Source organism: Streptomyces sp. NPDC033178, assembly GCF_055577685.1.
The window spans coordinates 1-56,445 of record NZ_JBVIPT010000018.1 but is presented as its reverse complement, the minus strand read 5'-3'; the positions used below and the strand labels follow the sequence as shown (position 1 = coordinate 56,445).

Genomic DNA, 56,445 nt, shown 5'->3' with positions numbered 1-56,445 from the left:
CTCGATGTCGTCGCCGACCGCCTCGGCGATCGAGGGCAGCAGCCGGATGGTGGCGGGAGTGGTGTCCAGATTGTTGCCGCCGTGGTTGGAGACCGAGATGCCGGACACCCCGGCGTCGACGGCGCGCCTGGCGTCGTCGACTCGCGACACGCCCTTGAGCAGGAACGGACCACCCCACTCCTCACGCATCCACTTGACGTCGTCCCACGTGGGCGGCGCCGTCTGCATCCACTCGTAATAGGCGCCGAAGAACGTGGGCGCCTCGCCGCCGGGCGGCTGGAGGTTGGGGGCGGTCAGGTCGGGGATCCGGCCGGACTTGAGATACGTCCACAGCCAGCGCGGGTGCGGCAGGACGTTCGGCGCGAACTTGGCCATCGTCCTGAGGTCGATCTTCTCCGGGATGGCTGGGCTGCCCCAGTCGCGGCCGTTGGAGAAGGACCAGTCCAGCGTGGCGATCAACGCCTTCGCCCCGGCGGCCCGCGCACGCTCCATGCGCTGCACCATGGCGTCCCGGGTGCCGGTCCAGTACATCTGGTAGAAGGTGTTCGGATTGGCCTCGGCGACCTCTTCGACCGGCTTGCTGGCGAAGGAACTCAGGCCCATGATCACGCCCCGGTTCGCCGCCGCACGGGCCACCGCGACCTCACCGTCGGGATGGACGGCCTGCACGCCGGTCGGTGAGATCACCACCGGTATCGAAGAGGGCACCCCGAGCACGGTGGTGGACAGGTCCCGCTCCGCGTGATGGCCCACGACGCGCGGGGCGAAGCCCAGTTCGGCGAAGGCGCCGGTGTTGTCGCCGATCGTGCGGCCTCGTTCCGAACCGGCCACGAGCGCACCGTAGACAGTGTTCGGCAGATACTTCTTGGCGCGGCGCTGAGCCTCCGCCACGGTCTCGAACCACGGATTTCTGCCCATGCGCGGATCTCTCTATGAGGTATGAGGTCTTATCGGGCGTCGCGTTACGTGAAGCTCATTCCGGCCAGCGGGTCCTCGGCGCAGTCGCCGACCGGCGGCCGGTCCCTGTCCTGCCGGAGTGTGAGGACGACGTCCACGGGGCCCGATCGCCGCAGGGGAGCGGTGCGGTGGGAGTGATCGCCGGACGGCTTCGGGATGCGGCCGCCGCTCTCCGGACGCCGGGCCAGCAACTGCTCGCCGTACCCCTGTACGCATTCGGGGTCGGGGCCGTCCAGCGGCAGCCCGGTGAAGAACTTCGCCGCCATGCAGCCGCCCTTGCAGGTGTCGTAGAACGTGCAGGACGCGCACGCGCCACCGCTCTGCGGCTCGCGCAGGCTCCGGAACAGTTCCGACTCCCGCCACACCTCGGCGAAGCCGCCCGGCCGACGGATGTTCCCGGCGAGGAACTCGTCGTGGATCGCGAACGGGCACGCGTACACGTCACCGACCGGGTCGATCAGGCACACCACGCGACCGGCCCCGCACAGGTTCAGGCCCGGCAGCGCCTGTCCGTATGCGGACAGATGGAAGAAGGAATCACCCGTGAGCACCTGGTCGCCGTGGGACACCAGCCAGTCATACAGCTCGCGCTGCTGATCCGGCAGCGGGTGCAGCTCGCCCCACACGTCCGCGCCACGGCCGGAGGGCCGCAGCCGGGTCAGTCGCAGCTGAGCGCCGTAACCGTCGGCGATGGCCTTGAACTCGTCCATCTGCGGGATGTTGTGACGGGTGCATACGACGGAGAGCTTGAAGTTCTTCATCCCGGCGTCGGCCAGGTTGCGCATCGCGCGCACTGCCGTGTCGTACGAACCGGGCCCGCGCACCGAGTCGTTGACCTCGGCGGTCGCCCCGTCGAGTGAGATCTGGACGTCCACGTAGTCGTTGCGGGCAAGGCGCCGGGCGACCTCGGGGGTGATCCGTACGCCGTTGGTCGAGAACTTGACGCCCACGTGGTGTGCGGTGGCGTAGTCGAGCAGCTCCCAGAAGTCTGGGCGAACGGTGGGCTCGCCGCCGCCGATGTTGACGTAGAAGACCTGCATGGCCTCCAGCTCGTCGATGACGGCCTTGGCCTCCACCGTGGTCAGTTCGCGCGGGTCGCGCCGACCGGAACTGGACAGGCAGTGCGTGCAGGACAGATTGCAGGCGTACGTGAGTTCCCAGGTCAGGCAGATCGGGGCGTCGAGGCCGTACTCGAAGAGGTCCACCAGGCGCGAGGCGCCCGGCGCGGGCCTCGATACGGCAGGGGTCGTGGTCATGAACTCGGAGTCCTTTCGACGACCATCGATGACTGGGCGAGTACGGCCAGGGCCTGCCCGTAGCGGGGCAGATCGCCGTCGTCGACGCCGGCTGCCGAGCAGGCCGCCCGCGCGGTCGACGCCGTCGCGAGCGCCTGGACGACCGCGAGCAGCGTGCGGTCCTTGAGGAAGGAGAGTTTGCGGGTACCGAAGTGGTACAGCAGCGCACCGAAGGGTTCCGGCCGCACCGAGACCTGCGGGTGCAGATCCCAGGCACGGTCCAGGTTCACCGTGGTCATGGACGAGGCCTAGTAGACGCCGCACATGCCGTCGATCGAGATCTCCTCGATCAGGTCTTCGGCATCGATGAGCGCATCAGGTGACGTGATGTCGTCGGCGTGGTTCTGCTCGGCCTCGGTGGAGTTGAGCTCGTTCATGAGAATCTCCCAGCGCGTGGAGGTCACGGCCATCTGACAGTTCTGTGCAACACCGGGAGAGTATTGGCATAGAGTGCCAATAGGAAGGCGTCCGACGGTATCAATTTCACCGAAGCCCCAGGGAACCTTGTCGTGCGAGAGTCCGCCCACGCCAGCTGAGCTGGGAGGACACTCTCATTTGCGGTACGGCGGAAGCCATCTCAAGCGGTCTCGCGCCGAAAGGCAGGTCTTGCCAACCGCAGTGGAAGCTGGCTTGAATCCCTTGGTCATGGAACAGCTCCGCCTCCCTTCCCGCATCCCGGATGTCATCGTGGTCGGCGCCGGAGCCGCCGGTGCGGTGCTCGCGGCGCGGCTGACGGAGGATCCCGGCCGGAGCGTGATGCTCCTCGACGCAGGCCCCATGCCATGCGGCACGGCCGGGTTCGGCCCTGAACTGCTCGACGCACGACTGGTTCCGGGGGCGCAGCCGAACCATCCCGCCACGACCGAATACCCCGTGCACCTCACACCGGGGCGGCCGTGGCTGGTCCCGCGCGGGCGCATCCTCGGCGGTTCGACCACCGTCAACGGCGGCTACTTCGTGCGGGCCCGGCGCGAGGACTTCGACCGCTGGGCCGCTGTGGGCAATCCAGCCTGGGCCTACGACGAAGTCCTGCCGTTCCTGCGGTCCATGGAGTCCGATCTCGACTACGGCGGCGACGAAATACACGGCGACCAGGGTCCGATGCGGATCCGGCGCAGTCGCCTGGAGCACCCGGCCGCCGCGGCCTTCCGCGAGGCGGCCCGCGCCCTGGGCTTTCCGGCCGACCCGGACAAGAACGACCAGGCGCCGCCCGGCTTCGGGCCCGTACCCTCCAACTCCGTTGACGGCGAGCGCCGCAACACCGGACTCAGCTATCTGCCGCCCGACGTTCTGGGCCGGCCCAACCTCACGGCCATCGGTGGCTGCCAGGTCCTGAGGGTCGTCATCGAGCAGAACCGCGCTACTGGTGTCGTCGTCCGGCGGGGCGGCGAACGCGTCATCGTCCACGCCGGAGCCGTCGTGCTCAGCGCCGGCGCCTTCGCCACCCCCCACCTGCTCCAACTCTCCGGAATCGGACCGCGCGCCGATCTGGAAAGGCTCGGCATCCCCGTCGTCCGGGACGTTCCCGCCATCGGCGCCCGCTTCAGCGACCACCCACAGGTGGTGCTGGACTGGACGCCCCGCGAGGACTTGGGCGAGCCGTCCGACTCCTGGATCGGCGGCTGTCTGCACCTTCCCTCCGAGGGGCTCATGCCTGGGAGTCCCCATGGCCCGGGTGATCTGGAAATCCTCCAGTCCTTGGTCCCCATGGCAGGGCTCGCCGGTGGTGCCGTCAGCGTTCCCGGCACCCCTTTGTCGTTCCTGGTATCCGCCCAGGCACCCCGGCCGACAGGCCGCCTGCGCATCGAGTCCGCCGACCCGGCCACACCTCCGCGCATCGACTACGGCTTCTTGAGCGGCCCTGGCGACTACCGTCGCCTGCGTGAGGCCGTGCGTGTCACCGCGGCTCTCCTCTACGCCCCGCCCCTCGCCGACATCTCCCACGGGCTGATCGATCCCGGCCCGGAGGTTCTTGATGACGACCGCGCCCTCGACCGCTGGATCGATGGCCACCTGGGCACCGCCCAGCACACCTGCGGAACCGTCCCGATGGGTCACGACGATGATCCGGAGCGTGCCGCTGTCGACCAGTTCGGGCGCGTCCACGGCGTAGGGGCCCTGCGCGTGGCGGACACCTCGATCCTGCCGGACGCGCCCCAGCGCGGACCTGCGGCGACCGCCGTCCTCATCGGCGAACTCGTCGCCAACGCGATGCGGCTCGACCTGTCCTGACGGGGCGTCAGGCGAGGAGAGCATGGGCCGGAACCGCTCCGTCAGCGCACTCGACCGATGGCCCTGACGGCGTCGACAAGACCCCAGGCGAGTGCGGTCGGAGCGTCCAGCCCGGTGCCGGTGATCGCCAGATAGAGGGTCCGCCAGCGCCCGATGCGGCGCGGGATGCTGACGGTGCCGCCCGCGCCGGGAACCAGGCCCATCCCGACTTCGGGGAGCCGGAAGGTGGTGCCCGGGTCGGCGAGGACGGTCCCGGCGAAGGCGGGCAGCTCAAGGCCGGAGCCCACACAGGTGCCGTGCACCCGCACCTCCATCCGATCGCGCAGTTCGTGGATGAGCCGGGCGGCACCGGCGCGGGTCCGCACGAGGTGGGCTGTGGCCACGTCGGGGGTGGTGCCGAACTCGTCGAGGTCACCGCCCGAGCAGAACGCCGGTCCGGCGCCGGTGAGTACCACGTGGGAGATGGTCTCGTCGAGCGTCGCGAGGTGTAGGGCCTCGACCAGCGCGTCTCTCAGCTGCCGGTCGTAGGCGTTGCGCCGCTCCGGGCGGTTGAGGGTCACCTCCAGCACGGTTCCGTTCCGGGCGATCAGCACGGGGTCCGGCACGGCTGGTGGTTGCGGACGTGGACCGCGTGCCGCGAGCCATCGCCGGAACTCGGCTCCGCCGAGCAGCGTGGAGTACGCCAGCGACTCCGCGTCCAGTGCGTCGCGCACCGGGAGCGACTCGGTCATGCGCAGGAGCCCGGCCAGCACGAGTGCGGCCTGGGGGTTCGCCGACACCGCGGCTGCGACCCCGGCCAGTGCGCCGGCCGGATCGGTCACCAGGACGAACGGGCCGCCGACTGGCTCCGACGCCTGATCGACCAGGGTCATGTCGAGTGCCGCCGCCAGCGTTTCCACCTCGGTCGGCATCATCGCCCCAGTGGCACCTGTGACTCCGACGAGGATTCGGTCGCATGCCCGGGCGCGGCGGACCGCGGCGTCCAGCACCGCGGGAGCGGCGGGCTCGTCGAGGTCGACGGCCAGCACCGGGGATACCGGCCGCGCTGCCACATCGAGCAGCGGGGCGTGCGCCGCGTCGGCCGCTAGTTGCGTCGGGCTGATCACGGGCACGGAAGACACGGAAGACACGGAAGACACGGAAGACTCCGAAGACTCGGAATGCGTGGAAGACACGGAAGAGCCCCCTCCCTGGAATCCGGGCCGCCCGGGTCCCGGCCTGCGAGCGCGAGTGTATCGTCGGCCTCGTGCTCACTGTCGTGTCGGATTCAGGCTGGTCAGCGGCATGACCGTCGCCGCGGACCCGATGGCTGACTGGGCGTCCAGTGGTGTCGTCGTGCTCACCGGACGCCCCGACGGACCTCCGCTCGTACCGCCCGGACTTGCGGCGTCCCGGGCCCGCGAGCTGTCTGCCCGGATCTTCGCGCTGACCGCCGGCACCGCCGCGCCGGTCCGGGTCGATGGTGCCGCACTGCTGGCCGAACGGGCCGCGTTCACGGGCCACTCCCGGCGCGGCCGGACCTCTGCGGGCGGCGCCTGCCGGCTGGTGCCCACCAGTGACGGCTGGGCGGCGGTATCGTGCGCCCGCCCCGACGACCCCCTGCTGCTCGGCGCCCTGATCGGCACCGAGCTGACCGGTGATCCCTGGCCTGCTGTTGAGGCGTGGCTGCGCGACCACAGCGGTGCCGAACTGGCGGAGCGGGCCACGCTTCTCGGCCTCGCCGCCGGTCCGGTCGGCCCGCGTGCGGCTGGTGCAGCCCTGCGTGGCGCCGATGCAGCCCCGCGTGCGGCTGAGGCAGCCTTGCGTGGAGCCGGTGCTGCCCCGCATGGACCCGGTGCAGCCCCGCGTGCCGCCCGTCCCGCCGCCCCGCCGGTGCCGCGGCCCGTCGACGGCATGCTCGTCGTCGACTTCAGCGCGCTGTGGGCCGGGCCGCTCTGCAGCCAACTGCTCGGCCTTGCCGGGGCCCGTGTGGTCAAGGTCGAAACACCGACTCGCCCGGACGGAGCCCGCCGTGGCCACCCCGGCTTCTACCGATTGCTGCACGCCGGGCACAGATCCGTCGTCCTCGACCCCGACACCCCGTCCGGCCGCCACGCGCTGGCCGCGCTGGTCGCCGCCGCCGACATCGTCGTCGAAGCGTCCCGCCCCCGCGCACTGGCCCGCTTCGGCCTCGATGCCCAAGCCGCGGTGGCCGCCGGCACCACCTGGATCTCCATCACGGCCGCCGGGCGCGCGAGCGACCGTATCGGGTTCGGCGACGACGTGGCGGCCACTGCCGGCCTGGTCGCCCGCGAACCTGACGGCACCCCTCTGTTCTGCGGCGACGCGACAGCCGACCCGCTCACGGGCCTCACCGCCGCCACCCTGGCGTTGACCGACCCCACCGACGGCACCGGCATCCTGCACGACGTCGCCATGACCGACGTTGTCGCCGCCACGCTCGACGGCGCACCGCAGGATCCGCACCGGCCCGCGACAGTCGCCCGCCGCACGGGAACGGGGTGGGCGGTCGAGACCAGCGAAGGGTGGGTCCCCGTCGCACGGCCGCGTCGGCGCGAACCCGCCGGGGACGCACCCCTCATGGGTGAGCACACCACCGAGGTGCTGCGCGGTCTCGGGATCCCGACGGCATGACCGACGTCCTCAGCGTCGAGAGCCTGCTGCTGCGCCACGCCGAACTCGACGACGGCCGTCGCGCCGATGTCCGTATCGCCGCCGGGCGCATCGCGGAGATTGCCCCGGCCCTGCCCCGCAGGTCGGGGGAGGAGACGATCGACTGCCGTGGCGGCGCGCTGTTGCCCGGCCTGGCCGACCACCATCTGCACCTGCACGCCCTCGCCGCCCACCAGCACTCGATCCCCTGCGGACCACCCGCCGTGCGCGACCCGACAGGCCTCCGTACGGCGCTCGCCGCGGCGACCCCCGACGAGCACGGCTGGATCCGCGGCACCGGCTACCACGAGACCGTCGCCGGCGCCCTCGATGCCGCCGCCCTGGACCGGATCCACCCTCACTGCCCCGTACGCGTCCAGCACCGCAGCGGGGCCCTCTGGATCCTCAACACCGCAGCCGCGTCCGCCCTGGCCCTGGTCGGCGGCGACCATCCCGGCATCGAACGACACGTGGACGGTACGCCGACCGGCCGGTTGTGGCGCGCCGACGACTGGCTGCGTACCCGGCTCCCGCGCACCCGCCCGCCCGGACTCGGGGACATCGGCCACGAGCTCGCGCGGTTCGGCATCACCGCGGTCACCGACGCCACACCCGATCTGGATCCGGGCTCACTGGCGGCCATCGCCGCCGACATGGAGAGCGGGGCGCTTCCCCAACGTGTCCACCTTCTGGGTGCTCCGCTCGGTGCCTCGCTCGACGGCACTTCGGCGTGCCGGCCGACGGTCGGCCCGTACAAGATCGTCCTGGCCGACTCCGGGCTGCCCGCGCTCGACGACCTGACCGAGCGCATTCGCGCGGCGCACGCCGAGGGCCGAGCCGTGGCCGTGCACGCCGTGACCCGCGAGGCGCTCGTGCTGCTGGTGGTGGCCCTGCGGGAGGCGGGCTCCCGGCCCGGTGACCGCATTGAGCACGCGGCCGTCGTCCCGCGCGAACTGATCGGCGACATCGCCGCACTCGGACTGCGCGTGGTGACCCAGCCCGGCTTCCTCGCCGACCGCGGCGACGACTACGCCCGAGACGTCCCCGTCGGGGATCAACCAGACCTGTACCGCTGCCGATCGCTCACCGACGCCGGCGTCCCGCTGGCTCTGTCGTCCGATGCGCCCTACGGGCCACTGGACCCATGGACCGTCATCGCAGCGGCAGTTCACCGCACGACCCCGCTCGGTGGTGTCCTCACCCCCGATGAGACCCTCACCCCGGCCGCCGCCCTCGACGCCTACCTCGGTCCGCTGGAGGACCCCGGCGGGCCGCCCCGGCGCGTCCGGAGCGGTGAGCCCGCCGAGTTGGTCCTGCTGCACACCGGGCGGGCGACGGCCCTCGCCGATCCCACCTCGGAGCTCGTCCGGGTGACCCTCATGGGAACCTGCCCGGGCAAGAGCCCGCGTGCGCTCCGCTGACCTGTGGAGGTCTGCCGCTCGTCGACCACGGCGACACTCGTCTCGCGGGCGAGCTCCCGCCCCGCTCCGGTCGCAGGCCGCCCGCGCCCGCCCGGCGGACCGGGCGGGCGCGGGCGGCAGAGGCGGGTGTCAGCCCAGATGCCCGGATCAGCCCAGACCGGCCCCGGCCTCGCCGCTGATCACCACCACCGGCCAACGGGGTTCGGCCAGCTCGCGAAGGACGCGCTCCCTGCCCCGCATGGGCGTGTCGACGTGACGGTTCACGGCCTCCGGCAGTCGGCGCCGCTCCGGTGCGACGGGCAGCGCCCGGGCCAACCGATCACGCAGAACGAGCAGTTCGGACTCGTACGGCGCCAGCCAGTCGGCATACCGGTCCTCGGGCAACAGCTCATGTCCCAGACGTCCGACCGCCGTCACCAACGCACTGCGGTTCCCCTCGCGCAGCGCCGACCGCGCCGCCGACCGCACCTCGTCCACATCCACCCGTACATGACGCAGGACCACCATCTCGCCGTCGGCAACGAGATAACTCCGCCCGGCTCCCTTCTCCAGCCCCGACTCCAGGACGTGCCGGGCGGCGTGCAGCGCGGCCCGGAGATTGCGCCCGGCCGCCGCCTCCTCCGCGCCGGGCCAGCACGCGTCGATCACCCGCTCGCGATGCAGCCGGTGACCGGGGGCGAGCGCAAGCACCTTCAGCACCGTCCTGGCACTGGAGCGGCGCCACTTCCCCGTCAGGGGTGTGCCGTCACGGGACAGATCGAACCCGCCCAGCAGCGACACGCTCACAACAGGTGGATCACCGCTCACGGTTCCACCTCCAGCCACCTGGGCAACTCTGCGTCGACCAGCCCCGCAGCATAAGGATCACCGGCATCGCTCACAAGAGCGTTCTCAGCGGAGATTGCGCCGCAGCCGTACCCGGTACGAGTAGTGCTCAGGCAGGAAATGGCTGATGGCCAGCTCGACCGGGTGGCCCGTGGCAGACAGGTACAGCCGGTCGATGCGCAGCAGGGGGTGGCCCGGCGGGCAGCCGAGGCGGGTGGCGGTCTCCGGGGCGGCGAGGCCGACCGTGACGGACTGCTCGGCCTCCGCGATGGGGTCGGGGAGGCGGCTGTCGAGCAGGCCGATGACCGTGACGCGGCTGCGCGCCCCCTCCTCGGTCAGTTCCTGCCGGTCGGCCAGCAACTGCCCGGCGCCCGGCGGCAGGTGGACCGTCGTCAGACAGAACGGGGTGTCCTCGTGCAGCCGCAGGAAGGTCAGGGTGTCCACCCGGTCGGAGTCCAGGCGCAGTCGGCCCGCCGTGTCCAGGTCGACGCGGCGGCGCAGCGGTGACACCAGTTGCATCGTCGTGTCGAGCGAGAGCGCCATGAGGTCCTCGACCGAGCCGAACTGACGCAGGTACTGCTCCTCGCGGGGGGCGGCGAAGGTGCCGCGCCCCGGGACCCGGTGCACCAGGCCCTCGGCGACCAGGTCCTGGAAGGCACGCCGTACGGTCTGACGGCTGAGGCCGCGGGATTCGGCCAGCTCGGCCTCGGTGGGCAGCCGCACACCCTCGGGGTACTCGTGGCGCAGGATCGCCTCGCGCAGCTCACGGGCGAGCCGCACATAGGCGCTGTCCCGGCCGCCGGCCCGCTGCCTTGTGCGGGTCTCCTGTGTCCGCGTCGTGCGCGCCATGTCCGCCGTTTCGCTCAGGTTTGCTTGGTGATGCCACCTCGGTCACCCCGACCGACCTGTTGCTGTGGCTGGGGGCCCGGGGGTCCGGGGGCCCGCGGCGGAGCCGCTGGTGTCACAGCCCCCGGGAAGACGCAGCACCGCCCTGCCGAAGTCCCGTGAGTTTCTCATGGCCGCGACGGTGCGTCCGTTCAGGCCTCCAGACCGCCGCGCGCGACGAGGTGGCGCACGATCACGTTCCGCTGGATCTCGTTGGTGCCCTCCCCGACGATCATCAGCGGGGCGTCGCGGAAGTACCGCTCGACGTCGAACTCGGTGGAGTAGCCGTACCCGCCGTGGATGCGCATCGCGTTCAGCGCGATCTGCATGGCCGCCTCGGAGGCGAAGAGCTTCGCCATGCCCGCCTCCATGTCCACGCGCCGCCCCGCGTCCGCCTCCCGGGCGGCGTACAGGGTGAGCTGGCGGGCGGCGGTGAGTGAGGTCGCCATGTCGGCGAGGTAGTTGCCGATGGACTGGTGCTTCCAGATCGGCTCGCCGAACGTCTCACGCTCCTGTGCGTAGCGCAGCGAGTCCTCCAGCGCGGCCCGGCCGACGCCCAGCGCCCGCGAAGCGACCTGCAGCCGCCCGGTCTCCAGGCCCTTCATCATCTGGCCGAAGCCCTTGCCCTCCACACCGCCGAGCACAGCGTCGGCGGGCACGCGGTAGTCGTCGAAGGTCAGCTCGCAGCTCTCGACGCCCTTGTAGCCGAGCTTGGGCAGATCGCGCGAGACCGTCAGGCCCGGGCCGTGCTCGGCGAGCAGGATGGAGATGCCCCGGTACTTGGGTTCGGCGTCGGGGTCGGTCTTGCACAGCAGCGCGATCAGCTGGGAGTGGCGGGAGTTGGTGATCCAGGTCTTGCCGCCGTTGACGACGTACGTGTCCTCGTCGCGCCGTGCGACCGTCCGCATGGCCTGGAGGTCGGAGCCGCCGCCGGGCTCGGTCAGCGCCATCGTCGCGCGGAACTCGCCGGTGGCCATCTTGGGCAGGTAGCGCCGCTTCTGCTCCTCCGTACCGAAGTGCAGCAGCAGCTTCGACACGACCGTGTGGCCGCCCATCGCGCCCGCCAGGCTCATCCAGCCACGCGCCAGTTCCTCGGTGATCAGGACGTAGCACGGGGTGGAGACGGGCGTGCCGCCGTACTCCTCGGGAATGGCCAGGCCGAAGATGCCGAGCTGCTTCATCTGCTCGATGAGGGCCTCGGGGTAGGTGTTGGCGTGTTCCAGCTCCCGTACGACCGGACGGACGTCCTTGTCGACGAAGTCGCGTACGGTGCCGACGATCAGCTGCTCGTCGGAGGAGAGGATGTCGAGGGTGCTCACAGCGCCGCTGCTCCTTGCTCAGGGTCCGTCTGCTCGGGGCCCGGGGTGTCGATGACGCGTTCCGCGCGCAGTCGGTCGATGTCGGCGCGGCTGCGGCCCAGGGCGGTGAGGATCGCTTCGGTGTGCTGCCCGGCGGCCGGGACCGGATCCATGCGCGGGCTGACGCCGCTGAGGTCCGCCGGTGGCAGCAGTGCCTGGACGGGGGCCGGAGCGCCGGGGATGCGGATGTCGCGCCACCGGTCGCGTTCGGTGAGCACGGGGTGGTCGAGGAATTCCGGGACCGAGTTGACGCCGGCATTGGCGATGCCCGCCTTGTCCAGCAGGGCCATGGCCTCCTCGCTGCCGAGTCCGGCGAAGCGCGCGGAGACGATCGCGTTCAGCTCCGTGCGGTGGGCGACCCGGTCGGCCCCGGTGGCGAAGCGCGGGTCGTCGGCCAGCCCCGGCTCGCCCAGTACCTGTGCGCACAGGGCGATCCACTCCCGCTCGTTCTGGACAGACAGCAGTACGTCCTCCCCGTCGGAGGCGGTGAAGGGCCCGTACGGCGCGATCGTCGCGTGCTGCGCGCCCACGCGTGGCGGCTGCGTGCCGCCGTAGCGCGTGTAGTAGGCGGGCTGGCTCATCCACTCGGCGAGCGCCTCGAAGAGGGACACCTCCACGGCGGGCACGCGGCCCGTGGTGGCGCGCGTGTACAGAGCGGAGAGGATGCCGCTGTACGCGTACATCCCGGCGGCGATGTCGGCGACCGAGATGCCGACACGCGCCGGTTCCTCTGGGGTTCCGGTGATGGACAGCAGCCCGGTCTGACATTGCACCAGCAGGTCGTACGCCTTGCGGTCCTGCCACGAGCCGCTGGTGCCGTAGCCGCTGACCGTGCACGGGACGAGGGACGGGTAGCGGGCCTGGAGCGCTTCCACCCCCAGGCCCATGCGGTGGGCCGCGCCCGGCGCCAGGTTCTGCACGAACACATCGGCACCGGCGAGGAGTTCATGCAGAATCTCCCGCCCCGACTCGGACTTCAGGTCCAGGGAGAGGGATTCCTTGGAGCGGTTGAGCCAGACGAAATAGCTGGCCTGGCCGTGTACGGACGTGTCGTAACGGCGTGCGAAGTCCCCGCCGCCCGTCCGCTCGACCTTGATGACCCGGGCGCCGAGATCGGCGAGTTGGCGGGTGGCGAAGGGTGCGGCGACGGCCTGCTCCAGGCTGACGACGGTGATGCCCGCCAGGGGCAGGGGGTGGGCACATTGGGTCATCGGGTGGCCTCCTGGGGGAGTTCGGCGAGCAGCAGGGCGCGCGCCGAGTCCCACGTCGCGTCCTTCAGCAGGTCCGGCACGTCGCTGCCGCAGGCGGCGAACTTGTCGGCCAACTCCGCGTCGGTGGGCGGACGTTCGGGGGAGCCGGGGGGCTGGGCCAGCGCGGTGTGCAGGATGCCGCCGTCGGAGAGGGTGACGCGGAGGTCGGCCTCTCCGTCCAGCAGCCCCGAGCCGCCGCCGGTGCGTGCGACCTCCACCGCGGCCACCAACCGCTGCGCCTCAGGCCTGCGGACCGCGGCGTCGGTGAAGGCGTCGAAGCCCGGACAGTCGTCGAGCAGTGCGGTGGCGACGGCGTACTGCATGCTGAACTTGCCCTCCAGGCCGGTGGTGGGCCGGTCGTGGATGAGGGGGTGCACGGTGGCGGCAGGAGTGGTCACCCGAACCTGTGTCACGTCGTGCGCCGCGCACTCTGTGCGGATCTCGCGCAGCGCCGCGATCGGCCGCTGCATCGCGTAGCAGCAAGGGAACATCTTGACGGCGAGACCGCCAGGCACGGCCGGACCACTGCCGTCCACGCTTCCACCGGCGTTTTCGGCGCCCACCAGTCCAAGCCAGGTGTCGAGCGACCGTGGATCGGCCGTGGCACCGGCCGCTGCGAGGCGCGCCGCCCGCACGCCTGCCTCGGTCGCGAACCCGACCTGCAACGACTTGCCGTGCGTACCGAACGCCGCCTGCACGCCGCCCGCACCGGGCAGCGCCAGCGCCATCGCGGCCGCCAGCTCCCGCGGTCCCAGGCCGAGGGCGACCCCGGCGGCAACGGCGGCCGCCGGAGCGCCGGCGGTGCAGGTCGCGTGCCAGCCCGCGGCGTAGTGCGACCAGCCCAGCAGCCGCCCGAGCCGTGCCATCACCCCGGCCCCTGCCAGATACGCCCGCGCGTCCCCGCCCGTCGCCAGTACGGCCGGCACCACCGCGACGCTGATGTGCGTTGTCGACTCGATGTGCAGATCGTCGAAATCCAGCACGTGCCCGACCGTCGCCCAGCGCGCCGCGTCCGGCAGCCACGCGGCGAGCGTCCGCACCGGATGGTCGCGCGCGGCCAGCGTCACGGCAACTGTGTCCAGCAGGGAACGCCGGGCCAGCGCCAGATCCGCGTCGTCCGGCTCATATCCGTGCGCCCACTCGGCGAGGGATTCCGCGCTGGCTGCCATGGCTTCCTTCCGCGCGTACGTCGAGGGCGTACGCATCCGAGTAGAATTTGTACGGCCAAATGTGGCATCCGTCAATGGCCGCAACTCATGGCTCTCAAGTGCAGGTTCATGGTGGAGGGGTTGACTCGACGATCGTATGGGCGGACGCTTGCACGGTATTTGTACGGCACAACTCCTGGTTGGGTCGGCCACTGCTTCCCGGAGGTATCAGATGGGCGATACGCATTCCCATGGCTGAAACGACGCACCCGTACTCGTGCGAGGACCGGGTCGGCCTTGTCCGTTACCTCGGCTCCTGGAACCCGGCCCCCGTGACCGCACAGGACGCGATCGCGGCGGCCCCCGTCGCCGCGCTCAGCGCCGTGCTTGACGAGGACGCCTCAGTCGCCGACGAGGGCCAGGAGCTGCCCCCGCTCTGGCACTGGCTGCACTTCCTCGACTGGCCTGCACAGCGCGGACTGGGGGCCGACGGGCATCCGGTGCACGGCCACTTCCTGCCCCCGATCCCCGACCGCCGACGGATGTTCGCGGGCGGCAGGGCCGAGTTCACGGCACCGCTGCGGGTCGGCGCGACGGCCACGCGCACCAGCAGCCTTGCCAAGACGGAGATCAAGCAGGGGAAGACGGGCGAGTTGGCGTTCGTGACGGTGCGTCATGAGATCAGCCAGGACGGTCAGTTGCGCGTCGTCGAGGAGCAGGACCTTGTCTACCGCAGCGGCGAGGACGAGCGGCGCCACACCGGTTTCACCCTGGACCTCGCCGATACGGAGGCCGTGGACGCGCCGTGGCAACTGGCTGTGCGCCCCTCACCGACGTTGCTGTTCCGCTACAGCGCACTGACCGCGAACGCCCACCGCATCCACTACGACGAGCCATACGCACGTGATGTGGAGGGCTACCCGGGACTCGTCGTGCACGGGCCGCTGCTGGTGATGCTCATGTTCGAACTGGCCCGCCGGGGCGCTCCCGAGCGGCAGGTCCGCACCCTGTCCTACCGGTTGCGCAAGCCTGTCTTCGCCGGCGAACACGTTCTCGCTCTGGGCTCCCCGGCGGTCGACGGCGACGGACCGGCGCAGTTGCGCATCGCGACCCGGCGCGACGAGCGGCACGCGACGGCCGAGGTGGTCTTCACATGACCACCGAGGAGCGTGGCCGGGACGCAGCGGGGGCCGGTGGTGCCGAGCGAGGAACGAGCAAGGCGCACCCGGCCGTGGCGGAGTCGAGGCTGAGTGCGACCGCCAACCTGGACGGCGTCGCGATCGCCGCCGCCCACACCTTCCTCTTCGTTCCCGGGCACCGCCCCGACCGCTTCGACAAGGCCGCGGCGGCGTGCCCCGACGTGGTCATCCTCGACCTGGAGGACGCCGTCGCCTCCGCCGACAAGGACGAGGCCCGCCGTAACGCCGATGCATGGCTGGCCCAGGGCGGGCAGGCGGCCGTCCGCATCAACGCACCCGGCACCCCGTGGTTCGACGACGACCTGGAACTCGTCACCGCGCACGGCTGCCCCGTGATGCTGCCCAAGGCCGAGGACGCCGACGTGCCGCAGCGGCTCGCCGGCGCCTGCGCGGTGATCCCCCTCATCGAGACCGCCATCGGAGTCGAGCGCGCCCTCGATGTGTGCTGCGCTCCCGGTGTGGTACGCGCGGCCTTCGGCAGCGTCGACCTCGCCACCGAACTCGGCGTCCGCCACGACGACCGGTTCGCCCTGGGCTACGCGCGCTCCCGGCTCGTCGTGGCCTGTGCCGCGGCCGGCATCGCCGCACCGGTCGACGGAGTCACCACCGCCCTCGACGCCGCCGACGCCCTCGCGGACGACCTCCGGCACGCCCGCCGACTCGGCTTCGGCGGCAAGCTGTGCATCCACCCGCGCCAACTGGACGCCGCACGAGCCGGGTTCGCGCCGACGGAGCATGAGCTGCTTTGGGCGCGACGGGTGATCGACGCGGGCGATGCGGTGTCCGTCGTGGACGGGGCGATGGTCGACAAGCCGGTACTGGAACGTGCGCGACGACTCCTGGACGCGGCCGACCGGTAGCACCCAGGGCGGCGATCGCCCCACGCCTCCCACAACTCCCGCAGCCGGTCCCCGATCCGTCGCTCAGCTCCATCACTGCCGAGTCGGGTCGTCAGACCACTGGACGCGGCCCTCACCAGAAAGCAAGACCACCTCCGCCCCGCAACAGCGTTTGTCACATGCGGTACTTCTTCGGTGATCCGGCCAGCGCCTTGTCCAACAGCTCGACAAGTGTGCGCAGTTCGTCCGGTGTGAGTGTCGGTTATTCGTGTAGTTGAGACACATCCATCGCCATGACCTACAACATCTCAACTGCACTCATAGAAGCTGAGGTTGAGCCGCCTGAGTTGGTGACCTGCTCTGATGGGATGCATTGGCTCCTGGGGCTCTCGGTGGCAATCCTGTGACCTGGGGTGCCGCATCTCTATCGAGAATGTCTCAACTCTACGGATAATTTCTTGGGATTGGGGTCCTGAGGGCGCAGAGAAGTTGATCTTGATTTGGGAGGGTGGGGAGCCGCTCCAGGTGGGGCGGGCGGAGGCGAGGAGCAAGCCGGCGTTCGTCAAAGTGCACCCGGGCGGATGTGTGGCATCCGACGCAAGCGGTTCGCCTCCGAACCGCCCCGACAGGCACGTCAGCCGCTCCAGATGCGAGCTTGTCCAGCGGCGCCCCGTCGAGGGCCGACACCGTGCGCTGGCAGGGGCTCAAAGGGGCCGGGATCCGGGAAAGTCTCACGACTGGGCCCAGCTCCCCTTGATCCCCGGAGCACTCCTGCCTCGGCAGACGATCGCCCGGTGACAGCAGACCCTCCAGCGGCGTGCCAGCGGGCCATAGCCACCCGTGGGCCGGCGTTGCGCCCCGACAGCACCGTGTTCTGGTAACTGCGCAACCCGGCCGGCTCTTACTACTGCAACGGTGCTTGCTCTGAGTGCTGGACAGTTCTCATGGGCTGTGTCCGCGTTGCTTGTAGTGGCTGACGCGGGCCTGGTGTTGTCGTCTCCGGTGCCAAGTTGACCAGTGCAGGATGTGGTCGGCGGGTGTGGGTCGGTGATCGGTGAGTCGGGTGATCAGGCGTCTGATCTCGGCGAGGCTGAGGTGGATGAGTTCGGAGGATCCGTTTCTGCTTTGTCGGCGTCGAGTGCGCGGGCGCGCAGGGCGGTGAGGCAGGCGTGGGCGGCCATGGCGAGGGCCATGTGGCGGTGCCAGCCGGCGTATCGGCGGACTTGGTAGTCGTCCAGACCGCATTCCTGCTTGGCGGTCTGGAAGCATTCCTCCACGGCCCATCGGCTGCCCGCGATGCGAATCAGCTCGTCCAATGTGGTGTCGGCCGGGCAGTAGGCGATGTAGTAGGAGATTTCCTCGGGCCGGCTGACGCTGCGGCGGGCGATGACCCAGTGTCGGCGGTCGGGCCGGTGCCAGGGGCGGACCTCGACGCGGGCCCAGTCGTAGATCCGCTGTCCGTGGGCACCTTGGCCGCAGGAGCGGCGTTTCCACTTCTGCCGCGGGAGGCCGGGAAACAGGTCGTGGACGGGGTGGTCGAGGGCCCAGCGGGTGACGACGGTGTCGTGGCGGGTGGTGGCCATGACATGGAAGACGTCCGCCTGCTCCAGCTCGAACCGCCAGCCCTTGCTGAAGCCGTAGGCGGCATCCGCGGTCACCCTCCCGAACGGAATCTTCTCCGCGATCGCCCGGCGGACCATCGCCTTGGCCATGGTCACCTTCGTCTCGAATCCGACCGTGTCGTCGATGCCGGCCCGCCGGCACCGTTCCCGGTCGTCCGTCCATGAGGTGGGCAGATACAGACGGCGGTCGATCAGCGTGCGTCCACGGTCGGTGGCGTAGGCGAGGAAGACCCCGATCTGGCTGTTTTCGGTGCGGCCCGCGGTGCCGGAGTAATGCCGTTGCACGCCGGCTGAACGGATGCCCTTCTTGAGGAAGCCGGTGTCATCGACGATCAGGACGGCGTCCCGGTCTCCGAGGTGTTCGACGACGTAGTCGCGTACGTCGTCCAGGACCTCGTCGGCGTCCCACTCGATCCGGTTCAACAACCGGTGGATGCGGTCGGGACCTGCGTGACCGGCTTCCTCCGCGAGCGTCCAGCCGTTCTTCCGTTCCAGCGGAGCAATCAGCCCCCGCATATAGGCCAGCGCCGACTGACGCGGCTCCTCCCGGTTGAACCGGTGCACGAACCGCCCATGCAATCGCTCCAACTCGCCCGCCCACAACCTGACATCAGCAAGGTCCCCACCCATAACCGCACCAACGACCGAGCTGGCCAGCGGTCACGGCAAGCACCGTTGCAGTATTACTGGCCATTTCGTTTGGTGTGATCTTGCGGGATGCTGTCTGTATGGCGAGTGAGCTTGTCGAGCGGTTGGTGCCGGACGATTTGTGGGAGCTCTTCGAGCGGGTGGTTCCTCCGGCGCCGTCTCGCCCTCAGGGCGGGGGCCGCCGTCGGTCGCACGGTGACCGGGAGGTCCTGGCCGCGAGCGTGTTCGTGGCCACGTCAGGCTGCACGTGGAATCAACTGCCGCCTGGCTTCGGCCCTTCGGGCGTCACTGCGTTCCGGCGGTTCACCGAATGGTCCCAGGCCCGTGTCTGGGCGAGACTCCATCGCCTGGTGCTGGACGAACTCGGTGGCCAGGGCGAGCTGGACTGGTCACGGTGCGCCATCGACTCCGTCAGCATCCGCGCGGTCAAAGGGGGCCGCTGACGGGACCGAATCCGACCGACCGAGGCAAGAGGGGATCAGAAATCCACCTGGTCGTCGATCGCAACGGTCTGCCCCTCTCCATCGGTATCTCTGGCGCCAACGTGCACGACAGCCAAGCCTTCGAACAGCTCGTCCGCGGGATACCGCCCATCCGATCCCGACGCGGCCCACGCCGACGCCGCCCGGCGAAACTCCACGGCGACAAGGGATACGACTACCCCCACCTACGGCGATGGTTACGGACCCGAGGGATCGCACCACGCATCGCCCGCCGAGGAGTTGAGAACTCTCAACGGCTCGGCCGGCACCGGTGGGTCGTAGAACGCACCATGTGCGCCACGTGGCGCTCTGTTTGTATCCCCGGTTCAGCCGGGAGGAACTCGGAAGGAGGTTCCTGGGCCAGATGACTTACCTGGATCCGAAAGGTGAAGGGGACAACAGCATGTCAGAAAACCAGTGACCGGGCTCAGTTGTCAGGGACGGTGTGCTGGGTGGCCCGCGCGATATGGCGAAGGCTGGATTGCTTGAAGCCTAATCTCCAGAAGATGCAAGTTCTCATCCGCCGGAAAGACGACTGAAACCGGCGCCGCGCTCTGCACGGGACCGATCGTGACCCGGTGCACTTCCGGAGCACGGAGCGATGTCCAACGAGGGCATTCAAGGAGATGAGTGGGACGCCTACGTCGCGCTATGACGTACAGCAGAGACGAACGTGGGATCGCCTACGGGACGCGAGTCCTATGGCGACGGAGGCCCCGTAGTAGTCGCCGGAGTCACGCCCGGCCAGGGAGGACGGGAAAGCCGTCCGCAGGGCGAAGGGGGCCAGGTGATTCGGACACCGAGACTCGGGAGGTATGCGAAATGCATAGCGCCGAAACGGTGCTGGGTGTCCGGCGTGGCCTGCCGTGTGACGAACTGTATCGACAGATGTCCAACCCGCAGTTATATCTGCTGGCTTACGGGCGCATCTACGCCAACCACGGTGCGATGACACCCGGAGTCACGAAGGAAACAGTGGACGGCATGTCCCAGCGGAAGATCGGACGCATCATCGATGCGATGCGCCACGAGCGATACCGATTCCGCCCCGTGCGCCGTGTGAACATCCCGAAGAAGAACGGGACAACGCGGCCGCTAGGACTGCCGACATGGTCGGACAAGCTCGTCGGTGAAGTCGTACGCCTCCTACTGGAAGCGTATTACGAGCCGACGTTCTCCAGCCATTCTCACGGGTTCCGACCCCGGAAGGGATGCCACACCGCCTTGCGCGAGGTGGCTCATACCTGGACCGGAACTTCTTGGTTCGTCGAGGGAGATATCGCCGACTGCTTCGGGAGCCTGGACCATGAGGTCCTGCTCTCGATTCTCGGAGAGAAGATTCACGACAACCGCTTCCTTCGGCTGGTGCGCAACATGCTGACGGCCGGATATGTGGAGGACTGGAGGTGGGGAGCCACACTCTCCGGAGCACCGCAAGGTGGAGTGGCCTCCCCGGTCCTGTCCAACATCTACCTGCATAAGTTGGACGAGTTCGTCGAGAAGGTTCTCACTCCGGATTACACCCGAGGGGAACGCCGGGCTCGCAACCTGGAATACCTCGCGGTGGCCAATGTGTTGGCAAGGGCACGCCGGCGTGGCGACAGGGCTGAGGTCCGACGGCTGCGTCAGCAGATGTACAGCTTGCCGAGCTCCGATCCTGACGATCCGGGGTTCAGGCGGCTTCGCTATGTCCGCTATGCAGACGACCACCTGCTCGGGTTCACCGGACCAAAGGCCGAGGCCGAGGAAATCAAACAGCGTTTGGTTGAGTTTCTGCGTGATGAACTCAAGTTGGAACTCTCCCATGAGAAGACGCTGATCACTCACGCCAGAACCCAGGCGGCACGGTTTCTCGGCTACGAGATCACAACTCAGCAGAACAGCAGCAAAATTGCCGATGGCCGCCGTGCGGTCAACGGTCAGATTGCGCTGCGTGTCCCACTGGATGTGATCAAGATCAAAAGCTCCCCGTATCTCGATCGCGGAAAACCCGCGAAACAACCGGCCCTGCTGAATAGCGACGACCACGCTATCGTCGCCACTTTCGGGACCATCTATCGGGGAATCGTCCAGTACTACCTGTTGGCCGGTGACGTTCACCGGCTGCACCGCCTGCGATGGGTCATGGAGACCTCGATGCTCAAGACCCTGGCAGGAAAGCACCGTTCAACGGTGACGAAGATGGCAGCGAAGTACAAGACCACCCTCGAAACACCGAGCGGTCCTCGCGTTGCTTTTGAGGCCCGCATTGAACGGAAGAACAGGAAACCACTGGTCGCACGGTTCGGTGGGATTCCACTCCAACGGCAGCGGGCGGCAGAGATTGTCGATCGTGAGCCGGTCCGGGTGGACTATCCGCAGAAGGAACTCGTCGCGAGGCTCCTTGCGGATACCTGCGAGATCTGCGGGAGCAGGGGCAACGTTCAGGTTCACCATGTCCGTGCACTCGCCGACCTCGCACATGCCGGATGGCAGCCTTCTGACTGGGCGCGCGTCATGCTTCACCGACGCCGCAAAACGGTTGTGGCTTGCGACACTTGCCATGACCGAATCCATTCAGAACGGCCTGCTAAACCACTCACGCAGTAGTCACTGGAGAGCCGGATGACAGGAAACCGTCATGTCCGGTTCGGCGGGAGGCCGTGCGGAAAAGGACTCGCCTTCGGCGGGCACCTCGCTGCGCGGCCCACCCATCCGCCTGGCTCGGCGGATGCCGACGCCTGCACCGCCGCTACGAACGCAAGGCCGATCATTTCCTGGCCTTCACCGCGATCGCAGCCACACTCATCTGCTACCGAAGACTCCCCAAATGAAATGGCCAGTTAACGGTGCGGGTAACGTCGGGTCGTGACGGGTGTCGTGGGCGGGCTATGTCGGGAGGATGAGGTATCCCGATGGCGGTGGATTAACGGCCGTGGCGGGCGCTGGCGTCAGGTGGGTTGGCAGGCCCCTGGCTTCCAACGGCTCCGGCGACGCCCGCTGCAAGCTCGACGCAGGACAACTGCGCGTGCTGGAGACAGTGTTGGAGGCTGCCCTCGGCTGGAGTGACCAGTGCTGGACGCTGGCCCGGATCGCCGAAGTCGTGCGCCGCCGGTTCAGCGTCGAATACAGCCTGGCCGGGGCGAACACGGAGGTGGGCGGCGCCCCGAATCCGCGGCGCCGCCCACCTCCTGCCGGACCACGTCAGGTGGCAGCCCGGCAGTGCTCGGGGAGAAAGGACCAGTGGTCGGGAAAGGCTTTGCGCAACAACTGCCTGGCCAGCTCGCTGACAGGCAGCCGCCCGTCCGCCGCACCGTATCCACTGACCGCCGCCTGCCCGGCCCGGGCCTTCAGCTGCGCCTTACTCTTCCGAAAAGGCATGCACCACTCTCCCGTCGATTCCCCTTCCATCACCCGCCCCCTTATTTTGCCGGTTCGCCCTTTATGGGTAACGCCTTACTCGAAGGGATTACGTAAAATCGCGGTATCTGCACCTGATCGGCCGACTCGACCCTGGCGTGCGGGTGGAGGGTCACGCCGCCGCAGGGGTGCAGTGCGTCACTACCGTGACCCGGATCACCGGGTGACGGTGCAGTACTTCCGTGACACGAACTACGGGCGTGTAGATCTTTAACACGCCCTCGGCGGTGCCGAGGCCATGCACCTGATCCGTCGGCGCCGCACCACTCAGAACAACTGACGCGGGATCGGCCACGAGCGGCGCTCCCGCTCGGGGACCGGGGCCGGACCTCGTCGAAGCTCATCGCAGCCCGGGACCTGCGGCTGCGATGAGCTTCGGCCTGCAGCCGCGTCGTGGCCCAGCGCAGGCGGGCTCGTCAGCCGTATGGGTGCCCACCGGTGACGAGAGGTGTGTGGCGAAAGGTAGACAAGGTGCAGAAGTGACTACTCAAGCGCGTATGAAAGGTGAAGCCATGGCGAAATACCTCTTCAAGGTCAAGTTGACCGTCGACGGACTGAAGGGCCTGCTCGAAGAGGGCGGTACCGCGCGTCGCGAGGTCGTCGATCATATGGTGCAGAGCATTGGGGGTCGACTCGAGTCGATGTACTGGGCCTTCGGTGACGACGACGTCTACGTCACTGTGGACCTGCCGGGCAATGCCTCCGCCGCGGCCATGGGCCTGGTGGTGTCGGCGGCCGGTGGTGTGCGTACGAGCACGGTCGTCCTGCTGTCGCCCGGCGAGATCGACGAGGCGGCCCGTCAGAAGGTGGAGTACCGCGCGCCCGGCGCATGACGCCAGCGTTGCCAGCCGCCGGAAACGGCCCGCGCCCACGCCCCTGATTGCCGCGTTCGCCCCGTCCGGTTGGTGGAGTTGGTGCGTCGCCGGCACCGTGGGATCATGTATATAAAGTGATAAAAGGTGATGAAATGTCCGTGATCAAAGAAAGCATCGACATCTCCTGTCGCCCCGAAGACGTCTTCACCTACGTGACCGATCCCTCGCACCTCCCCGAGTGGCAGGAGAGTGCCGTGTCGGTACGCCCCGTGGGAGAGGCTCCTCTGGCCGTGGGCTCGAGAGCCGTGGTGACCCGGCGGATCGGTCACCGGGACATCCCGATGACCTCGGAGGTGACCGAGCTGGATCCGCCGAGGAGCTGGCGGGTCGACGGCATTGACGGTCCCATCCGAGGACATGTGAAAGGGACTATCGAGCCGCTCGGCGACGGTGAACGGTCGCGCCTGACGATGTCCCTCGACTTCGAGACGCATGGAATCGGCAAGGTGCTCGTTCCGCTCGTCGTCCGTCCGCATGTGCGCAAGGAAATGCCGAGGAACGAGCAGACGCTGAAGAGACTGCTCGAGGGGAGTGCGTGAACCCGGCGGCGCTCTCTGGCTACCGACCCGGCCTCGCCCCCAAGGGGCGGGCGCCGGAGGGCATACGCCTGCAGGCCCCCGTTCGCCGCCCGGGAGCAGTACCCGCCGGACCGGCCTAACCTGGAGGAATGGGCAGTGACCTCGTCACGCTGTTCCTGGCCGGCGATGTGATGCTCGGCCGCGGAGTCGACCAGATCCTTCCGCACCCCGGCGATCCGAAGCTGCCGGAGTCGTACATCAAGGACGCCCGCGCCTACGTGGAGCTGGCCGAGGCGGCGAACGGCATGATTCCCCGTCCGGTCGACTTCCCCTGGCCCTGGGGCGACACGCTGGACGTGCTCGCCGCCGACGCCCGGATCCTCAACCTGGAGACCGCCGTCACGCAGAACGACGAGATCGCGCCCGGCAAAGAGATGCACTACCGGATGCACCCGGCCAACCTGCCCGGTCTGGCCGCCGCCCGTCCGCACGCCTGCGCCCTGGCCAACAATCATGTGCTGGACTACGGCCGCCGCGGGCTGGAAGAGACCCTCCACGCCGTGGCGGACGCGGGTCTCCGCTCGGCAGGGGCGGGGCAGGACGCCCACGCGGCCCGGCGTCACGCGATCGTCCCCGTCGTAGGCGGTCGGCGCGTCCTGGTCTTCTCCGTGGGGATGGCCTCCAGTGGCATACCCGGCAGCTGGGCCGCCACGGCACAGCACAGTGGGGTCGACTTCGTCGCCGAGCCGTCGGATGCCGCCGCAGCCGGGATCGCAGCCCGGCTGCGTCCGGCCAAGCGGCCGGGAGACATCGTGGTCGTCTCGGTTCACTGGGGCTACGGCATCCCGCGTGACGAGGTCCGTTTCGGCCATGCGCTCATCGACGGCGGCGCGGACGTTGTGCACGGGCACTCCTCGCACCATCCGCGGCGGTTGGAGTCGTACCGGGGAAAGCTCATCACCCACGGCTGCGGCGACCTGATCAACGACTGCGAGGGAATCGGCGGCTTCGAGGAGTACCGGGACGACCTTCGGCTGCTGTACTTCGTCACCGTGGACCCGGACGACGGTAGGTTCCACGACGTGCGCATCGCCCCGATGCGGTCCCGGCGGATGCGGCTGGAGCGCGCGATGGTCGAGGACTCGCGGTGGGTGCAGGACGCTCTGGGCCGGATCAGCCGGGCCTACGGCTCACACGTCGAACGGAACCCGGACAACACCATCACCGTCCGGCCGCCCCAAGGGGCCGCAGGCGTAAGCGCGACCATGCACCCGACGGGGGAGCGCGGACTGCTCGGCGACGCACACGCCCCGGCGCGCCGTTGGCGCGTGTCGTGGACTCACCGGGCTCCGGGCCGCTGGACCGTCTCCGCAACGGCCGGGCGCGCACAACGGACAGTCGGGACTTGAGGACCGCACCTGACCCGGGAGGCGACCATGTACTTCACAGACCGAACCGACGCGGGCCGGCGGCTCGCCGCCCGCCTGCACCACCTCAAGGGCCAGGATCTGGTGGTCGTGGGACTTCCCCGCGGCGGCGTCCCGGTCGCCGCGCAGATCGCAGAGGCCCTGGGCACTCCGCTCGACGTTTGCCTCGTACGCAAGCTGGGGGTGCCCTCCCAGCCGGAACTGGCCATGGGCGCCATCGGCGAGGAAGGCGTGCGCGTCGTCAATGAAGCGGTGGTGCGGGCGACGGGTGTGACCGGCCGTGATCTGGCGGCGGTGGAGGAACACGAGCGCGGCGTCCTGGAGCAGCACGCCCGCCGCTATCGGGGCGAGCGGCAGCCGGCCCGGTACGGGGGACGGACGGTTCTGGTGGTGGACGACGGTCTGGCGACCGGCTCCACGGCACTGGCGGCCTGCCGGATTGCGCGCGCCCGCGGCGCGTCGCGGATCGTGCTGGCGGTTCCCGTGGCGCCACACAACTGGTCGGCCCGCCTCGGAGGCGAGGCGGACGAAGGCGTCTGTCTGCACACATCCCGGCAGTTCCACGCGATCAGTGAGTTCTACGCGGACTTCGGGCAGACGAGCGACGAGGAGGTCATCGCCTGCCTGACGCATAACCACGCGGCGCACGCCACCTCCGACGCGCCGTCGGCCGCGGGCAGCGCCTCCCCGGAGCACGATTCCCTGCCCTATGACAGGTCGGTCCGGATACCGGCCGGAGGCACCGCGCTCGACGGGCGGCTCACGGTGCCCCGCGGTGCCCCCGGGGTCGTCCTCTTCGCCCACGGCAGCGGCAGCAGCAGGAAGAGTCCGCGCAACCGCTTCGTGGCCACCGGGCTGAACCGTGCCGGTCTGGGCACGCTTCTGTTCGATCTGCTCACCGAGGCCGAGGCGGTGAACCGGGACAACGTGTTCGACACGGCGCTGCTCGCCCGCCGCCTGACCCAGGCGACCGAATGGCTGCGCGAGCAGCCCGACACCCAGGGCACGGAGTTCGGTTACTTCGGTGCCAGCACAGGCGCCGCCGCCGCGCTGTGGGCCGCGGCGGAGCCCGCCGCAGACGTCACGGCGGTCGTCTCCCGCGGAGGCAGGCCGGACCTGGCCGGCCCCAGGCTTCCGGAGGTGAAGGCTCCGACGCTGCTCATCGTCGGGGGCCGCGACCACTTGGTCCTGGACCTCAACCGGCAGGCCTCGGCGCGCATGAGTTGCGAGCATCAGCTGGCCACCGTCCCCGGTGCCACGCATCTCTTCGAGGAACCCGGCACCCTGGAATCGGTCACCGAGCTGGCCAGGGACTGGTTCAGCAGGCACCTGGCCTGATCCGGAAGCAACGGCTAGCGGTGGTTTGTTGACGGCGGGTTCGTGCGGGAGTAGGCCGTGAGGTGAAGGAGTCAACTACGGTCTGGGGAGCCTGAGATGACGAAGCGGCTGCCGTGTCCGCCCGCGCCGGGTCCGCTGGAAGCGTACGCCGCCGGCTTCGACGATCTCTTCGGGACGTTGGCCCAGCGGCGGGGTTTCGCGAGTATTTGGCCGGCCTGTTGCTGCCGCGGGACCGCAACAAGACACTGACGTGTCTGGCCGGCACGGAGCCCGTGGTGGGTGCCCAGCATGCGGCGGTGCAGCGCCTGCAGTTCTTCCTGTCCGAGTCGACCTGGGACGGCGAGCAGGTCAATGCCCGCCGCCTGGAGTTGTTGCTGGCCGACCCAGCCACTGCGCCGCATGATGGCGGGGTGCTGGTCATCGACGATTCCGGTGACCGCAAGGACGGCGGCGCGACCGCGCATGTGGGCAAGCAGTACCTGGGCTCGGTCGGGAAGATCGACCGTGGGGTGGTCACGGTGACCACCTGCTGGGCCGACGAACGCCTCTACTACCCGCTGCATGCCGTGCCCTACACCCCCGCCCACCACTTCCGCGGCGGGAAGAATGACCCGGCCTTTCGCACCAAGCTGCAGATCGGGGCCGCCCTGGCCCGCGCGGCGAAGACAGCGGGCGTGGTGTTCTGGGCGGTCGTCGCCGATTGCGCCTACGGCGACCACAACACCTTCCGCGCTGAATTGTCCGACGCCCGGTTGCCGTTCGTGATGGCTCTCAAACGCGGCCACGGCACCTGGCAGTACAAGGACGCCTTCCGGCCCGTCGATGCCTCCCGCGAACTGGCCTGGTACGGCCCCGAACAGAGCGGCGACTGGCAGCCGGTGACCCGCACCTTCCGCAACGGACGCACCGCGCCCTGGTGGGCCGCCGACGCCCAGCTGGGCTGGTGGGGACCGGACGGCGTGATCCGGCTCGTGGTGGCCACCACCGACCCGGCCACCCTGCCCGAGACGTCCACCTGGTACCTGGCCACCAACCTGCCCGGCCCGGATCACTCCGCGAGGCGCACAGCCGCCACCCCGCCCCGAATTCACCGAAGTGGTACGGCTCTACGGGCTGCGGCACTGGGTCGAGCAGAGCTACAAGCAGGTCAAGGACGAGCTCGGCTGGGCCGACTTCCAGGTCCGCTCCGACACCGGCATCCGCCGCCACCAGACCCTCGTGAACTGTGCCTTCAGCTTCTGCTGGAACACCTGGTTCACCCCCGGCCCACCCCCGCCCGCTCCAGTCGGCCCACCACCCGAGCCTGACGCACCGTCAGGACCGGCAGAGAGGGGGAGAACCCGGGTCCCAGCAGCCCCGACCGGCCTGCTGGCCCCAGGCCATCCGCGCCGTCCGTGGCTGGCTGATGCCCTGGGCCACGCTGCAACGTTACTGGCGGGCCTGGACGACGGAGCCCCCGCCCACAGCACTACAGCAACTGATCAGCACCGTCGGCACCGGCAGACCCCTGAACCTCTACGTCCGGGCCTAACAAACCACCGCTAGGGTCGTGGCCATGACCGCTCCCCTGTCACCTGATGATCACTTTGCCGACCGAGAGGCCTTCAGCGCCTTTCTGGCGCGGTTCCGCGCGGACCATGCGGAGAACGGCGCGGACTGGGAGAACGGGACGCTGGACAGCTTCCTAGAGGCTCTGGACGCGTGGGTCTCGGATTCCCCTGGGTGGTACTCCAACCATGGGCAGGATCTGCCGCCCACAGGAGACTGGGACTTCTTCGCGCGAGCACTGAGAGCCGCCCGGAACTACGAGTGAAGGTGGTGGCGTCCTCGTCGGCAAGGGAGGCGAAGGCCTCCTGCATGATCTCGTCTGCGGTGCTGGGCCGTGACCGTGAACAGCGGTGCCACCAGAGGCGATGCATGCGATGCCTACGGTGCGATTGCGGGGATCAGAGGGCAGCGGGTGTGGGGGGAGACGGCGGGATGAGGGGCACGACGGGCGTCTGAGGCGGGGTGCTGGCCGGAGGCGCATCCCCCGTCCCGTCGCCCGGTGGCTGCTGCTGTCCCCGTACTGATCTGAGTGCTCCGCCAATTACGGAGTTATGTGCACCACTCAGGCCACGTCGGTGTCCCGTTCGATGGCTTGGAGGCGGTTCTTGAGGCGGTAGCTGTTGCCGTTGATCGAGACGACCTCGCAGTGGTGCAGGAGACGGTCGAGGATGGCGGTGGCGAGGACCTCGTCGCCGAAGACCTGGCCCCAGTCGGCGATACCGACATTGGTCGTCAGAATCGTGGACGACTTCAGATACCTCTGGTTGATCACCTGGAACAGGGCCGAGGCCCCGTCCTCGGGCAGCGGGAGATAGCCCAGCTCGTCGATGATCAACAGCTTCGGTCCGGCGAAGAAGTTCATGCAGGTCTTCCAACGCCCTTCGAGCGCGGCCTTGTGGCACTTGGCCGCCAGTTCGGCGGCGGTGGTGAAGTAGACGCGGTTGCCGGCCTCGACCGCGGCCCGCCCGAGCGCGACGGACAGCATGGTCTTGCCGACTCCGGGCGGCCCGACGAAAGGACGTTGGAAGCGTCGTCGAGGAAGCGCAGAGTGGCCAGGTCGCGGATGAGTTTCTCGTCGACGCCCGGCTGGGCGGCGAAGTCGAAGTCGTTCAGGGTCCAGGGCTCGGGCAGGCAGGCGAACCGCAGCCGGGCCGCCAGCCGGCGGGCCTCGGTGGTCTCGACCTCAATCTCCAGCAGCCGCTCCAGGGCCGCGGTCAGCGACTTCCGCTCGGCGCGGGCCTGATCACAGACCCGGTTCAACGCCTCGGCAGCATCGTTGAGTTTGAGGTAGGACAGATGGCCCCGCAGCTGCTGGAAGCGGCGTGCTTCGCTCATCTGCATCGGCGATGTACTCACTCCTTGTTCTCCTCCTTCGGTGAGGGAACACTCCGCAGCCGGTCGGCCACGGCGGCATAGTGGGACAGGTCGATCACGACCCGTTCAGCCGGATCACCCGCGGCCTGCTGCCCGCGCAGCCGCTCGGCCTCCGCGAGAGCGGCCTGCGACGGCGGGCGGCGGACCTTGTTCTTGCACGGAGCCCGGTCGGAGAAGGCGGCCAGTACCTCGCGTTCCAACGCGATCACGTGCCCGGCGTCCCGCACTGTCTGCCCGGCGCCGCGGGGTGCTCGGCGGTGGCGGGCGATGACCGCCCGGCCGGCGGTAGCGATGCTGAGATGGTCCTCACCGAGCCGGTGCAGGACCCGGACCTGGGCGCCGGGCAAGCCCGGCGGCACCGAGTACTGATTCCCCTCGAAGGACACCAGGCTCTGGGCACTGACCATCCGCTCGACCTCCAGCTCGGCCGGGAACGGACGAACCGGGATGTCCAACAGCGGTTCACAGGCGGCGAGTTCACCCACGGTCATCTTGACCCCGGCCACCACTCGGCGCCGGTCGTCCATCCGGACGGCGAGCTTGTCGATGCCGGACTGAGCCTGGATGACACTCAGCGCGTCAGGGACCGTGCGCCACCAGCGTTGCGCGGCCGAGTGGTTGGCCTTCTCCACCACGCCCTTCCGGTTGCCGCGGCGCGGCGGGCAGATGTCCACCCCGACCCCGTAGTACTTCGCGACCGCCGCGAAGGACGCGGTGACCTGGCCACTGGAGGGATAGCAGACCGTCGCCATCCGGTCGAAGCGCCACCGCCTGGCGGTGCCGCCCAGCTTGCGCACCATCTGATCGAGGGCCTGGACCAGGTGCGGGAAGTCCTCGGACTCCGCGAGCACCGCCCGCCACCGGCCCGAGTGCGCGAGCGCCCCGACCAGCAGATGGGCGTGCTCGCCCACTCCCCACCCGTCGGGCGCGTCCGGCAACTCCAGCCAGTCGAACTGGATTTCCTCACCCGGCGGATGCGCGATCACCGCGACGTTGCGGCCCGTCGCCGCGTGGCACGGCTCGCAGTGCGGCCGGGCCTGATACCGGCGAAGGGCACGGGTGAACGTCGAGTAGCCGCCTTCATATCCCAGGCCGGTGACCTCGTCGAACAGCGTCGAGGCCCACAGATGAGGATCATCGGCCAGCCGTTGCCGGCAGTAATCCAAGTACGGCACGAACGCATCCGGGCTCTGAGAGGGCGGAATGAGAGTGCATAGGGGTTTTGTCGTCACCGGAAGGTGTGGCGGTGCGGCGTCCCGGCCGGTCGGCGGCCATGGGCATGTTGAGCTGGGCACCGTGAGCGAGCGCAAGCCCTACAAGACCGACGTGAGCGACGAGCAGTGGGCGCTGGTCGAGCGTGTGATCGCCGCGTGGAAGGCCGCGCATCTCTCGGTCAGCGGCCATCAGGGTCGGTACGCGATGCGGGAGATCGTCAACGCACTGCTCTACCAGGGCCGGACCGGTTGCCAGTGGGAGCTGCTCCCACATGACTTTCCGCCACCCGGCGCGGTGAAGTACTACTTCTACACCTGGCGTGACGACGGCATCGACCAGACCATTCACGACCTGCTGCGCTGGCAGGTGCGGGAAATGGCGCGTCGGAAGGCGGACCCGAGCCTGGTGGTGCTCGACACCCAGAGCGTGCACGCGGCGGCCGGAGTGCCCGCCGAGTCGACGGGGCGCGATGCGGCAAAAAAAGTACCGGGCCGCAAGCGCGGCCTGGCCGTTGACGTTCTGGGGCTGGTGATCGCGGTAGTCGTGGCGGCCGCGTCGGCGCACGAGAACGCCGTCGGCATCGCGTTGCTGGACAAGGTCGCCGCCGACACCGACACCGTGCAGAAGGCCCTGGTCGACCAGGGCTTCAAGAACGCCGTCGTCGCGCACGGAGAGAAGGTGGGCATCGAGGTGGAGGTCGTGGAGCGCAATCCCGCGCAGAGCGGGTTCGTTCCCCAGGCCAAGCGGTGGGTCGTGGAACGCGCGTATGGGATCCTGATGCTGTACCGCAGGCTGGTGCGCGACTACGAGCATCTGCCCCGCAGTTCGGAGTCGCGGGTGTACTGGGCGATGACCGCGGTGATACTGCGTCGGCTGACCGCGGCGACCACGCCGGCCTGGCGCACCGCATGACCGGCGGGGAGCTGACCCTCGGCGCGGTGCTGGCACGGCTGGAGGAGCGGGAACGCGAGATCACCGTGCAGGCCGAGACCACGCGAGAACAGATCATGCATCTGACCACACAGCTCGACGAACTCGGCCGGGCCGCCGAGGAAGTCCGGATCACCCGCAAGACACTGCTGGGGCTGCCCGACCCGCAGCCGCCCGCGCCGCCGGCACCGAAACTGCCGGACCATCCGGCCTACGAGCAGATCATGGCGGTGTTCACCGCGGCCGACCAGCCGCTGCGTGCGCGGCAGGTGTGCGAGGCGATGGACATGGCGGTCGCGCCCAACAACATCAACAACGTCCGCCTCAAGCTCAAGCGGCTGGCCGGCCGCGGGATCCTGGCCGAGACCGAGCCAGGCTTGTTCACTCAGCCCCGGCCGTAGTCGACCGAAGTCGCCACGACCTGCCCGCTCGTCCCGCACGAAACGAAGAATCGGGCATCAGGTCTCATACCGCCCTCTCACGTGTGTGGGCTATGTGCTGCCTGCGGGGTGGCCGATACGCTTCTTGTCAATGATCTTTGGGTTCCCTTTGCTTGTACTTGATTTGACCGTGGTCTACGGGGCGGGGAGCGCCGTGAGCGTTGCCCGAGGCGCACGATCCTGCCTGCGCAGGCCGTGTCCTTAAGGGGGAGTCCAAGTTGAGAGCACGTGCGTTACACATGGCGGTTTTAGGGGCGATGTCGGCGGCTTTGCTGCTGGTGGGGGCGGTTCCTGCCCAGGCGGCTCCGGACGCTGAGGGGCGGTCGGGCCAAGACGAGGTGACCTACAAGGTCATCCCGTACGTGATCTCCGACCCGGATCTGGTTGCCCATCCGGAGAAGGTGGTCAACGAGCTCAACCGCAGCGGCGGTTCGCTCAAGGCCCTCGGGGTGGCGCCGGCCACCAAGGACGGGCCGTCGAAACTGACGAAGCTCAGGACCGAGGCTCAGGTCAAGGCGGACCCGGAGTCGTATGTCGTCGACTCCTCCCGCTTCCCGGCGGGCCGGATCCCGGACGACATCTACGACTACCCGTCCTCCGACACGTGCGAGGACCAGTACGACCTGGCCGCGCGTGACCAGGGGTGGATCAAGAACCGGTATTCGTACTGCCAGATCCACCTGCTGGCGATGCCGGCCGTCGAGTGCAGCATCTTCCCGCCGTTCAGGTGCCGTGTGACCGGGGTCTTCATGTCCCGCAACCGGCTGATGGGCTTCGGCAAGGTCGGCGGCGCCGAGCACGTCGCCACTTCGCGGTGGGCGGACTTCCGTCTACAGGTGGGCGTCATCCGGGCGACCGGCCCCTTCGCCGAGTCCGGAGCGGACCTCACGGCCGAGATCGAGTGCGAGGGCAACTACCTGGACGACGACTACCCGCAGGTCGATGACAACGCCTGTTTCGGCGGCCTCAGCAGCGAGGTCGAGAAACCGATCAGTGAATGGCGGCGCGACGGCTCCGCCCATCTGGACCTGCTCTCCCAGGCCTCCAGCCCGGACGCCTCCAAGGGCGAGCAGATCGGCACCGGTGTCTTCCACATCGAGTACGACTTCGACCTGCCCTGGTACTTCCAGTTCATCGACACCGAGTCCCCCGAGGGCGGAATGCGCTTCGACTCCGCCTACTACCTGCAGTCGCACAAACTCGGATCGGTGTTCGACCGCGCGGTGCCCGGCCTGTCCTACGACGCATCCGACCCGGCGGTGGGCGAAGTGGCCCAGCACCTCCACGACGCCCGCACCAACCCCGATGCCACCATGCCCACACGGACGGGCAAGCATTTCGCCGGTGCCACCCCCGGCGACCCCATGCACCGTCTCGCACAGGCCAAGGGCGAGGCGCAGAGCAGCCGGTACGCGGAGAATCGGCGGATCTCAGGAAACTACTGCCGCACCAAGGAAATGCGGGACATCCGCGATTCCCTGCCGGCCTCCGGCGGCCCGTACGAGTGTGACGAGTACCCCATGGCGTCCACCTACGAAGGCGCGGGCCGCTCGACCTACGACGGGGCCCAGTACGAGGGCCACTACTCCGTCCGATGGGTGAAGGGAACGGTGAACGGGGAAGCTGGGCAACGGCTCGGCCGCTGGTACGACGTTGACCGCATCCTCGATCACGACGCCTTCCACATGCCCATCACCAACATCGCCGGCCAGTAACCGGGCACTGCCCGACACGAGTGCGAGCTGGTGCAGTTCTGGCCATTCACAGAGATGGCCAGAACTGCACCAGCGCCCACCCCTCCGGATCATCGCTGCTGCCCGAGTAGGGAGCGGCGCCGGGACGCCACGCCGCCCGGACGCGCCAACGCCCTGGATGCGGCAGCGTGAAGACACCGTTCTTGCCGCCAGCCGCGATCTCATCCACGAGGAAACGTCCGGACGGCAAATCCATCTCCGCTTCCCCCTGCACCGGCCACCGCTCTGGAGTGAACTCCGCAGGGCCGTCCCACGCCTCGAGCCGCAAACGGGTATTGAGTACGTCGTCGGGCGTCCGCACGTACAGCATGGTCGAATTCGCCGCGACCGCCCCGGTGCCGTCCGGCATGGCGGGGTGCTCTCCCATCTGCCCGTCTTCATCCACCAAGCCGAACAACCGGTGATCGATAAAGATGTTGAGCTCGGTCGCCGCCAGCAGCCCCGCCATGCCCTCTCCCTTCGCCTGCTACGCGTCACAGCACCCGACGCTACCGGCCGAAGTGAGCCGCGTTGCCGCGTGGGCCCCTCACCTGTTGGTGTCCTCGTACCTGTGCGAGGACACCAACGCGAAGCAGGCCGCTGTGCTGCGGCCTCCCGGGGACCGACAGCCGCGTGCCTGGCTGCGATCGGCCTGCGCGACACCGCACGGTCACGGCGTGCCGCGGGCCCATCGGCGCCACCTGGCAGGCGTCTCCGGCGGCATAGGCACTCGCCGGAGCGTCCGACGGCACCGGCTGTGGGCTCGACTGGAGCCTGATCTTCGGGCCGGAGCCCTCGGCATGCGCAGCAACAGCGTTCCCCGCGCCCCTTCGCGCCCCTTCGCGGCCTTGCAGGGGGCTGATCCCGTTCGGATGCGCAGCTCAACGCTTCCCGGTTCGGGCCAGCAGCATCGGGCTATCTTGCACGTCGCCTGCGCGGGGGTTGCTAATCTGCTCCTTCTCCGACAAGCGGCTCGCGGTGACTGCTGTTGTACACCGCACCGTTGCTCTGCGTGTGTGCGGTGGGAGAGTAGGTAGGGGAGGGGGACCCTGGACGTGAGAGCGGCCTTAGTGTTCGTTCATGGGATCGGTGGCGTACGGGACCCTGAGACGGAACGCGACTCCTGGCTCGCCGCACTGGCCATCGGAGCCCGCAAGGCGGGTAATTCGCCGGAGGCTTCGGCACTGGCCCGAAACGGCTTCGCCGACGTCGCCTTCGCCTACTACGGGGACCTGTTCACACGTCCCCATGCCCAAGGCGGCATGGCGCCGCACGACGAGTCCGGCGAGGGCGAGGTGCTCCGGCAGTTGCTGGAGGACTTGATCGACACGCAACTGGAGACCTGCCCGGACGAGGGGGAGCGACGTGTCCTGCAGTACGCGCGCGTGGAGCTGACGGCGACACAGCAATCGCAAGGCAGCGGGGACTTTGTACGGCGGCTGGTGAATGTCTGCACAACGCTGCTGGCCCTGCCCGGCCTGCGCCGCGGGGGCCAGTGGGCGAGTGGCCGGCTCATGGCAGGGCACCTCGCTCAGGTGACCCGCTATCTGGCCAGGGCGGAGCCGGACGGCGACGGACGCACGCTCGACGAGCGCATCCGCGGCCGCGTCCTCAGCTTCTTGGACGATGATCGGCCGACGGTCGTCATCGCGCACTCCCTCGGGAGTGTCGTCGCCCTGGAGACCCTGCACCACCACCAAGGGTCCATACCGCTGCTGGTGACGGTCGGATCCCCGGTCGGCATGCGCACCGTCGTACACCCCCGGCTGCGCCCCCAGCCGCCTACGACCCCGGACTGCGTGGAGCGCTGGCTCAACTACTGGGACCGGGACGACATCATCGCCCCGCGCCCGTGGCTGGAGCGGGACGTGCTCCCCAACCCCGGCGGCTGCCTGCCCGTGAGTGATCGGGTGGACTCCGACGGCCTCTGGGTCCACACGGCCACCAAGTACCTGGCGCAGGCCAGTGTGGCCGGACCGGTCATGGAGGCCATCCGTCTGGCAGGGGAGAGGTCATCGGCATGACCGCTTCGCGACTGCTTCTCATCCTGGCGCCCCAGAACACAGCCATGGGCCACCTGAACGAGTTGGAGGGCGCCACACACGCCTTGAGCGAGGTACTCCAGCAGGACGATCTGGGCCACTGCTCCCCGGCGCTGCCCGATGGGCTCGCCGTGCTGTACGGGACAGACGCGACGCAGGCACGGATCGAGGCGGCGGTGCGAGCCGCCGCCCGGCGGGCCGGAGACGACGGCGCCACACTGGTCCTGGCCTTCCTCGGCCATGGAATGGCGCCGCGCGGACGCCCGGAGCTGTACGTGATGGGAGCTGACGCGCAGCCGGACGTACTCGGCAGCGCGGTGAACGTCGGCCATCTCATCGTCCAGGCGGCGGAGCAGCCGGGCGTCAACGGCGTCATTGCTCTGGTCGACACCTGCCATGCTGCGGGAGCCGTACCCGACGTCAAGGCCCTCGTGGCAGGGGTGCGGGGCGGACGCACCCGCGTCTCCCTGCTCATGGCCTCCGGGGCCGAACAGGAGGCGTACGACCTTGTCTTCAGCAGGCAGCTCGCTGAACTGCTGAGACAGGGCATCCCGGGCGCAGGAACACACGCCGGGGTATCGGCCCTCCGGGAGCAGTTGCGCCACACAGTCATCGGCCAGGACATCGTCAGCCTGGAGCACGACGGTGATCACTTCGCGGTGCAAGGCCTGTGGCTGTCGCACAATCCCCGCCACACCGGCGCCGGTCGCCCCGGCCCGGGCCCGCTCGGCGCCGAGGAACTCCGATCAGTGCTGGAAGCGGTCGGCCCCGCCGTGGCCTGGCCGGAGCCGTGGTCACTGCATGAGCTGGACCGGGTACGGCACGAGATACAAACGATCAAGGAAAGCGGCACGGGCATCGGGCCGGTTGCCCTCGTCCATCGGGCCATCCACGTCGTGGACGGCCTGCGCACCTGCCTCGTCACCCAGTCCTTTCTCACCTCCTGGATCGGCAGCAGCCTCACCACCCAAAGGCTGCGCACGGCACTACCCGCGCTGCCCGCCGACGTGTACGCACTGGTACCGGACACCACAGGCACCGCGCTGCTCACGGACCTCCTCGAACTGCTCATCCTGCGCGCGCCGCGGGTCGGCGCCAGCCGGACGGCCCTGGTCACTGGCTTCGTCGCGGCGCTTGGTGCCGACGCCGGGCTGGATCTCTCCGCTCCCGAGGCCACGACATGGGCGGATGCCTGCGGGGCCAGGATCGAGCTCAACGACGCCCAGGAAGACCTCTCGCGCGGCCAGGCCGCGCGGCGGCTGCGGCTGGTCGTCAGCCTGCACGCCACGGTGGCGGACGACTGGCCCGAGTCGCTGGGCCTGTGGCTGCTGGACGGCGGCACGACGTGCGAACGAGCGGAGCTCGTCTGTGCCCCGACCCAGGCGGCGGTCGAGGCGAAGCTCGGAGAAGCCGTCGCATGGGCACGCAGGCACGCCCGGCTGCGCCACGCGCCACTGAAGCACGTAGACGTCGCCGTCCCCACGTCGCTACTCCTGCGCTGGAAGCCCGAAGAGACCGACTTCGGCGTGCGCCTGGGCGTGAACCACGATGTGGTGGTGCGCTGGAGCATGCGTCTGAACCCACCCGCCCACCTGTGGTGGATCAACGACCACGCCCGGGCGGGCCTGGAGCGGATGAGCGCCTGTGCAGCTAAGGCCCCCATCGACTGGCTGGCCGAACAGGACGCGGGCCAACCTCAAGACCTCGGACACCGGTTACGGGCCGGTATGTACACGCGCGCGGTGGCATTCGCGCACCGCCCGGCCCACCTGAAGCAGCTGATGGAGCTCCTGCTGGCGTACGTGCCCGTCGTGCTGTGGCCCGACAGCAACAAGGACTTCTCGCCGACGGAACAGGCGCTCCTGGACCTGTTCTGGGACCGCCTGCCGACCGAGCTGGCCGAGGCGTACCGGCGGCGCTGGCAGGGCACTTCCGCCGCACCGTACGACCGGCTCGCCGATCTGAGATCCGTCTGGCACGACCTCGAATGGCTCGACTTCTGCAGTTGGTTCGACAGCCACGACGCCGTACACGGGAGCGTTTCATGACCTGGAGTCCGTACTACACCGGGGACGGTATCCCGCGAGACGTGGAACTCGCGCCCCCTCCGCCGTGGCGGACGTTCCCGCGCCGCGCGATGGCGAAGCAGTTCCAGCCCCCCGTGGGCCTCGTAGAGTCCGTGAACGCGGCGTTGCACCTGCGGCGGCCGCTGCTCGTGACGGGACCGGCCGGATCGGGCAAGTCCACCGTCATCGAGCAGGTGGCCAGAGAGCTGAAACTCGGAGCCGTGCTGCGCTGGCACATCACGTCCCGCAGCACCCTGACCGAAGCGCTGTACCGGTACGACGCCCTGGGCCGTATCCACGCGCAGCGGCTCGGCCAGGCCGGTGGAGTCGATGACATTGCGCCGTTCATGCAACTGGGGCCGCTTGGCACGGCCTTGCTGCCGTCGGATCCTCCACGCGCTCTGCTGATCGACGAGGTGGACAAGAGCGACCTCGATCTCCCCAGCGATCTCCTTGACGTCCTGGAACGCGGCGAATACGAGATCCCCGAACTCGCCCGCTACCAAGAGGACACCGTCTCCGTCCGGCAGTGGGGCGGCGACCAGCATCACGACATCGAGCGGGGCCGAGTGCGCTGCACACAGTTCCCGTTCATCGTGATGACGAGCAACGGGGAACGCGACTTCCCGGCTGCCTTCCTGCGCCGGTGCATCCGCTACACCATGTCGCCGCCGACGGTTCCCCTGCTTCGGCAAATGATCATGGCTCATCTGCAGATCGACATCGAGGACGGAGGGCCAGTGCGAGACCTCGTCGACGAATTCGTCGCCAGGCTGGAAGGCGGCGACAGCCTGGCCATCGACCAGCTTCTCAACGCTGTCCATGTGATGTCCGGAGCTGCCGCGCCAGATGGCGCCGGACGGCAGCACGTCGTCGAGCTGCTCATGCGAGAGCTATCACGTGCCTGACCACTTGTCGCACGTATTGCACGGCCTGCACGCGGCCGGGACGGACCTGGACGCCACGGCGCTGGCTGAAGCTGTCTGGCTTGCCTCCACGCTCCGCAGGGAGACCAGCCGGTGGCAGCCGGGCACCGAAGAGCCCCGACCGCTGTCGCCGGGAGCCGATGCCGGGTACGGGCACCGACCTCGCGGCGGCCGGGCAGCGGTTGGCCCACCCCGGCCCGGCGCGACGATGCACGAGCAACTGCCCGACAGCCTCAGCAGCGTGCCCGGCGAGTCCATTGCTGTCACGCGGGGACGTGCCCTCCCCAAGACCTTGGACCTCTTACGCGCACTGCGGGCCTACAAACGGCCGTGGGTAGCCGGCCTGCACACGGAACTCGACATAGAGCAGACGATCGACGGCTACGCCCGCAGCGGTGAACTGATCCCAGCGTTCCGAGCCGCTCCGGAGCGATGGTTCGACCTGTTGCTGATCGTTGACCGGTCCCTGTCCATGCAAGTGTGGAAGGAAACGATCAGCGAGCTGGAGCGCGTGCTGGATCACCTGGGAGCCTTCCGTCTGCTGCGCACCTGGGGGCTGACGTTCGAAGACTCAAAACCCCACCTCCACGATCACCAAGGGGCAGTGGCCGGCCCCGACCACGTGCTTTCCCCTCAAGGCAGGCGGCTTGTCCTCCTCGTCTCCGACTGCTCGACCCCCGGCTGGTACCAGCCGGAGATCTGGCAACGACTGCGCACCTGGGCCCAGTCCACGCCGGTAGCGCTGCTCGACCCACTGCCCCCGAAACTCTGGCGGCGCAGCGCGCTGGACCTCCCCGGCGTCACCGCCACCCAGGCCCTACCGGGCAACGGCAGCACCACACTGCACTTCGACGCGCCGCTGCTCCTGGAGGACTTCACGGACCCCCCTTCGCCATGGCTCCCCGTGCCCGTCCTGTCGCTGAGCCCGCATTCCCTCGGCCGCTGGGCACGAGCCCAGATGCGCGGCGATCCGGGCGGCTGCGACGCGGTGCTTGTTCCCCCGGCCGGGCGCGTCCGGCGCGGCAGCACCCCTCACGTCCGCGCCACACCGGTCGACCCTGTCCAAGCATTTGTCCGGACGGCCTCGCCAAGTGCGGTCAAACTCGCTGTCCTGTGCGCAATGGTCGGGCGCATCGGCCTACCGGTGCTCCAACTGATCCGGCAGGAGCTTGTGCCCGAGGCCACGGTCGCCGACATCGCCGAGCTGATCACGAGTGACATCGTGTCCCTCCATCCGCAAGACCACGGAACGTTCGTGGTCACCTTCCGCAGCGACGCCGAAGAGACACTGCAGCGGCTCCTGCCCCAACACGAGGCCTGGCGACTGTGCGGGATGCTGGAGAGATACGTGAGCGCCCGCGCCCACGGCACAGTGAGCGTGCCCGCAGTTCTGCACCATCCCGATGCGCTGCAGCATCTTTCCGCCGAAGTGCGGCCGTTCGGCCAGGCCGCCCATAACGTGCTGCGGGCACTCAGCGCCAGCGACGGCGAAAGAGAGCCGGACAGCATGGCGTCGGTCCTGGCCTCGGCGACAGCTCGAATCGCCGGCGAACTCGACATCGACGAGATCATCCATGCCCTGTTCGACACCGCGGTCCCGGTCTTCGCCGACGGCCTCATTCTCTACCTGCGCGACCCCCTGCCGGTCGGCGATCAGCGGCCCGTCGGCCCCGTCGTGCTACGGCGATGGCATGAGGACCGAAGCCGGGAGGGCCACGGCATGGAGGATTTCCTGGCACCGCCGTTCCGTTTGGAGCCTGGCCTCGACGAGGCCGAAGACATCTGCGAGGTCCGGCCCGGCAGTGTGCTCGCCGAGCTGCTGCGACAGGTGCGCCCGATCTTCACGGACACGCCCGCAGCCCAGACCGCACTGCCCGAACTCCTCGGCGAGAGCGGCGCGTTCGCCGTGCCCGGCGGGCAACGTGCGATCTTCGCCCCGCTACGGGGCCGACGCCGCGTGATGGGCACCGCGCTCTTCCTGCGCCGCTCGGAGCGCATTCCCTTCAAGGGCGACGACCGCATGATCGCTGCCCAACTCGCCACGCACACCGCGCTCGGCATCGACAAGGCGGTGCTATACGCCAGCGAGGCGTACAGCGCCGACGAACTGCAGCGCACCATGCTGCCCGAGACCCTGCCCCGGCCAAACGGAATCAGGCTTGCCTCCCGATACCTTCCCGCCTCGGAGGCTTCACAGGTGGGCGGCGACTGGTACGACGCCATCCCGCTGCCCGGCAGCCGGGTCGCCCTCGTCGTCGGCGACGTCATGGGGCACTCCATGTCCTCAGCGGCGATCATGGGCCAGCTGCGCACATCCCTACAGACTCTGGCCGGCCTCGATCTGCCTCCACACGAGGTGCTGCACCACCTCGACGAACAGGCCCAGCGGCTCGGTACGGACCGCACGGCGACCTGCCTCTGTGCGGTCTACGACCCGGTCTCGCACCGCATCACCATCGCCAACGCTGGCCACCTCCCGCCCGTCCTGCTCCACCTAGACGGGCGGGCCGAGGTACTGGCCGTACCGCCGGGCACCCCCATTGGCGTAGGAGGTGTGGACTTCGAGGCCGTAGAACTGGATGCGCCCCCCGGGGCAACCCTGCTCCTGTACACCGACGGACTGGTGGAGTCCCGGCTGCAAGACGTGTGGACCGGCATCGAGTTGCTGCGCGAAAAGCTCGCCGAAACCGCACAGCTGACCGGGCCCGACTATCCACCCCCGCTGGAAGCCCTGTGCGACGAGGTACTCGACACGCTCGCGCCCAACGACCGGGACGACGACATCGCGCTGCTCGCCGCCCGCTTCGAGGGGATCGCACCCAATGACGTGGCACTCTGGACTCTGGAGCCGGAGCTCACCACCCCCCGCAGAGCTCGCCAGCTCACCCGCCGCGCGCTGACCCGGTGGGGCCTTGAAGCTCTCATCGACCCGGTCGAACTGCTCGTGAGCGAGGTCGTGACCAACGCCGTGCGCGAGGCCTCCCTGCCGGTCACCTTTCGGTTGCTGCGTACCAACGTCCTGCGCTGCGAGGTCGGCGACGACGTGCCCCAGGTGCCGCGGCTCCAGCTGCCGCGGATCAGCGACGAAGGCGGACGCGAGTTCTACCTGGTGAACAAACTGGCCAGACGGTGGGGCAGCACCCGGCTCAGCACCGGCAAGATCGTGTGGTTCGAATGCTCCCTGCCGGACACTTTGTAGACCATTCCTTGACCTTCAAACAGCTGGAGTGCAAACCGAGTTGGGTGACGGCGGGAGTTGACGGGGTTGCCCGGGCGTCTAGCTGATCTGTCTGCGGCCCGCCTGTGAGCTGCCGTTGAACGGCCTCATGGTGCACTGTGCTGCCACGCCGGTCGGTAGAAGTGGGGGTACGCACGGTGAACCTGAACGTCGTGACGCTGCTGGTTTCGGTGATCGCACTGGTCACATCGGCCGGATTGGCGTGGGGACAACTCACGTCGTCCCGGAAGTCGACCGTACTGGCGATGATTTTGGAAGGGTTCAGGGACACACGGGGAGACGACTATCTGGAGTCAGTCGAGTATGTGCTGTACCAACTGACGGTCGAACACCCGCACCCCGTGCCCTATCAGCAGCTCCCAGAAGAGACCAGGCGGCACATTCAGCGCGTCGGCTTGTTCTACAACGATCTTGGCAAGCTTGTCGTGCATGGCCTGGTTGATGAGTCCCTGATCATTGGAGCCTACGGCGGGAGTCTGCTACGGGCATGGAATCTGCTGGCTCCTTACGTGTACTTGGAGCGCCAAGAACACCAGCGGAACCCCATGCGCTACTTCGAAGACCTTGCTTGGCGAGTGTCCTTCCGCCAGCCGGAAGACGTGTACCGCAAACTTGGATTGCAGGTACTCCCACCGGCGAACACACCATGAATGCGGGGGCGTTGGCGATATGCCTGTGTCTTCCCGACGTGCCCGTCTGGGGCAGGGCGCCGCTCGTTCTTCCGGCTCCGGGTGGTGGCCTGGGCGCACGACCGGCCTGTCACGCGCGCGGGTGCCCGTCGGTGAGCCAGCCCCGCACCCGGCTTCCGCGGGGCGTCCGATTGAGCAGCTCCGCCGCGTTGTTCATGTACAGCGCGAGTTGCCGTTGGTAGACCTTGGGATTCTCCTCGACCAGTTCCTGCTGGATCCGTACGGCTTCCAGCGTCACCTCCATGGCCCGCTCGTCCTGGCCGAGTAGCGCCAGGTGATGCCCCAGGTTGGCCAGCGCGCTGGCCAGATCGGGGCGGTGGGCCGGGCCGTGTTCAGCGAGAAGCCGGCGGAATGTCCCCACCGCTTCCTCGGCGCTGGCCACCGCCTCTAGGATCCGGCTGGCCTGGGCGAGCCGGTTGCCTAGATTCGTCAGCGCGGTGCCCAGCTGATTGTCTTCGAGCGGGTTGCCGTCCGCACTCGCGCGGTGCAGACTCACCGCTTCTTCGATGGCGGCCAGCGACTCCTCCGGCTGTCCGGCCCTGGCCAGACGGTTGGACAGGTTGGAGAGGCTGACAGCGAGGCTCTGCGTGTGCTTACCTGGGTTGAGCAGTGCCAGCTCACGCCAGATGTCCACGGCCTCGATTGTGGCCTCCACGGCCTCGTCGAGGCGGCCCGCGGCCGCGAGGTAGACACCCCATCCCGTCAGAGCGATGGCGAGCTTCTGACGGTACAGCCCCGGGTTGGCCTCGGCCAGACGCTGGCGGATCTGCACCGCCGCAACCACGGTGGAGACCGCCTGCTCCGGCTCCCCCGCACGCCATAGGTGGTCCGCCAGGGTGGACAACGCCGTCGCGAGGTGCGGCTCGTACCGGGCCGGATCGGCCTTGGCGAGGTCCCGGTAGAAAGCCACCGCCAGCTGGCCCGCCCGCACGGCGTCGTCCCGACGTCCTTCCGCGGCCAGCATGATCCCGGCGTTGACCAACACGCGGGCGAACTCCGGCCGGGCTTCGTCGGGATGGGTGTCATGGAACTGGCCGTAGATCTCGGCGGCGCGCAGGGCTGCCTCCAGTGCTTTCCGCGGCCGCCCCGCGGCCAGCAGATGATTACCCAGATTGCACACCGGCGTCGTCAGATCGGCCGATTCCGCGTCCGGGTACCGCTTCCCATGGCTGTGGGCGATACGGACCGCCTCTTCGGTCGCCGCCAGGGCCTCTTCCGCGTGCCCCAGTTCCGACTGGACGGCGCCGAGCTGGGTCAGGCACCGCACCAGTGCGGGCTGGTGGGCCGCCGGGTCGGCGTCGGCCAGGACGTGGGCCAGATCCACCGCCCGTCTGGTCGAGCCGAGGGCCTCCCGGGCATGGCCGGCCCACAGCTGCCGCCTGCCGAGGTTCTCGTGCACCTCGGCGTGTTCTGCCGGGTCGTCCGAGTGGGCGAGCCGGTGGGTGGCCAGACGGGTGGTCAGCTCGGAGGCACCGATGCCGAGTTCGGCGTGCGGTCCGCTGGGCAGATGGGGCTCGACGGCGGCTAGGACAGCCGGGTCCAGGTCCGGCAGGTGGGCCAGCGCCGTCAGCGCCGCGCCACCCGCCCGTACCGCCAGGTGAGGATGTGCGAGGAGCAGAGGCGTGAGCTGGAGTGCGGTCAGGTGTGGCCAGCGACCGCCGGCTGCGATCAGGGCGGTCAGCCCGGTGCGGGCCCATTCCTCCTGTGATGGTGCGGTGCCCTGTTCTCCCGCATCGGCGAGCAACCGCATGGGAGCGTCGAGCGCCCAGGGGTCGGACGGGTAGGCCAGGAAGGCGTGACCGGGCAGGGAGAGGGCGAGGAGGTCTTCGGCGAGCCGGTCCGGGTACAGCGGCTCCAGCACCGTGGCTTGGCCAGCCTGCGTGCCGCCCTCGGGGCCGTCGGCTGTGGTGTTCGGCGGGTAGGCGAGGGCGTGGTCCTTGAGAATCCGGCCGCCGGGCTCGGTGGTCTCGACGGACGTGCGGGCGACGGCGGCCAGCCCCGCGTCATAGGGCTGTGCGCGGGTGAGCACCGCAGTGTATGCGGTCTGGCCGAGGGCGTCGGCGGTCACCCGGATGCGTCCCCGTTCGGACAGGGCCTCCCAGTGGGCGCGTTCGCGCGCCAGGAGGTAGGCGGAAACTTCTTCCGGCGTGGCCATCTCGCGCGGTGGCGCGCCGCCGGTACCGCGGCGGGCCCGGTCGTGGGCGTCGACCACTGCCAGGGCCGCCATGTGGAGCGCCAGGACCTGCCGGAAACCCCGGTGTTCGGTGACCGCGGCCGGGCGGCGCAGCTCGTGGGCCGCTGGTACGTCCAGCGAGCCAGCGAAGTGGTCGCGGGCGGTGGCGAACAGGCTCTCGGGCCCGGCGTCGGGGTCGGGGTCGTCGCCCATCGGGCCCAAATCGACGTGTGTGCTGTCGATCTCCGCGCGGTCCAGGTTGTTGGCGAGCGTGGACCACCAGGTGCCGGCCGGCCTGGCGACCAGCAGCACTCGCGTGGTCATCCGCTGGCGTAACGCGTCGTTGAGGAGTTCCTGCAGGTGGGAGGCGGGCCACCGTTCGCTGTAATCGACGATGACCAGCGTGCCCCGGGTCCCGGACCCAACGGCCCCGGCTGCGGCCGAGGTGGCGCGCAGCGGCTCGGAGGCGTGGGTGGCGCGGAACACCCGCCACTCCTCGCTCTGGGTGGCGTGGGCGAACTGCCGTGCCAGTCGTGTCTTGCCCTGCCCTCCAGGGCCGTGCAGCAGGCACACGGACACCGTCTCCTCGCTGTCCAGCCATGCGGTGAGGGCGGCCAGTTCGGTGCGGCGGCCGACGAAGGGCACCACTTCGAGATCGGGGTGCAGCAGCCGCGCAGGCTGGGTGCGGGCGCGGGCCGGGCTGATCCGGCGGGAGCCGAGGGGGAACGCCTCCACCCGGTACAGGGGCGGACCGGTGTTGGCCAGGTTCACCGAGACGTCGCCGGCCACGTCGTTGATCAGCACCACCGAGCCGTGGACGGTCGAGTTGGCCACCCACTGACCGCGGCGCCGGGCGGCTCCTGGTTCCTCGTCGGGGGTGCTCTTGGTGAAACGCACGGCCGCTATCGGATCTCGACGTCGCCACCGGTGCCGTCGACCATGTCGACAGGTCCGGCGGCGGTGGTGCCGTGCACATGCTGGCCGGCACCGTCCGGTGCGTCGGCCGACGGTGCGCCCGCAGGGGGTCCGGGCAGCGGCTGCGGGCCGCCGGTGGGGGCGGGCTGCGGGGCTCCGGTCCGGGAGATCCGGATACTGCCGCGGGTGCCTCGGACCATCGTGATGCCACCGCCGAACGAGGAATTGCGCACGCTCTGCCCTCCCGCGGGTGGTCCGCCCTCCGGAGAGCTTTCGCGGCGCAGCCCCAGCACGGAAACGACCAGCCCGGCCAGGGCGACGAACAGTCCCACCACGCTCGCTACCTTGTCCGCCTCGTCCAGCCCCACGGAGATCAGATACGCCGTGAGGGAAGCCAACGCTCCCACCGCGACGACTCCGCCGATCCACACCTGTGCCCGCCCCGTCATGGTGTGAGTATCGGCCCGCGCGCTGATCGATAACCCGGATCGAGGAAGCTGCACCCGGCGATGAGTTCTCGTCGGTGTGCTGACGGGGACTCTGTGTTTGCGAAGTGCGGTCGTTTTGGGGCCGGGGCAGCCCGGTTGTCGCCTCGGGTGTGCGCCGGGTTCCACTTAACGGCTTCGGCAGCTCCAGCGCCGGCAGGGCTTCACCTGAACCGGCGATACCACCACACCTGTTGCACCTGCTAGCGTCGACGAATCCGGCGCTGAGCTGCATGAAGCCCCAAGGGTTGGCCTCGCGCCACAGTCGCTCCCCAAGAAAACCCCTGCCGGTCGGGCAGGATCACCCGGACCTCTGGCGGTGGCGGCTCGGCGGAGGGCATGACGACTCACAGCACACGCTCGCCCTCACCGGAGTTCTCGGCGAGGGTGAGGACGACCTTCTCGTCGCTGCCGTACAGTCCGACCCAGTCACGCCAGGTTCGGCGGGCGGTCGTGCCGTCGACCCATTCCCCGGTGACCGCCGGGCCGCCGGCCGCGAACCGGAGGCTCACCCGGTGCATCGTCACCGGCGTTCCCCGATCGGCCACCGGGTCCGGATTCACGGCAGCCGTCTCAGATTGCGGGCCTGGCGGCGCAGCTCCACCCGGGCCGCCGGCGTCCGCTCCGGGCCCGACCAGTACGGGTGGAACAGCAGCTGGCCGGACAGGATCTGCAGACGGCGGCGCAGCACCGTGGTGTGCACCGGGCGCGGCACAGTGAGCGCCGCATAGGTGCGCTGCCAGTTCGCCTGCAGTTCGATCAGGTCCTGGGGGAAGGGGGCGTGCTCCATACCCACGATTAGGCCATGTGTTCGATTTTCTGGCCAAGCCGGCCCGCGTTCGCCCGCCACGGACCCCGCCCCGGCTCGTTGAACCGCGCGTGACGACCGCCGTGATGACCGACGCCCTCGTGCGCGACGCCCGTGCGCTCCTGACGGAGTACGCCGACGGGAGCTGGTGTCCGGCGGACGGCGAACGCGAGCTCGCAGGGGACCTGGCCCGGGCGCACTGGACCGGGTCCGCCTTCCGGGCCGCGCTGCGCGACGTGCCGCCCTCCGTCCGGGCCGGGCGCCTGGCCGATGTCCTCGATCCGGCGGCGACGGTCCTGGAACTCGTGGACACCTCCGGCGCACGGAGCGCCGTGCGTGCGCTGCGGCAGCTGCTGGACGCCCTCGCGACCGATTGACTGAGCGTTTGGTCCGTTGATTGGTGTTTGGTTCCGGGTCAGGTTCCGCGCCAGTTCAGAGTGGCTTCGTCGGTGAGGCGGCGGGCCATGAGGTCGATCATCGCGAGGTGGATCATGGCTTCGGAGCGGTGCGGGTGCCTCTCGTAGTCACGGGCCAGGCGGCGGTGGTGTATGAGCCAGCCGATGCTCCGTTCGATGGTCCACCGTCTGGGAATGACCTTGAACCCTTTGGTGCCGGGCTCGCGTTGGACGGGGTGAACGTCGATGCCGAGTCGGGCACCGTGGTCGATGGCCGTGGTGCGGTAGGCGGCGTCCACCCAGGCTTTGCGCACGCTGGGGTGGGCGGCGGCGATCCGGGACAGCAGCGTCACGCCGGCCGCGGTGTCGGAGATGCTGGCGGCGGTGACCAGCACGGTCAGCAGCAGGCCGAGCGTGTCGCAGCCCAGGTGGCGCTTGCGCCCGATGATCCGTTTGCCGGCGTCGGTGCCCTGGTCGGCGAGATGCACGTTGGTGGAGGTCTTCACGGTCTGGGAGTCCAGCACGCAGGCAGACGGCTCGGCTCCACGGCCCTCGGCCTCGCGGACCAGGCGCCGCAGCAGCCCTGTGAGCTGCTCGAACACTCCGTCCTGCTGCCACTTGGCGAAGTAGCCGTAGACCGTGGCCCACGGGGCGAAGTCGTGCGGCAGGTAGCGCCAGGGGATCCCGGTGCGGTCCACGTAGAGGATCGCGTTCATGATCTGCCGCAGGTCGTGCACGGGCGGGCGGCCGATGTCCAGAGCGTCACGGCGGCGCCGGGCCCGCCAGGCGGTGAGTACGGGTTCGATCAGCTCCCAGCGCTCGTCGGACAGATCGCTGGGGTAACCGTCGCGCGGGGTCATGTTTCCGATGTACTGCACGATGACCGACCCGGCCAGGGGGCAAAGACCAAGGAGCCGGGCCGAGTTGGGATGAGACAGGAGGTGCCGGAACGAAACGGCTCGCTTCCGACCCAGCGCAACCCCGCTGCCCACTGACCTCTCCCGCCCCACTCCGCTGGGGCTGCTAATACGCAATGTATCGGCGTGAAACAGTGCCAAACGCTCAGTAAGAAGCTGTTTCTCAACCGATCTTGGAACGTGTGGATCGAACGGAGTTCCTGGTTGGGTGATCTTCCGGTGGTACGCGCATGAAGGCAGGGCCTCCTGGTAGCTCGGGGGTGCGACCCCGTTCCGAGCGGTTCCCGGAGGCCCTGTTGTCGTTGTTGTATGCGCCCGAGCCCGTTGACTTCAACTCGCCCGCCGTGTCGTGCGATTGCCTCGCGCACGTGTACGGGAATGCGGCCGATCATCCCGATCGGGTTCGCCGGTATCCGTCGGACATGACGGACGCGGAGTGGGCGGCCGTCCGGCCGTTGCTGCCGGCGCCGGCCTGGCTTCAGGGGCGGGGCGGACGGCCCGAGGGCTACTGTCACCGGCAGCTGCTGGACGCGATCCGCTATCTGGTCGCGGGCGGGATCCCGTGGCGGGCAATGCCCGTGGACTTTCCTGGTTGGGGCCGGGTCTACGCCTTCTTCCGCCGCTGGCGCGAGCACGGTGTCGGCGTACTCTCCCTTCGGGCCGGGCCGGTACCACCATCGGCCACATGACCGCCCACCTCGAAGTCGGCGTCTGCCGCGCCGCCGACTGGGAGCATGCCATCCTCACTGGCTACGCCGCCTGGCGCCAACTGCGTGAACAGAACGGCGGCACGGTCCACCTCGATCTCGACCGGCGGACCTTCACTGTGGAAGCGGCTTAAGCCGCGGGTCCAGCGCTGGACTGGACCGACGCGTCCGGCCTCTGAACCAGTGTGACCAGCAGGCACCGGGATCGTACGGGCGCTCGCGCTTGGGTCCGGCGTACGGTTCCGGCACCTCCTGCAGAAGCAGGCCAAGCACTCGCGCACTATCGCCCTGAGGGCGAGGGAGACCCGGGCGACGTCGGCGAACGCCCCGGGCATAGAGGCCCGCCCTCTGTGGGCACGTCACCGCGTACTGTTCCCGCAGGTAGCGAACCGTGACGTTTCGCCAGGTTGGCTCCGGCAGGCGTTAGAAAAGGGAGCCGTTCATGGCAAGCAGCGGGCAGACGGACGTGGCCGAGATCGTCGCGATGCTCAACGAGCGAGAGGGCGTCAACGTACGGCTGGCGCTTCTAGCAGATGGTGAGGGATGGCGGCTCCACCACGGCGAGGTCACCCTCGACCGCGATGACATGACGGGGGAGCGGGCTTGGCGCTATGCCACAGTGGCCTTTCTCAAACTGCGTTTGCCTGGCCCGACCGTCGCCGCCATGTTGTGCGGCGAGCCGCAGAACGTCGGCGGCCTCCAGGTCGCGGCCTTGGCCCCGCGTCCGTCCAGCGCTTCCGCCTGCCGCCTGCGGGGGCAGGAGGACTGGGGCCGGGTGACCACACAATGGCCGCGCACCGAATGGACCATCACCGGAGACTCCAGCCCCGTTCAGCCTGGGCACGAGATGTTGGTCGGTACCGGGCCCTCCCACCTGAATTTCGACGCGGCCTTCAGCGCCTTCTTCTACAAGAGTCCGCACAACAGCAACGGCAGCCGCTCGGACCTGTGGCGGATTATCCTGCCGCAGCGCGACGGGTGGTTCCCGCGGATGACCATCGCCCCGGACACCCTTACGGTCGTCGTCGACGGCGATGCCCTCACAGACGCCAGCCTGGAACTCAGCGATTCCGCTGGCCATCAGGTCCAGCCAGTGACCGGCCCCGGCTCCTACACCTTCGATCTTCCCGCCGGGCTTTCTCCCGAGAGTCTTCTCATGCTGCGCCGCGCAGACGAGTGGCTGGACTGGCGCCACTTCCCGGCCCCTTCGTACGGCCGCGCACGCGACGCCTCAGTGGTCTGGGAGTATCCCGGTCCCGAGCTGGACATCCTCCTAGCCCCCGGTGAGGGGCAGCACCTGGAGGCCAAGCGGGAGATCCCAGAGGCGGGCGAGTCCCGCAAGAAGATGCTCAAGACCATCGCTGCCTTCGCCTCGCAGGATGGCGGCACCGTTCTGATCGGCGTCCAAGACGATCTGCAGATCGTGGGGCTCACCGAAAAGGAGACCGCAGACCAGCAACTGCTGACGATCGTGAACATGATCCGGGACAACTTGGAACCCGAGCCGCCGTACACCGCGCGCATGATCGACCACGAGGGCAAGAAGGTGCTCGCAATCGAGGTCACTGCCGCGAGCCAGCCCTGCTCCTACCACAACGGGTCACGGCTGGAGTTCTACGTCCGGCGAGGACCCAACACCGTCCCCGCCCGCCACCACGAGATCGCCACCGGGTTTCGCCAGCAGCAGACAGCACAGGTGTTCTGAGCGTCAAGTGGCCGCTGCCGGAGTCAAGCTTCGTGCCCCTGTTCTGCCATATCGAGCAGCTGCGCGGCGAGGGCGCCTACTGGCAACTTCCTCAGCCTGTGCCTTCCGGCAGCCTGGCAGCTGACGGCGCCCAGCTCGGCGCGTACGCGGCCGCGCGCCTGATCCGCACCTCCTGTACCGCAAGCCCGGGTTGGACTGCGGCGGACACTTCAAGGCTCTGGGAACCCCCGACCTGCTGGCCCCCATCGTCAGGGAGTGCTTCGGCTTCCTGCGGTGATGAGTTCACAGCGATGAGCCGACCACGGTGACGGCCGACGTCCGGGGCCGAAGCGGGGCGCTCCGGTTCTGGCCGGCTGACGCGGAGCGGCAGCGGATGGTGAGGAGAACGGCCTGGGCCTGGCCCCGGCCGTGCGCGACGCCGGGCAGATCAAGCTGCCCGGGCCCACGGTGGGGGAGTACCCCAAGGACGGCACCGAGTACCCGAGCCCACCAGTGCCGGAGTTTGTCGAGGTCGGAATTGGGACTCCCGCTCAGTTGGCTGATGGATACCTGTGAGGCCCCGTACCGGTGCGGCAGCGCGGTTCGGGGCCTCACACGCGTATCCGCGCTGGTCTCTTCACCGCTTGCGAAGCGTCTTGATGATGCCCTGGACGGTATCGATCGCGGCTTGTACGTGCACGATCCTGGCCCCCTGCTGACGGGCGAGTGCGAGGGTGCCTTCCGCGGTGCTCCTCGCGGTCAGCTTCTCAGCGAAATTGTCGGGAAGCGCGGTCTTCTCGTACTCCTCGATGTGCGCCACGACGGTGCCGATCGGGATGGAGGGGAAGGCCTTCTCGGCTTGCTTGATGCGGTTGAGCAGCTTGCTCAGCTTTTCGAGGTTGTCCTTCGTGGTCGGCAGGGTCGCCAGCTTGGCGAACTCGACGGCTGTGTCGTCCAGCAGGTTGTCGACCGGCTCGAGCATGGTGGCCAGGATGCTGCGCCGCCGGTGGACGATCGTGAGGCACACGCTGATCACGGTGATGACGACGGTGATGCCGGCGAAGACCGCGGCCCACGTCCACGAGCTGTTCATGCCGCCGCCCACAGGGCCGCTGGCTTGCAGCATCGGGTTGCTGCTGCACGAATGCAGCGCGTTCTGCACGGGGAAGGAAGTAATGCAGGGCACCATAGGTTGTCCTTACAGAGAACAAGGTGGGTGCTCGTCAGGCCTCCGCCAAAGAGTTCACCTGATGAGCGTCGATGGTTCTCGATGCACCGCGGAAACGGTGCATGTCACAGCTGTGGCCTCGGGCTCTCGCAAAGCTCGGGGCCGCAGGTGGCTCAGGCGGGCATCACGCCAGGTCGCGGCCAGCAACTCAAAGATGTCGGGCAGACGGCGTTGGACGCGCTGCCTCGTATGTGCGGAGACATGCCAACACGGTGCGTTGTTTCCATGTGCAGTTCCTCTAGATCGCGTCGTTCGGGTCGTCCAGCGCCTTGGCGAGCCGGTCGGCGTCCTCGGCGCAGGTGGGGCGCATTTCTGGAGGAGCTCGGATTCCTTGTGCTCGAACACGGTCACCGGCAGCGGCGCGGTGGCCCGTTCCCAGGGCCCGCTTGCGGGAGGTGACGATGACCTTGCCTGGCCTGTCGGTGGGGAGTAGTTGTCCACCGCCTGGACGTGCTCGGCGTTGTCGAAGACGAGTAGCCAGTTGTCGTACGGCGCTCCGGGGAGCTGCCGTTCTCCAGGACGTGCAACAGGTCGTTCGGCAGGTCGATGTCGCTCTTGTCGAGTTCGTCGATGAGAAGCACACAGGGTGAAGCAGGGAAGAAGTAGGGCAGCAGGGCAGTGCCGAAGGGGCCCAGGGCGATGAAATCCCCGATACGCGGGGGGAGTTGGCGATCTCTTGCCTTGTGAACCCGTAGCGTCTGGTGCCGCGGTCCGTGTTCCGTCCAGGTCTGCGGGCTTGCTGGCGACGAGGCCCTGGCTGCCAGACTGCGAGGGCCTGGACGCCCCCTATGGCGTCATGGACGTAGAGGCCGGCGCACAGGGTAGTGCGACTGACGATGTTCCACTCCAGAAGCCGGCGCAAGCCCAGTTCGCGGGATATCAGGTAGGCGAGGGTGGACTTGCCGACGCCGGGCGGGCCGGTGATCAGCAGGGGGCGGCGCAGCAGCAGGGCAGTGTTGACGGTGTCGATCTCGTCCCAGCCGGGCTGCGGGGTGATGTCACCGGGGCAGAGGCGGCGCAGCTCGGCCTCGGAGACGGCCAGCGGAGCGGGCTGGAACGGGTCGCCGCAGAACCGGCGCCACAGCGGGTGCTTCGGCAGTCGGGGCGGGACGGCCGGGGTGCGGCCTGTCGCGTGGAAGACGCGCCAGCCGTTCGGGGACGCCTGCTCGTGCGTGCTCATGCCAGTACCTCCTCGCCAGCGAGATCGTCGAAGTCGATGTCTACGAGTGGGGTCGTCCCAGAAGAAGCCGATGCGGTAGCCAAGGAGCAGGTTGGACCCCTGCGCATGCCTCTCGGCGTTCTGGCGCAGCCGAACGATCTTCAAAGTGGTTCGGTCCTTGCCATGATCGAATGGATGGTTGGGCGCCCAAGTTACCTCTGTGGCAAGGCAGTTGTGACTCAGAGAAATCCCGGGCGCATTCTTCACCCGGAAGGACGCATATAGGCATCTCGGGTGGCACGGGTTGTTCCGACTCCGATGGCACAGGTTGTCAATTCTCAGGGGCGTCACCGACGACCCACCAGTCGTCGCCGTCCTCCTCGGCGTCGTCCAGGGCCGTCACGAGAGCGTCGACCATCCTGCCGAGTTCGGCTTCCTCCCGAGCACGGTGTCCCGTCGCTGCTTCTCCTGAGAGAGGGCTTCGAGCCGTCGTAGCGAGACGTGGATGCGGAACGCCGTGCCGAGTACGCCTGCGGCGCGCGCGGCCGCCACGACGTGCTTCACCGATACGGCGCTTCGATTCCGACGCCCAACCCTGCGTGTGACCATGTGTTTCCCCGCTTCGGTGCTGCCAGCCGCTCTGGCCGTCCGATTGACATGGCACCCAGCGGCACACGTCCCAGGCTGCCTGTTCGACCGACCCGTCGGCAGTGCGGACAGGGCGCACGGAGGTAGCAATCCGCCGCAAGCCCCGCTGTCGTGCTTTCCCTGTGCCCCCGAGCGCGTCACGGCCAACGCACATCCAGCGGCGGTCTGATCGCCAGATCCGCTACAGCGCCGGTGAGCCAGCAGGGCACATTCCATGCGGCGGAATCCACTACGGCGGGCGACAGGGGGATATGACGAGTACGTCTTCACCGCGGCGCAGACGTGGTGGCCCACAGCTGCCCAATCTGGACGTTGGCTGCAGCCCTGACTTTCTCCGCACTCGCCGTCTCCGTCGTCGTCGTGGCGCTCGTACCTCTCCTCGTCGAACGCGGCCGCTCCACCACCGAAGCCGCCTGGGCGCTCAGCCTCGGCGGAGACGGCAAGACCCTCGGCTGCACTCTGTGTGCCAGGCACAGGTGATCACTTGTGACCCATATTGATCGAGGTGGTTATGCGCGTTCGGGGGGCCTGATCCGAAATCCTGTGGCTGAGGAGCCGCTGGGTCTCTTCCAGCTCAACCGAGCAGAACTCAGGGCAGGTTGACGCTGTGTTGGCAGGAAAGGACAAGAGCCTGTGACCGTGAACGATGCGCTGGCGGTGTCGACCGCGCTGCGCGTATTTCTCCCCGACCTCCAGACAGGGACACGTCGTCTGCTGCGCGCCGCCGTCCAAGCCGGCGTCGCTGAACTCCTGCAGACCAGGCCGACCCAGCCCGCGGACACGCTCCACTCCACCTCGGTAGCTTCCCAGGACCCGGAGGAGGCCTAGCCCATGACCAGCACCGAGGACAGCGACAGGCACGACACCCTCCCGGCAACGGTCGAGGATCTCAGCGCCCTGCACGGCGTCCCGTATGAGATGCCGTCGGCGCTGGATGCCTTCTACCGCATCTACGTCCGCGCACAGATCCGCTACGCCGGGACGATCCTGGGCGACAAGGAAGCCGCCAAGACCGTCGTGCGCCGCCTCTACCACCATCTCGCAATGAACTGGGCCGCCGTCCAGCTCGAGGAATGCGGCGCGGAGGCGTATGCATGGCGCAACCTGAAGCGGCTCGTGGACGACCAGGCGCGTGAACCTTTTGCCGAAGATCCTCTCGCCGCTGTCCTGGCCGCCCGTGACCGTACCCACGCCGCACATGAAGCCGCACGGGAAATGCTCAGGGCGATGCGCTCCCGGATGGCGGACCTGGATTCCCCCGCAGGCCTGTACACGGCGATGAGCAGCCTCCCGGAGCGCCAGTTCGACGTGATCGTCCTGCACTACGCCCTGGGCTACTGCTCACAGCAAGTCGCTCACATCATGGGTATCCACCCCAGTACTGTCCGCACACACCGGCGCCTGGCCCGCGAACGTATCGCCGTCAGACTCGGCATCGACCTGGGCAACGACGAGGAGAAGGAGTAGAAGGTGCCGGCATCGTTCGACGATCTACTTGGCCACGCGCCCAGCTGCTACACCCTCACCGATGACGAACTGGCCGACCTGCGGCAGGAGATCACCCGCGACGTCATCACGGAGCTGATGTTCGGCGCCCAAGGGCCGGTTCGCGACGTTCGTCGTGCTGGAAAGGCGGATCGCGCCAGCATCTACCTGAGGTCTTTGTCCTGCAGGCTTCTGGCCACTGACAGTGCCTGCGTCCACTTGGCCCGCCTTGTCGACGACCTCACCGATGTCGAGGGGGCCTTGCATTTTGCCTGCCTGCTCAGCCTCGCCCAGGAGCCGGAGGAGGCCATGTGGTGGTGGCAGTTCGCCGCCGGCGCCGGAAACGCGACCGCAGCCTACTGCTTGTACCTCCTCCATCTGAGCCGCGGTGAGCTGCGGGACGCAGCACACTGGGTGAGCCAGGCGCTCGCCCCGGACGGCAGGATCGACTTCATCCCTCCGCCCTCCTGGGCGCGCCAACTGCCCGAGGCCCGCTCCACGAGCCTCGGGGAAGCCGTGAAACGCCTGAAGGTCGTGGAGGTCGCCGGAGTCCAGCTCCATCACCCTGATCCCCGCTTCCTTGAGCAGGTCGGAGAGCACCTGGCTCCCGCTGACTCAAGGCGGTCCTGTGATTCTGCGTGGCGCTCTCCTGCTGATCTGCCACGCCGGGGCCGGTGGTGATTGCGGAGGCGTGTATCCGGCCCTACAAGTCACCGCTCCACCGCAAGGTCGCCCCTGGCATTCGGGCGTCGCCACCAACGGCCTGCTCCCATGCGGACACGGAGCAGGACCCGGCGGGCTCGGATGCCTACCAGCGGTCTGTGATGGCCTTCGCGGCGACGCCGAACCAACGTCAGAACTCGCGTAGTGCGACCTCGGCGGCTTGCTCCTCGCAGTCCTTGATCCGGTGCGCAAGCCTGAGTTCAATACCGCTGAGGGATCCCGGGAGCTTGGTCTCGCGGTACACGTAGGCGAGGGCGAGCGTGGCGACGCTGAGACCAATGGCATTTGTGAGGTCGGTGTGCCATAGGTAGGCCCCGTCAAGTTCTGCAGATCTCAGTGTGGCTCGGGGCAGGTGGGCACCGCTGAGGTCTGTGTAGCGGAGATCGGCCCCATCGAGTTGCGCGTCGTGGAGGTGGGAGTGCTTGAGGGATGCGGCTTGCAAGTTGGCCCTCGGGCCTTGACCCGGAGTCTTGGACACGGGTTATGCGGCTGGGGCCAGGTTAGTTGATGTTGTGTCGAGTGCGGTTTCGTAAGCGATGGGACTGCG

49 protein-coding genes and 8 pseudogenes (1 of these 57 only partly in view) are annotated in these 56,445 nt (G+C 68.8%); 32 read left to right on the top strand and 25 right to left on the bottom strand.

The genetic code is table 11. The features are described from left to right. The 4 genes in view from mftD to mftA are tightly spaced (at most 44 nt apart) and all read right to left on the bottom strand, a layout consistent with a single transcriptional unit that may run on beyond the window. Positions 1-918, bottom strand: the 5' portion of a protein-coding gene (gene mftD, locus ACZ5VQ_RS36415) for a pre-mycofactocin synthase MftD (protein ID WP_469108677.1). The gene continues 282 nt to the left of window position 1, outside the view; the window shows 918 of its 1,200 coding nt (coding positions 1-918); it begins with the start codon at positions 916-918; its stop codon lies beyond the left edge, outside the window. 44 nt (positions 919-962) lie between these two features. After that, positions 963-2,213, bottom strand: coding sequence for a mycofactocin radical SAM maturase (gene mftC / locus ACZ5VQ_RS36410; protein ID WP_469108676.1), 1,251 nt, complete (start codon positions 2,211-2,213; stop codon positions 963-965). Then, positions 2,210-2,491, bottom strand: coding sequence for a mycofactocin biosynthesis chaperone MftB (mftB, locus tag ACZ5VQ_RS36405; protein ID WP_469108675.1), 282 nt, complete (start codon positions 2,489-2,491; stop codon positions 2,210-2,212). Before mftB ends, mftC begins: the two co-directional genes overlap by 4 nt. A 9-nt stretch (positions 2,492-2,500) precedes the next feature. Beyond that, a complete protein-coding gene (mftA, locus tag ACZ5VQ_RS36400) occupies positions 2,501-2,629 on the bottom strand; it encodes a mycofactocin precursor MftA (RefSeq protein ID WP_388369927.1) in 129 nt (42 codons plus the stop codon). A 268-nt stretch (positions 2,630-2,897) separates the two neighbouring features. On the opposite strand from mftA, the gene mftG reads away from it, so the two are divergent. Next, positions 2,898-4,484: a mycofactocin dehydrogenase MftG gene (gene mftG, locus ACZ5VQ_RS36395; RefSeq protein WP_469108674.1), complete on the top strand. Its 1,587-nt coding sequence runs from the start codon at positions 2,898-2,900 to the stop codon at positions 4,482-4,484. A gap of 41 nt (positions 4,485-4,525) precedes the next feature. Here the strand turns inward: mftG and ACZ5VQ_RS36390 are convergent, their stop codons facing one another. After that, entirely contained in the window at positions 4,526-5,605 is a 1,080-nt protein-coding gene (locus tag ACZ5VQ_RS36390; protein WP_469108673.1) for an enoyl-CoA hydratase/isomerase family protein, read from the bottom strand. 163 nt (positions 5,606-5,768) lie between these two features. On the opposite strand from ACZ5VQ_RS36390, the gene ACZ5VQ_RS36385 reads away from it, so the two are divergent. Beyond that, positions 5,769-7,118 carry a CoA transferase gene (locus ACZ5VQ_RS36385; protein WP_469108672.1) on the top strand — a complete coding sequence of 450 codons (1,350 nt, stop codon included), beginning with the start codon at positions 5,769-5,771 and terminating at the stop codon, positions 7,116-7,118. After that, positions 7,115-8,557 carry an amidohydrolase family protein gene (locus ACZ5VQ_RS36380; RefSeq protein WP_469108671.1) on the top strand — a complete coding sequence of 481 codons (1,443 nt, stop codon included), beginning with the start codon at positions 7,115-7,117 and terminating at the stop codon, positions 8,555-8,557. Before ACZ5VQ_RS36385 ends, ACZ5VQ_RS36380 begins: the two co-directional genes overlap by 4 nt. A 147-nt stretch (positions 8,558-8,704) precedes the next feature. Here the strand turns inward: ACZ5VQ_RS36380 and ACZ5VQ_RS36375 are convergent, their stop codons facing one another. From ACZ5VQ_RS36375 to ACZ5VQ_RS36355, 5 genes are all read right to left on the bottom strand, one after another. Beyond that, a complete protein-coding gene (locus ACZ5VQ_RS36375) occupies positions 8,705-9,364 on the bottom strand; it encodes an AfsR/SARP family transcriptional regulator (RefSeq protein ID WP_469108670.1) in 660 nt (219 codons plus the stop codon). Between the two features lie 84 nt (positions 9,365-9,448). Beyond that, entirely contained in the window at positions 9,449-10,231 is a 783-nt protein-coding gene (locus ACZ5VQ_RS36370; RefSeq protein WP_469108669.1) for a GntR family transcriptional regulator, read from the bottom strand. A gap of 188 nt (positions 10,232-10,419) precedes the next feature. Further along, positions 10,420-11,586, bottom strand: coding sequence for an acyl-CoA dehydrogenase family protein (locus ACZ5VQ_RS36365; RefSeq protein WP_469108668.1), 1,167 nt, complete (start codon positions 11,584-11,586; stop codon positions 10,420-10,422). Beyond that, positions 11,583-12,836, bottom strand: coding sequence for a CaiB/BaiF CoA transferase family protein (locus ACZ5VQ_RS36360; protein WP_469108667.1), 1,254 nt, complete (start codon positions 12,834-12,836; stop codon positions 11,583-11,585). Before ACZ5VQ_RS36360 ends, ACZ5VQ_RS36365 begins: the two co-directional genes overlap by 4 nt. After that, positions 12,833-14,044, bottom strand: coding sequence for an MmgE/PrpD family protein (locus ACZ5VQ_RS36355; RefSeq protein WP_469108666.1), 1,212 nt, complete (start codon positions 14,042-14,044; stop codon positions 12,833-12,835). Before ACZ5VQ_RS36355 ends, ACZ5VQ_RS36360 begins: the two co-directional genes overlap by 4 nt. 230 nt (positions 14,045-14,274) lie before the next feature. Here ACZ5VQ_RS36355 and ACZ5VQ_RS36350 point away from each other — a divergent pair, with 230 nt between their 5' ends. Together ACZ5VQ_RS36350 and ACZ5VQ_RS36345 are read left to right on the top strand one after the other, a co-directional pair. Continuing rightward, on the top strand, positions 14,275-15,180 hold the full coding sequence (locus tag ACZ5VQ_RS36350; protein ID WP_469108665.1) for an HTD2 family dehydratase: 906 nt from the start codon (positions 14,275-14,277) through the stop codon (positions 15,178-15,180). Beyond that, positions 15,177-16,082 carry an HpcH/HpaI aldolase/citrate lyase family protein gene (locus ACZ5VQ_RS36345; RefSeq protein WP_469108664.1) on the top strand — a complete coding sequence of 302 codons (906 nt, stop codon included), beginning with the start codon at positions 15,177-15,179 and terminating at the stop codon, positions 16,080-16,082. Before ACZ5VQ_RS36350 ends, ACZ5VQ_RS36345 begins: the two co-directional genes overlap by 4 nt. 1,046 nt (positions 16,083-17,128) lie before the next feature. Here the strand turns inward: ACZ5VQ_RS36345 and ACZ5VQ_RS36340 are convergent. Further along, a complete protein-coding gene (locus tag ACZ5VQ_RS36340; protein ID WP_469108663.1) occupies positions 17,129-18,313 on the bottom strand; it encodes an IS701 family transposase in 1,185 nt (394 codons plus the stop codon). A gap of 98 nt (positions 18,314-18,411) precedes the next feature. Between ACZ5VQ_RS36340 and ACZ5VQ_RS36335 the strand changes: the two are divergent. The 4 genes and pseudogenes from ACZ5VQ_RS36335 to ACZ5VQ_RS36320 form a co-directional block, all read left to right on the top strand. Then, positions 18,412-19,130 (top strand): annotated as a pseudogene (locus ACZ5VQ_RS36335) (IS5 family transposase); the annotation flags it as partial. Between the two features lie 505 nt (positions 19,131-19,635). Next, positions 19,636-21,402 (top strand): reverse transcriptase/maturase family protein, encoded by a 1,767-nt coding sequence (locus ACZ5VQ_RS36330; RefSeq protein ID WP_469108662.1) that lies wholly within the window; start codon positions 19,636-19,638, stop codon positions 21,400-21,402. Between the two features lie 110 nt (positions 21,403-21,512). Then, positions 21,513-21,626, top strand: a pseudogene (locus tag ACZ5VQ_RS36325) (IS5/IS1182 family transposase); the annotation flags it as partial. 68 nt (positions 21,627-21,694) lie between these two features. Then, positions 21,695-21,934, top strand: a pseudogene (locus ACZ5VQ_RS36320) (winged helix-turn-helix domain-containing protein); the annotation flags it as partial. Positions 21,935-21,996: 62 nt separating this feature from the next. On the opposite strand, the gene ACZ5VQ_RS36315 reads toward ACZ5VQ_RS36320, so the two are convergent. Both ACZ5VQ_RS36315 and ACZ5VQ_RS36310 read right to left on the bottom strand, forming a co-directional pair. After that, the gene (locus tag ACZ5VQ_RS36315) at positions 21,997-22,173 is read right to left on the bottom strand and encodes a hypothetical protein (RefSeq protein ID WP_469108853.1); all 177 of its coding nucleotides are present in this window, start codon (positions 22,171-22,173) and stop codon (positions 21,997-21,999) included. A gap of 151 nt (positions 22,174-22,324) precedes the next feature. After that, positions 22,325-22,507 carry a hypothetical protein gene (locus ACZ5VQ_RS36310; protein WP_469108852.1) on the bottom strand — a complete coding sequence of 61 codons (183 nt, stop codon included), beginning with the start codon at positions 22,505-22,507 and terminating at the stop codon, positions 22,325-22,327. 217 nt (positions 22,508-22,724) lie between these two features. On the opposite strand from ACZ5VQ_RS36310, the gene ACZ5VQ_RS36305 reads away from it, so the two are divergent. From ACZ5VQ_RS36305 to ACZ5VQ_RS36280, 6 genes and pseudogenes are all read left to right on the top strand, one after another. After that, complete coding sequence (locus tag ACZ5VQ_RS36305) at positions 22,725-23,045, top strand: GYD domain-containing protein (protein ID WP_469108661.1); 321 nt, start codon at positions 22,725-22,727, stop codon at positions 23,043-23,045. 134 nt (positions 23,046-23,179) lie between these two features. Beyond that, entirely contained in the window at positions 23,180-23,626 is a 447-nt protein-coding gene (locus tag ACZ5VQ_RS36300; protein WP_469108660.1) for an SRPBCC family protein, read from the top strand. Between the two features lie 128 nt (positions 23,627-23,754). Further along, positions 23,755-25,014, top strand: coding sequence for a CapA family protein (locus ACZ5VQ_RS36295; RefSeq protein WP_469108659.1), 1,260 nt, complete (start codon positions 23,755-23,757; stop codon positions 25,012-25,014). 27 nt (positions 25,015-25,041) lie between these two features. Continuing rightward, positions 25,042-26,370, top strand: a complete 1,329-nt coding sequence (locus ACZ5VQ_RS36290) for a phosphoribosyltransferase family protein (protein ID WP_469108658.1) — start codon at positions 25,042-25,044, stop codon at positions 26,368-26,370. Positions 26,371-26,466: 96 nt separating this feature from the next. Continuing rightward, positions 26,467-27,915: pseudogene (locus ACZ5VQ_RS36285) on the top strand (IS701 family transposase). Between the two features lie 10 nt (positions 27,916-27,925). Beyond that, on the top strand, positions 27,926-28,183 hold the full coding sequence (locus tag ACZ5VQ_RS36280) for a DUF7660 family protein (RefSeq protein ID WP_469108657.1): 258 nt from the start codon (positions 27,926-27,928) through the stop codon (positions 28,181-28,183). A gap of 297 nt (positions 28,184-28,480) precedes the next feature. Here ACZ5VQ_RS36280 and istB read toward each other — a convergent pair. Both istB and ACZ5VQ_RS36270 read right to left on the bottom strand, forming a co-directional pair. Then, positions 28,481-29,253: pseudogene (gene istB / locus ACZ5VQ_RS36275) on the bottom strand (IS21-like element helper ATPase IstB). 17 nt (positions 29,254-29,270) lie between these two features. Continuing rightward, positions 29,271-30,467: a Mu transposase domain-containing protein gene (locus ACZ5VQ_RS36270; RefSeq protein ID WP_469108656.1), complete on the bottom strand. Its 1,197-nt coding sequence runs from the start codon at positions 30,465-30,467 to the stop codon at positions 29,271-29,273. A 121-nt stretch (positions 30,468-30,588) separates the two neighbouring features. Between ACZ5VQ_RS36270 and ACZ5VQ_RS36265 the strand changes: the two genes are divergently transcribed. From ACZ5VQ_RS36265 to ACZ5VQ_RS36255, 3 genes are all read left to right on the top strand, one after another. Continuing rightward, positions 30,589-31,419 carry an IS5 family transposase gene (locus tag ACZ5VQ_RS36265; protein WP_469108655.1) on the top strand — a complete coding sequence of 277 codons (831 nt, stop codon included), beginning with the start codon at positions 30,589-30,591 and terminating at the stop codon, positions 31,417-31,419. Next, positions 31,416-31,838: a hypothetical protein gene (locus ACZ5VQ_RS36260; protein WP_469108654.1), complete on the top strand. Its 423-nt coding sequence runs from the start codon at positions 31,416-31,418 to the stop codon at positions 31,836-31,838. The genes ACZ5VQ_RS36265 and ACZ5VQ_RS36260 overlap by 4 nt, the downstream gene beginning before the upstream one ends. A 296-nt stretch (positions 31,839-32,134) precedes the next feature. Next, on the top strand, positions 32,135-33,592 hold the full coding sequence (locus ACZ5VQ_RS36255) for a NucA/NucB deoxyribonuclease domain-containing protein (RefSeq protein WP_469108653.1): 1,458 nt from the start codon (positions 32,135-32,137) through the stop codon (positions 33,590-33,592). A 46-nt stretch (positions 33,593-33,638) separates the two neighbouring features. Here ACZ5VQ_RS36255 and ACZ5VQ_RS36250 read toward each other — a convergent pair whose 3' ends face one another. Then, the gene (locus ACZ5VQ_RS36250) at positions 33,639-34,079 is read right to left on the bottom strand and encodes a hypothetical protein (RefSeq protein ID WP_469108652.1); all 441 of its coding nucleotides are present in this window, start codon (positions 34,077-34,079) and stop codon (positions 33,639-33,641) included. Between the two features lie 586 nt (positions 34,080-34,665). Here ACZ5VQ_RS36250 and ACZ5VQ_RS36245 point away from each other — a divergent pair. From ACZ5VQ_RS36245 to ACZ5VQ_RS36220, 6 genes and pseudogenes are all read left to right on the top strand, one after another. After that, positions 34,666-35,634, top strand: a complete 969-nt coding sequence (locus tag ACZ5VQ_RS36245; RefSeq protein ID WP_469108651.1) for an alpha/beta hydrolase — start codon at positions 34,666-34,668, stop codon at positions 35,632-35,634. Then, positions 35,631-37,700 (top strand): vWA-MoxR associated conflict system protein, encoded by a 2,070-nt coding sequence (locus ACZ5VQ_RS36240; RefSeq protein WP_469108650.1) that lies wholly within the window; start codon positions 35,631-35,633, stop codon positions 37,698-37,700. The genes ACZ5VQ_RS36245 and ACZ5VQ_RS36240 overlap by 4 nt, the downstream gene beginning before the upstream one ends. Further along, positions 37,697-38,626: an AAA family ATPase gene (locus ACZ5VQ_RS36235; RefSeq protein ID WP_469108649.1), complete on the top strand. Its 930-nt coding sequence runs from the start codon at positions 37,697-37,699 to the stop codon at positions 38,624-38,626. The genes ACZ5VQ_RS36240 and ACZ5VQ_RS36235 overlap by 4 nt, the downstream gene beginning before the upstream one ends. Further along, positions 38,568-39,947 (top strand): annotated as a pseudogene (locus ACZ5VQ_RS36230) (SAV_2336 N-terminal domain-related protein); the annotation flags it as partial. The gene ACZ5VQ_RS36235 and the pseudogene ACZ5VQ_RS36230, both read left to right, overlap by 59 nt. Before the next feature lie 14 nt (positions 39,948-39,961). Then, positions 39,962-41,843: pseudogene (locus ACZ5VQ_RS36225) on the top strand (ATP-binding SpoIIE family protein phosphatase). A 176-nt stretch (positions 41,844-42,019) separates the two neighbouring features. Next, positions 42,020-42,532: a DUF4760 domain-containing protein gene (locus ACZ5VQ_RS36220; RefSeq protein WP_469108648.1), complete on the top strand. Its 513-nt coding sequence runs from the start codon at positions 42,020-42,022 to the stop codon at positions 42,530-42,532. Positions 42,533-42,641: 109 nt separating this feature from the next. Here the strand turns inward: ACZ5VQ_RS36220 and ACZ5VQ_RS36215 are convergent, their stop codons facing one another. From ACZ5VQ_RS36215 to ACZ5VQ_RS36200, 4 genes are all read right to left on the bottom strand, one after another. Next, the gene (locus tag ACZ5VQ_RS36215) at positions 42,642-45,641 is read right to left on the bottom strand and encodes a tetratricopeptide repeat protein (RefSeq protein WP_469108647.1); all 3,000 of its coding nucleotides are present in this window, start codon (positions 45,639-45,641) and stop codon (positions 42,642-42,644) included. Between the two features lie 5 nt (positions 45,642-45,646). After that, on the bottom strand, positions 45,647-46,108 hold the full coding sequence (locus tag ACZ5VQ_RS36210) for a hypothetical protein (RefSeq protein WP_469108646.1): 462 nt from the start codon (positions 46,106-46,108) through the stop codon (positions 45,647-45,649). Positions 46,109-46,491: 383 nt separating this feature from the next. Further along, entirely contained in the window at positions 46,492-46,671 is a 180-nt protein-coding gene (locus tag ACZ5VQ_RS36205) for a hypothetical protein (protein ID WP_469108645.1), read from the bottom strand. A gap of 32 nt (positions 46,672-46,703) precedes the next feature. Beyond that, entirely contained in the window at positions 46,704-46,934 is a 231-nt protein-coding gene (locus tag ACZ5VQ_RS36200; protein ID WP_469108644.1) for a hypothetical protein, read from the bottom strand. An 89-nt stretch (positions 46,935-47,023) separates the two neighbouring features. Between ACZ5VQ_RS36200 and ACZ5VQ_RS36195 the strand changes: the two genes are divergently transcribed. Continuing rightward, positions 47,024-47,329 (top strand): hypothetical protein, encoded by a 306-nt coding sequence (locus tag ACZ5VQ_RS36195; protein WP_469108643.1) that lies wholly within the window; start codon positions 47,024-47,026, stop codon positions 47,327-47,329. Between the two features lie 38 nt (positions 47,330-47,367). Here the strand turns inward: ACZ5VQ_RS36195 and ACZ5VQ_RS36190 are convergent, their stop codons facing one another. Continuing rightward, a complete protein-coding gene (locus ACZ5VQ_RS36190) occupies positions 47,368-48,207 on the bottom strand; it encodes an IS5 family transposase (protein WP_469108642.1) in 840 nt (279 codons plus the stop codon). Between the two features lie 479 nt (positions 48,208-48,686). Here ACZ5VQ_RS36190 and ACZ5VQ_RS36185 point away from each other — a divergent pair, with 479 nt between their 5' ends. The 3 genes from ACZ5VQ_RS36185 to ACZ5VQ_RS36175 all read left to right on the top strand — a co-directional run bounded on the left by ACZ5VQ_RS36185 (position 48,687) and on the right by ACZ5VQ_RS36175 (position 50,676). Beyond that, the gene (locus ACZ5VQ_RS36185) at positions 48,687-48,953 is read left to right on the top strand and encodes a transposase (protein WP_469108641.1); all 267 of its coding nucleotides are present in this window, start codon (positions 48,687-48,689) and stop codon (positions 48,951-48,953) included. Further along, positions 48,950-49,105, top strand: a complete 156-nt coding sequence (locus ACZ5VQ_RS36180) for a hypothetical protein (RefSeq protein ID WP_469108640.1) — start codon at positions 48,950-48,952, stop codon at positions 49,103-49,105. The genes ACZ5VQ_RS36185 and ACZ5VQ_RS36180 overlap by 4 nt, the downstream gene beginning before the upstream one ends. A gap of 308 nt (positions 49,106-49,413) precedes the next feature. Beyond that, positions 49,414-50,676, top strand: a complete 1,263-nt coding sequence (locus ACZ5VQ_RS36175; RefSeq protein WP_469108639.1) for an AlbA family DNA-binding domain-containing protein — start codon at positions 49,414-49,416, stop codon at positions 50,674-50,676. 616 nt (positions 50,677-51,292) lie between these two features. On the opposite strand, the gene ACZ5VQ_RS36170 is transcribed toward ACZ5VQ_RS36175, so the two are convergent. The 3 genes and pseudogenes from ACZ5VQ_RS36170 to ACZ5VQ_RS36160 all read right to left on the bottom strand — a co-directional run bounded on the left by ACZ5VQ_RS36170 (position 51,293) and on the right by ACZ5VQ_RS36160 (position 53,606). Continuing rightward, positions 51,293-51,817, bottom strand: a complete 525-nt coding sequence (locus ACZ5VQ_RS36170; RefSeq protein WP_469108638.1) for a hypothetical protein — start codon at positions 51,815-51,817, stop codon at positions 51,293-51,295. A 569-nt stretch (positions 51,818-52,386) separates the two neighbouring features. Next, positions 52,387-53,063, bottom strand: a pseudogene (locus ACZ5VQ_RS36165) (AAA family ATPase); the annotation flags it as partial. Between the two features lie 378 nt (positions 53,064-53,441). Then, positions 53,442-53,606: a hypothetical protein gene (locus ACZ5VQ_RS36160; RefSeq protein ID WP_469108637.1), complete on the bottom strand. Its 165-nt coding sequence runs from the start codon at positions 53,604-53,606 to the stop codon at positions 53,442-53,444. 396 nt (positions 53,607-54,002) lie between these two features. Between ACZ5VQ_RS36160 and ACZ5VQ_RS36155 the strand changes: the two genes are divergently transcribed. From ACZ5VQ_RS36155 to ACZ5VQ_RS36140, 4 genes are all read left to right on the top strand, one after another. Further along, positions 54,003-54,170, top strand: a complete 168-nt coding sequence (locus ACZ5VQ_RS36155; protein ID WP_469108636.1) for a hypothetical protein — start codon at positions 54,003-54,005, stop codon at positions 54,168-54,170. Between the two features lie 153 nt (positions 54,171-54,323). Continuing rightward, a complete protein-coding gene (locus ACZ5VQ_RS36150) occupies positions 54,324-54,518 on the top strand; it encodes a hypothetical protein (RefSeq protein WP_469108635.1) in 195 nt (64 codons plus the stop codon). Between the two features lie 3 nt (positions 54,519-54,521). Then, a complete protein-coding gene (locus tag ACZ5VQ_RS36145; protein ID WP_469108634.1) occupies positions 54,522-55,157 on the top strand; it encodes a sigma-70 family RNA polymerase sigma factor in 636 nt (211 codons plus the stop codon). Positions 55,158-55,160: 3 nt separating this feature from the next. Beyond that, on the top strand, positions 55,161-55,856 hold the full coding sequence (locus tag ACZ5VQ_RS36140) for a hypothetical protein (protein WP_469108633.1): 696 nt from the start codon (positions 55,161-55,163) through the stop codon (positions 55,854-55,856). A gap of 172 nt (positions 55,857-56,028) precedes the next feature. Here the strand turns inward: ACZ5VQ_RS36140 and ACZ5VQ_RS36135 are convergent, their stop codons facing one another. After that, positions 56,029-56,376, bottom strand: coding sequence for a pentapeptide repeat-containing protein (locus ACZ5VQ_RS36135; protein ID WP_469108632.1), 348 nt, complete (start codon positions 56,374-56,376; stop codon positions 56,029-56,031). Positions 56,377-56,445: the final 69 nt, after the last annotated feature.

Coding starts and splice junctions, on each gene's coding strand:
- ACZ5VQ_RS36385 (WP_469108672.1), top strand. CDS start 5,769: ATGACCGTCGCCGCGGACCCGATGGCTGACTGGGCGTCCAGTGGTGTC.
- ACZ5VQ_RS36175 (WP_469108639.1), top strand. CDS start 49,414: ATGGCAAGCAGCGGGCAGACGGACGTGGCCGAGATCGTCGCGATGCTC.
- ACZ5VQ_RS36185 (WP_469108641.1), top strand. CDS start 48,687: ATGACGGACGCGGAGTGGGCGGCCGTCCGGCCGTTGCTGCCGGCGCCG.
- mftB (WP_469108675.1), bottom strand. CDS start 2,491: ATGACCACGGTGAACCTGGACCGTGCCTGGGATCTGCACCCGCAGGTC.
- ACZ5VQ_RS36180 (WP_469108640.1), top strand. CDS start 48,950: ATGACCGCCCACCTCGAAGTCGGCGTCTGCCGCGCCGCCGACTGGGAG.
- ACZ5VQ_RS36360 (WP_469108667.1), bottom strand. CDS start 12,836: ATGACCCAATGTGCCCACCCCCTGCCCCTGGCGGGCATCACCGTCGTC.
- ACZ5VQ_RS36200 (WP_469108644.1), bottom strand. CDS start 46,934: ATGGAGCACGCCCCCTTCCCCCAGGACCTGATCGAACTGCAGGCGAAC.
- ACZ5VQ_RS36345 (WP_469108664.1), top strand. CDS start 15,177: ATGACCACCGAGGAGCGTGGCCGGGACGCAGCGGGGGCCGGTGGTGCC.
- ACZ5VQ_RS36255 (WP_469108653.1), top strand. CDS start 32,135: ATGTCGGCGGCTTTGCTGCTGGTGGGGGCGGTTCCTGCCCAGGCGGCT.
- ACZ5VQ_RS36280 (WP_469108657.1), top strand. CDS start 27,926: ATGACCGCTCCCCTGTCACCTGATGATCACTTTGCCGACCGAGAGGCC.
- ACZ5VQ_RS36330 (WP_469108662.1), top strand. CDS start 19,636: ATGCATAGCGCCGAAACGGTGCTGGGTGTCCGGCGTGGCCTGCCGTGT.
- ACZ5VQ_RS36355 (WP_469108666.1), bottom strand. CDS start 14,044: ATGGCAGCCAGCGCGGAATCCCTCGCCGAGTGGGCGCACGGATATGAG.
- ACZ5VQ_RS36315 (WP_469108853.1), bottom strand. CDS start 22,173: ATGCCTTTTCGGAAGAGTAAGGCGCAGCTGAAGGCCCGGGCCGGGCAG.
- mftG (WP_469108674.1), top strand. CDS start 2,898: ATGGAACAGCTCCGCCTCCCTTCCCGCATCCCGGATGTCATCGTGGTC.
- ACZ5VQ_RS36190 (WP_469108642.1), bottom strand. CDS start 48,207: ATGACCCCGCGCGACGGTTACCCCAGCGATCTGTCCGACGAGCGCTGG.
- mftC (WP_469108676.1), bottom strand. CDS start 2,213: ATGACCACGACCCCTGCCGTATCGAGGCCCGCGCCGGGCGCCTCGCGC.
- ACZ5VQ_RS36290 (WP_469108658.1), top strand. CDS start 25,042: ATGTACTTCACAGACCGAACCGACGCGGGCCGGCGGCTCGCCGCCCGC.
- ACZ5VQ_RS36250 (WP_469108652.1), bottom strand. CDS start 34,079: ATGGCGGGGCTGCTGGCGGCGACCGAGCTCAACATCTTTATCGATCAC.
- ACZ5VQ_RS36300 (WP_469108660.1), top strand. CDS start 23,180: ATGTCCGTGATCAAAGAAAGCATCGACATCTCCTGTCGCCCCGAAGAC.
- ACZ5VQ_RS36380 (WP_469108671.1), top strand. CDS start 7,115: ATGACCGACGTCCTCAGCGTCGAGAGCCTGCTGCTGCGCCACGCCGAA.
- ACZ5VQ_RS36210 (WP_469108646.1), bottom strand. CDS start 46,108: ATGACGGGGCGGGCACAGGTGTGGATCGGCGGAGTCGTCGCGGTGGGA.
- ACZ5VQ_RS36260 (WP_469108654.1), top strand. CDS start 31,416: ATGACCGGCGGGGAGCTGACCCTCGGCGCGGTGCTGGCACGGCTGGAG.
- ACZ5VQ_RS36305 (WP_469108661.1), top strand. CDS start 22,725: ATGGCGAAATACCTCTTCAAGGTCAAGTTGACCGTCGACGGACTGAAG.
- ACZ5VQ_RS36295 (WP_469108659.1), top strand. CDS start 23,755: ATGGGCAGTGACCTCGTCACGCTGTTCCTGGCCGGCGATGTGATGCTC.
- ACZ5VQ_RS36235 (WP_469108649.1), top strand. CDS start 37,697: ATGACCTGGAGTCCGTACTACACCGGGGACGGTATCCCGCGAGACGTG.
- ACZ5VQ_RS36370 (WP_469108669.1), bottom strand. CDS start 10,231: ATGGCGCGCACGACGCGGACACAGGAGACCCGCACAAGGCAGCGGGCC.
- ACZ5VQ_RS36240 (WP_469108650.1), top strand. CDS start 35,631: ATGACCGCTTCGCGACTGCTTCTCATCCTGGCGCCCCAGAACACAGCC.
- ACZ5VQ_RS36340 (WP_469108663.1), bottom strand. CDS start 18,313: ATGGGTGGGGACCTTGCTGATGTCAGGTTGTGGGCGGGCGAGTTGGAG.
- ACZ5VQ_RS36145 (WP_469108634.1), top strand. CDS start 54,522: ATGACCAGCACCGAGGACAGCGACAGGCACGACACCCTCCCGGCAACG.
- mftA (WP_388369927.1), bottom strand. CDS start 2,629: ATGAACGAGCTCAACTCCACCGAGGCCGAGCAGAACCACGCCGACGAC.
- ACZ5VQ_RS36350 (WP_469108665.1), top strand. CDS start 14,275: ATGGCTGAAACGACGCACCCGTACTCGTGCGAGGACCGGGTCGGCCTT.